At 33.1% G+C, this 57,671-nt stretch carries 51 protein-coding genes (1 of these 51 only partly in view); 16 read left to right on the forward strand and 35 right to left on the reverse strand.

The annotated features are described in order from the left end of the window. Positions 1-81 precede the first annotated feature (81 nt). The 3 genes from BM296_RS15550 to BM296_RS15560 form a co-directional block, all read right to left on the reverse strand. Complete coding sequence (locus tag BM296_RS15550) at positions 82-936, reverse strand: OmpA family protein (protein WP_027066730.1); 855 nt, start codon at positions 934-936, stop codon at positions 82-84. A 97-nt stretch (positions 937-1,033) separates the two neighbouring features. After that, positions 1,034-2,035: a glycosyltransferase family 2 protein gene (locus BM296_RS15555; RefSeq protein ID WP_091904312.1), complete on the reverse strand. Its 1,002-nt coding sequence runs from the start codon at positions 2,033-2,035 to the stop codon at positions 1,034-1,036. A gap of 12 nt (positions 2,036-2,047) precedes the next feature. Continuing rightward, the gene (locus BM296_RS15560) at positions 2,048-2,494 is read right to left on the reverse strand and encodes a type I restriction enzyme HsdR N-terminal domain-containing protein (RefSeq protein WP_091904314.1); all 447 of its coding nucleotides are present in this window, start codon (positions 2,492-2,494) and stop codon (positions 2,048-2,050) included. Between the two features lie 26 nt (positions 2,495-2,520). On the opposite strand from BM296_RS15560, the gene holA reads away from it, so the two are divergent. Next, on the forward strand, positions 2,521-3,522 hold the full coding sequence (gene holA / locus BM296_RS15565; RefSeq protein WP_091904316.1) for a DNA polymerase III subunit delta: 1,002 nt from the start codon (positions 2,521-2,523) through the stop codon (positions 3,520-3,522). A 3-nt stretch (positions 3,523-3,525) separates the two neighbouring features. Here holA and BM296_RS15570 read toward each other — a convergent pair whose 3' ends face one another. The 8 genes from BM296_RS15570 to BM296_RS15605 form a co-directional block, all read right to left on the reverse strand. Beyond that, complete coding sequence (locus BM296_RS15570; RefSeq protein WP_027066734.1) at positions 3,526-3,903, reverse strand: DoxX family protein; 378 nt, start codon at positions 3,901-3,903, stop codon at positions 3,526-3,528. Positions 3,904-4,141: 238 nt separating this feature from the next. Next, the gene (locus BM296_RS15575) at positions 4,142-6,553 is read right to left on the reverse strand and encodes an alpha-ketoacid dehydrogenase subunit alpha/beta (RefSeq protein ID WP_027066735.1); all 2,412 of its coding nucleotides are present in this window, start codon (positions 6,551-6,553) and stop codon (positions 4,142-4,144) included. Between the two features lie 156 nt (positions 6,554-6,709). Beyond that, positions 6,710-9,559 carry a M1 family aminopeptidase gene (locus BM296_RS15580; RefSeq protein ID WP_177214966.1) on the reverse strand — a complete coding sequence of 950 codons (2,850 nt, stop codon included), beginning with the start codon at positions 9,557-9,559 and terminating at the stop codon, positions 6,710-6,712. A gap of 8 nt (positions 9,560-9,567) precedes the next feature. Then, positions 9,568-10,254 (reverse strand): LOG family protein, encoded by a 687-nt coding sequence (locus BM296_RS15585; protein WP_027066737.1) that lies wholly within the window; start codon positions 10,252-10,254, stop codon positions 9,568-9,570. 43 nt (positions 10,255-10,297) lie between these two features. Further along, positions 10,298-13,129, reverse strand: coding sequence for an excinuclease ABC subunit UvrA (uvrA, locus tag BM296_RS15590; RefSeq protein ID WP_091904320.1), 2,832 nt, complete (start codon positions 13,127-13,129; stop codon positions 10,298-10,300). A gap of 115 nt (positions 13,130-13,244) precedes the next feature. Continuing rightward, positions 13,245-14,081, reverse strand: a complete 837-nt coding sequence (locus tag BM296_RS15595; RefSeq protein WP_091904322.1) for a universal stress protein — start codon at positions 14,079-14,081, stop codon at positions 13,245-13,247. A 68-nt stretch (positions 14,082-14,149) separates the two neighbouring features. Then, entirely contained in the window at positions 14,150-15,202 is a 1,053-nt protein-coding gene (locus tag BM296_RS15600; RefSeq protein ID WP_027066740.1) for a response regulator, read from the reverse strand. A 3-nt stretch (positions 15,203-15,205) separates the two neighbouring features. Next, positions 15,206-16,717, reverse strand: a complete 1,512-nt coding sequence (locus BM296_RS15605; RefSeq protein ID WP_091904324.1) for a sensor histidine kinase — start codon at positions 16,715-16,717, stop codon at positions 15,206-15,208. 90 nt (positions 16,718-16,807) lie between these two features. On the opposite strand from BM296_RS15605, the gene BM296_RS15610 reads away from it, so the two are divergent. After that, positions 16,808-17,215 (forward strand): hypothetical protein, encoded by a 408-nt coding sequence (locus BM296_RS15610; RefSeq protein WP_245787034.1) that lies wholly within the window; start codon positions 16,808-16,810, stop codon positions 17,213-17,215. Here the strand turns inward: BM296_RS15610 and BM296_RS15615 are convergent. From BM296_RS15615 to BM296_RS15670, 12 genes are all read right to left on the reverse strand, one after another. Continuing rightward, complete coding sequence (locus BM296_RS15615; protein ID WP_091904326.1) at positions 17,212-18,675, reverse strand: mannitol dehydrogenase family protein; 1,464 nt, start codon at positions 18,673-18,675, stop codon at positions 17,212-17,214. The genes BM296_RS15610 and BM296_RS15615 overlap by 4 nt on opposite strands. Positions 18,676-18,687: 12 nt before the next feature. Next, positions 18,688-20,406: a purine-cytosine permease family protein gene (locus tag BM296_RS15620; RefSeq protein ID WP_027066744.1), complete on the reverse strand. Its 1,719-nt coding sequence runs from the start codon at positions 20,404-20,406 to the stop codon at positions 18,688-18,690. Between the two features lie 192 nt (positions 20,407-20,598). After that, positions 20,599-21,426 (reverse strand): DUF6503 family protein, encoded by an 828-nt coding sequence (locus BM296_RS15625; protein ID WP_091904328.1) that lies wholly within the window; start codon positions 21,424-21,426, stop codon positions 20,599-20,601. Between the two features lie 23 nt (positions 21,427-21,449). After that, positions 21,450-22,184 carry a glucose 1-dehydrogenase gene (locus tag BM296_RS15630; protein ID WP_091904330.1) on the reverse strand — a complete coding sequence of 245 codons (735 nt, stop codon included), beginning with the start codon at positions 22,182-22,184 and terminating at the stop codon, positions 21,450-21,452. A gap of 34 nt (positions 22,185-22,218) precedes the next feature. Beyond that, a complete protein-coding gene (locus BM296_RS15635) occupies positions 22,219-22,998 on the reverse strand; it encodes a haloacid dehalogenase type II (RefSeq protein ID WP_091904332.1) in 780 nt (259 codons plus the stop codon). Positions 22,999-23,050: 52 nt separating this feature from the next. Continuing rightward, entirely contained in the window at positions 23,051-23,653 is a 603-nt protein-coding gene (locus tag BM296_RS15640; RefSeq protein ID WP_091904334.1) for a TetR/AcrR family transcriptional regulator, read from the reverse strand. A gap of 160 nt (positions 23,654-23,813) precedes the next feature. Further along, positions 23,814-24,728, reverse strand: coding sequence for a helix-turn-helix domain-containing protein (locus BM296_RS15645; RefSeq protein ID WP_091904336.1), 915 nt, complete (start codon positions 24,726-24,728; stop codon positions 23,814-23,816). A gap of 10 nt (positions 24,729-24,738) precedes the next feature. Continuing rightward, positions 24,739-25,845 carry an MBL fold metallo-hydrolase gene (locus BM296_RS15650; protein WP_091904893.1) on the reverse strand — a complete coding sequence of 369 codons (1,107 nt, stop codon included), beginning with the start codon at positions 25,843-25,845 and terminating at the stop codon, positions 24,739-24,741. 28 nt (positions 25,846-25,873) lie between these two features. Beyond that, positions 25,874-26,692, reverse strand: coding sequence for an oxidoreductase (locus tag BM296_RS15655; RefSeq protein WP_073246806.1), 819 nt, complete (start codon positions 26,690-26,692; stop codon positions 25,874-25,876). Between the two features lie 241 nt (positions 26,693-26,933). Beyond that, positions 26,934-27,989: an ACR3 family arsenite efflux transporter gene (arsB, locus tag BM296_RS15660; RefSeq protein ID WP_091904337.1), complete on the reverse strand. Its 1,056-nt coding sequence runs from the start codon at positions 27,987-27,989 to the stop codon at positions 26,934-26,936. 2 nt (positions 27,990-27,991) lie between these two features. Beyond that, a complete protein-coding gene (locus BM296_RS15665) occupies positions 27,992-28,624 on the reverse strand; it encodes an arsenate-mycothiol transferase ArsC (RefSeq protein WP_091904339.1) in 633 nt (210 codons plus the stop codon). Positions 28,625-28,720: 96 nt separating this feature from the next. Then, entirely contained in the window at positions 28,721-29,050 is a 330-nt protein-coding gene (locus BM296_RS15670; protein ID WP_091904341.1) for an ArsR/SmtB family transcription factor, read from the reverse strand. Between the two features lie 266 nt (positions 29,051-29,316). Between BM296_RS15670 and BM296_RS15675 the strand changes: the two genes are divergently transcribed. Next, positions 29,317-29,967, forward strand: coding sequence for a helix-hairpin-helix domain-containing protein (locus BM296_RS15675; protein WP_091904343.1), 651 nt, complete (start codon positions 29,317-29,319; stop codon positions 29,965-29,967). A gap of 118 nt (positions 29,968-30,085) precedes the next feature. On the opposite strand, the gene BM296_RS15680 is transcribed toward BM296_RS15675, so the two are convergent. From BM296_RS15680 to BM296_RS15695, 5 genes are all read right to left on the reverse strand, one after another. After that, positions 30,086-31,723: an ABC-F family ATP-binding cassette domain-containing protein gene (locus tag BM296_RS15680; RefSeq protein WP_027066759.1), complete on the reverse strand. Its 1,638-nt coding sequence runs from the start codon at positions 31,721-31,723 to the stop codon at positions 30,086-30,088. A 122-nt stretch (positions 31,724-31,845) separates the two neighbouring features. Further along, positions 31,846-32,004, reverse strand: a complete 159-nt coding sequence (locus BM296_RS19325; protein WP_036146865.1) for a lmo0937 family membrane protein — start codon at positions 32,002-32,004, stop codon at positions 31,846-31,848. Positions 32,005-32,006: 2 nt separating this feature from the next. Next, entirely contained in the window at positions 32,007-32,351 is a 345-nt protein-coding gene (locus BM296_RS15685; protein WP_091904345.1) for a hypothetical protein, read from the reverse strand. A gap of 134 nt (positions 32,352-32,485) precedes the next feature. Beyond that, a complete protein-coding gene (locus BM296_RS15690) occupies positions 32,486-33,649 on the reverse strand; it encodes a DUF3095 family protein (RefSeq protein ID WP_091904347.1) in 1,164 nt (387 codons plus the stop codon). A gap of 32 nt (positions 33,650-33,681) precedes the next feature. Continuing rightward, positions 33,682-34,746, reverse strand: a complete 1,065-nt coding sequence (locus tag BM296_RS15695; RefSeq protein ID WP_091904349.1) for a polysaccharide lyase family 7 protein — start codon at positions 34,744-34,746, stop codon at positions 33,682-33,684. A gap of 218 nt (positions 34,747-34,964) precedes the next feature. Here BM296_RS15695 and BM296_RS15700 point away from each other — a divergent pair, with 218 nt between their 5' ends. From BM296_RS15700 to BM296_RS15730, 7 genes are all read left to right on the forward strand, one after another. Beyond that, positions 34,965-36,815: a tetratricopeptide repeat-containing sensor histidine kinase gene (locus tag BM296_RS15700; RefSeq protein ID WP_091904351.1), complete on the forward strand. Its 1,851-nt coding sequence runs from the start codon at positions 34,965-34,967 to the stop codon at positions 36,813-36,815. After that, positions 36,815-37,552 carry a LytR/AlgR family response regulator transcription factor gene (locus tag BM296_RS15705; protein WP_091904353.1) on the forward strand — a complete coding sequence of 246 codons (738 nt, stop codon included), beginning with the start codon at positions 36,815-36,817 and terminating at the stop codon, positions 37,550-37,552. Before BM296_RS15700 ends, BM296_RS15705 begins: the two co-directional genes overlap by 1 nt. A 106-nt stretch (positions 37,553-37,658) precedes the next feature. Beyond that, positions 37,659-38,069: a hypothetical protein gene (locus BM296_RS15710; protein ID WP_027066765.1), complete on the forward strand. Its 411-nt coding sequence runs from the start codon at positions 37,659-37,661 to the stop codon at positions 38,067-38,069. A 210-nt stretch (positions 38,070-38,279) separates the two neighbouring features. Further along, complete coding sequence (locus tag BM296_RS15715; RefSeq protein WP_143099090.1) at positions 38,280-39,083, forward strand: hypothetical protein; 804 nt, start codon at positions 38,280-38,282, stop codon at positions 39,081-39,083. A 14-nt stretch (positions 39,084-39,097) separates the two neighbouring features. After that, positions 39,098-39,751: a hypothetical protein gene (locus BM296_RS15720; RefSeq protein ID WP_091904357.1), complete on the forward strand. Its 654-nt coding sequence runs from the start codon at positions 39,098-39,100 to the stop codon at positions 39,749-39,751. A gap of 37 nt (positions 39,752-39,788) precedes the next feature. Continuing rightward, positions 39,789-40,949, forward strand: coding sequence for a DUF6882 domain-containing protein (locus BM296_RS19460; RefSeq protein ID WP_177214967.1), 1,161 nt, complete (start codon positions 39,789-39,791; stop codon positions 40,947-40,949). 4 nt (positions 40,950-40,953) lie between these two features. Further along, the gene (locus tag BM296_RS15730) at positions 40,954-42,450 is read left to right on the forward strand and encodes a M48 family metallopeptidase (protein WP_091904360.1); all 1,497 of its coding nucleotides are present in this window, start codon (positions 40,954-40,956) and stop codon (positions 42,448-42,450) included. A gap of 78 nt (positions 42,451-42,528) precedes the next feature. On the opposite strand, the gene BM296_RS15735 is transcribed toward BM296_RS15730, so the two are convergent. Both BM296_RS15735 and BM296_RS15740 read right to left on the reverse strand, forming a co-directional pair. Next, positions 42,529-43,137: an MORN repeat-containing protein gene (locus BM296_RS15735; protein WP_091904362.1), complete on the reverse strand. Its 609-nt coding sequence runs from the start codon at positions 43,135-43,137 to the stop codon at positions 42,529-42,531. Positions 43,138-43,194: 57 nt separating this feature from the next. Continuing rightward, positions 43,195-43,728, reverse strand: coding sequence for an NUDIX hydrolase (locus BM296_RS15740; RefSeq protein WP_091904364.1), 534 nt, complete (start codon positions 43,726-43,728; stop codon positions 43,195-43,197). Positions 43,729-43,972: 244 nt separating this feature from the next. On the opposite strand from BM296_RS15740, the gene BM296_RS15745 reads away from it, so the two are divergent. The 3 genes from BM296_RS15745 to BM296_RS15755 all read left to right on the forward strand — a co-directional run bounded on the left by BM296_RS15745 (position 43,973) and on the right by BM296_RS15755 (position 48,911). Then, entirely contained in the window at positions 43,973-47,536 is a 3,564-nt protein-coding gene (locus BM296_RS15745; RefSeq protein WP_091904366.1) for a BamA/TamA family outer membrane protein, read from the forward strand. A gap of 322 nt (positions 47,537-47,858) precedes the next feature. Next, a complete protein-coding gene (locus BM296_RS15750; RefSeq protein WP_091904368.1) occupies positions 47,859-48,242 on the forward strand; it encodes a response regulator in 384 nt (127 codons plus the stop codon). A 249-nt stretch (positions 48,243-48,491) separates the two neighbouring features. Continuing rightward, entirely contained in the window at positions 48,492-48,911 is a 420-nt protein-coding gene (locus BM296_RS15755) for a response regulator (RefSeq protein ID WP_091904370.1), read from the forward strand. A gap of 150 nt (positions 48,912-49,061) precedes the next feature. Here the strand turns inward: BM296_RS15755 and BM296_RS15760 are convergent, their stop codons facing one another. The 4 genes from BM296_RS15760 to BM296_RS15775 all read right to left on the reverse strand — a co-directional run bounded on the left by BM296_RS15760 (position 49,062) and on the right by BM296_RS15775 (position 54,948). Next, entirely contained in the window at positions 49,062-50,447 is a 1,386-nt protein-coding gene (locus BM296_RS15760) for an exonuclease domain-containing protein (RefSeq protein ID WP_091904372.1), read from the reverse strand. A 9-nt stretch (positions 50,448-50,456) separates the two neighbouring features. Then, positions 50,457-52,517, reverse strand: a complete 2,061-nt coding sequence (locus BM296_RS15765; protein ID WP_091904374.1) for an ATP-dependent helicase — start codon at positions 52,515-52,517, stop codon at positions 50,457-50,459. A 182-nt stretch (positions 52,518-52,699) separates the two neighbouring features. After that, entirely contained in the window at positions 52,700-53,914 is a 1,215-nt protein-coding gene (locus BM296_RS15770) for a sensor histidine kinase (protein ID WP_091904376.1), read from the reverse strand. A 137-nt stretch (positions 53,915-54,051) separates the two neighbouring features. Next, a complete protein-coding gene (locus BM296_RS15775; RefSeq protein ID WP_091904378.1) occupies positions 54,052-54,948 on the reverse strand; it encodes a mechanosensitive ion channel family protein in 897 nt (298 codons plus the stop codon). A gap of 372 nt (positions 54,949-55,320) precedes the next feature. On the opposite strand from BM296_RS15775, the gene BM296_RS15780 reads away from it, so the two are divergent. Genes BM296_RS15780 through BM296_RS15790 form a run of 3 tightly spaced genes read left to right on the forward strand, consistent with a single transcriptional unit; the run spans position 55,321 to position 57,245 of the window. Further along, positions 55,321-55,593, forward strand: coding sequence for a hypothetical protein (locus BM296_RS15780; RefSeq protein WP_027066776.1), 273 nt, complete (start codon positions 55,321-55,323; stop codon positions 55,591-55,593). A 21-nt stretch (positions 55,594-55,614) separates the two neighbouring features. After that, positions 55,615-55,980: a S24 family peptidase gene (locus BM296_RS15785; RefSeq protein WP_091904380.1), complete on the forward strand. Its 366-nt coding sequence runs from the start codon at positions 55,615-55,617 to the stop codon at positions 55,978-55,980. Continuing rightward, complete coding sequence (locus tag BM296_RS15790) at positions 55,977-57,245, forward strand: Y-family DNA polymerase (protein ID WP_091904382.1); 1,269 nt, start codon at positions 55,977-55,979, stop codon at positions 57,243-57,245. The genes BM296_RS15785 and BM296_RS15790 overlap by 4 nt, the downstream gene beginning before the upstream one ends. A 146-nt stretch (positions 57,246-57,391) precedes the next feature. Here the strand turns inward: BM296_RS15790 and BM296_RS15795 are convergent, their stop codons facing one another. Beyond that, a protein-coding gene (locus tag BM296_RS15795; protein WP_245787035.1) for a sulfatase family protein crosses the window boundary here: on the reverse strand, positions 57,392-57,671 show its end. 1,373 nt of this gene lie beyond the right edge of the window; 280 of the gene's 1,653 nt are visible here — the last part of the coding sequence; its start codon lies beyond the right edge, outside the window; it ends in the stop codon at positions 57,392-57,394.

Here is a 57,671-nt window from a genome sequence, read left to right on the forward strand (position 1 = left end):
TATTCTTTATACTTCCCTGAAATTAAAGCATAAAAAAAGCGGCTCAATTGAGCCGCTTTAATTTTATATACTAATCAGATATTATTTGTTGATAGCAGGATCTTTCATTCCTTCTTCAATCATACTATAGAACTGATCAATTTTAGGAAGAACAACGATACGAGTTCTTCTGTTTTTAGATTTTTCAGTTGTAGAAACTGGTATGTACTCAGATCTACCAGCAGCAGTCATTCTCTTAGGATCAACATTGAAATCATTTTGTAAAATACGAACTACAGCAGTAGCACGTTTAACACTTAAATCCCAGTTATCCAATAAAGAACCGTTACCTCTATAAGGTACGTTGTCAGTATGACCTTCTACCATGAATTCAAAATCAGGCTTATTATTTACGACTTTAGCAACTTTACCAAGAACTTCTTTTGCTCTACTAGTAACATTGTAGCTACCGCTGCTAAATAATAATTTATCCGAAATAGAAACGAAAACAACACCTTTTTCAACGCTGATTTCAATATCCTCATCATCCATATTTCCTAAAACACCTTTTAAGCTCTGTACCAAAGAAAGGTTTACAGAATCTCTACGTGTAATAGCATCATTTAACTTACGAATAGTTAAATCTTTTTCTTGTAGGCTTTCTAATGATTTTTCTAAGTTCTCAGCACCTTTGGTAGTCAAAGTTGTCAAGTTCCCCATGTTGTTAATCAACTCTTGGTTGTTTGCCTTTAAGAATGAGTTTTGATCTTCTAAAGTTTGTAATCTAGATGAAGCAGTTGCTTTTTCTTCTAAACAATCATTTAACTTTACCGTTGCAGAGTTCAATAAATCTTGTGCATTTTTGTGTTTTGCTTCAAGATCTGCATACTTCTTTGATGAAACACAAGAAGAAAGTAATAGCGTTACTCCAAGACATCCTAATAATACTTTTTTCATAATTCTATTCAATTATAATTTAGTGGTTTACTTCAATTTTCGCATCTAAGCGACTCCAAAATTATGTAATTAGGAAGTTACTTATATACCATGTTAGTTAATCTTTTACTAAAATGTTAAAATTGCTTATTCTATGTACGAAGTAAGACCATACAATGGACTTCGTAACATAGTATTTTCTGAGAAATTGCGTTTTTTCTCTCTTTTTATACATTTTTCTAAATTGTCTATAAAAACTTAAATGTGCCCTAAAAATAGCAAAAAAGTGTTTAAATCTTAACTGAAAAAGAAATCGCATTGCCGCAATACCATCTAGTAATAATCTAAGAAAAATAATTATAAACGCTTTTCTTCGAGGAAGATTTTTTGTGATGGAAAATAAAGTATTTCTAAAATTTAGATATGTTTTTTTAGGATTCATGTTACTCAAAGTAGAACCACCCAAATGGTAAACACTTGATGTACCTACATAATAGATTTTATACCCATGGTTTTTAGCACGCCAGCATAAGTCTACCTCTTCTTGGTGTGCAAAATAGTCCTCATCAAAACCATTAAGTTCATGGAATACATCTTTCTTTATAAACATACAGGCACCTGTTGCCCAAAATATTTCTTTTATGTCATTATATTGACCATTGTCTTTTTCTAAGGTTTGAAAAACTCGACCTCTACAAAATGGATATCCTAATTGATCAATGAAGCCACCAGCAGCACCGGCATATTCAAAATGATCTTTTTTAAGTAAATCTAAAATTTTGGGTTGAATAATGGCTGCGTCAGGAATGTTCACAAAAGCTTTTTCAATTGGAGCTAACCAGTTCTCTGTTACTTCAACATCTGAATTCAGTAAACAGAATATATCTGCATCAACATGTTTCAATGCATCATTATAACCTTTGGTGAAACCACCATTTTCTGAATTCTGAATAATCTTGACTGTTGGATAATTGGTAGTGACAAATGTTACGGACTCGTCTGTGGAAGCATTATCTGCCACGTATATATCTGCATCAGGAGAATAATTGATAACAGAAGGTAGGTACCTTTCTAAAAGCACTTCACCATTCCAATTTAATATGACTACAGCTATCTTCAAAACGATCGCAAATTAACGGCTAAAATCAGGAATCTCTTGCATAAATTCATATTTTTCCGCAATTAAGTCTGTTTGACAATAAAAATGAGATAGTCCATTAGTGACCATTAAGTAAGTTGCATTCAATTTAAAATTATACTGTGCTATTTGATCAAATGTTGTTTGGGATATTTTAATTTCCGGTGCTTTGCACTCTACGAGTATGCTAAGTTGTCCATTAGGTTCAAAGACAACGATGTCATATCTTTTCTTTAAACCGTTAAGTGTAATCTGCTTTTCAACGTTAATATGGCTAATAGGATAGTTCTTTTCTTGAATAAGAAATTGTACCACATGTTGTCGTACCCATTCCTCTGGAGTAAGGACCACAAATTTTTTACGTATTTCGTCAAAAATTAAGGTTCTATTTTCGCTATTTTTGACCCTGAAAGTGTAGCTAGGGAAATTTAGTCGCTGCATTATACAAAGTTGATGAATTTTTCTGAATGGATGAAGCTGTACAAATAGTCAATACAATTAAAAAAGGGCAGATTAGCCCCATTTATTTCTTGTATGGAGAAGAAGCATATTTTATTGATAAAATATCTGATTTTATTGGTGCTAAAGTATTGACCGAGGAAGAGAAAGGTTTTAATCAAATGGTGCTTTATGGAAGAGATGTTTCTATAGATGACATTGTTGGTAACGCAAAACGTTACCCTATGATGGCAGAACGCCAAGTTGTAATAGTTAAGGAGGCACAACATTTATCTCGTACTATTGAAAATCTTTGTGCCTATGTAGAAAACCCTCAGCTGTCTACAGTTCTTGTTATTTGTTACAAGTACAAGAAGCTAGATAAGCGTAAGAAGCTTCATAAAATCATTAAAAAAAACGGAGTAATTTTTGAAAGCAAGAAGCTTTACGAAAATCAGGTTAGTGATTGGCTCAGAAAGCATTTGTTAAGTAGTGGTTATACGATATCTCATAAAGCAGCCTTATTATTGGTAGAATATTTGGGAACGGATTTGAGCAAAATCAGCAAGGAACTTGAAAAATTAAAATTAGCCTTACCACAAAAAACAGAAATTAATCCTCAACATATTGAGGAACATATAGGTATAAGTAAAGATTATAATAATTTTGAGTTGAAAAGAGCGATTGGGGATAGGGATATTGTAAAGGCCACTAAGATTATTAATTACTTTGCACAGAACCCTAAAGACAATCCTTTTATATTAACGATTACCTTATTGCATTCCTTTTTTACGCAGTTATTGCAGTATCATGGGCTAAGTGACCATTCCCCTAAAAACGTGGCAAGTGCCTTACGCATAAATCCTTACTTCGTTAGTGAAGTACAAACAGCTGCTAGAAATTACCCTATGAAAAAAGTCAGTGGGATTATATCTAGTCTTCGTGAAATGGATTTGAAAGGCAAAGGAGTTGGGGCAACACCAATGAAAGAAATAGATTTACTTAAAGAATTACTTTATAAAATAGTTTAAACACTATTTTCTGTCTATTCCAAACTTACCTGGTCCAAGAAGTGAAATTGTCACAAAAGAAACTAAATAAAATACCGCTTTCTCTTTAGTGCCAAAATCATCTGCACCATGAATTAAAAATGCAGCAATAGCCATTGTAATTGCTGTTGGTATTGCCGATAAGCGCGTTTTAAAACCTATAATAACTAAAATAGGACAAATGAATTCTCCAATAACAGCCAAAAATAGTGAAGGTGTTTCACCAATTCCAATTGGATCTGCAAATTGAAAATCTCCAGAAATAAGTTTTTGAAATTTAGGAAGTCCGTGGGTTAGCATCATTGCTGATACCGCAATTCTAAAAAAAGCTAAGCCAATATCTTTTAATATGGTGTTTTTCATTTGTGCCTGATATTTACTTTAAAAGTATCATTTTTTTTTTGTTTTTGTTAATTATGTTGTAGTTGGTTATGTGCTAATTATAAAAAATTCTCATTAAAAAAATAGAGGTAGCTTAGTTTTCAGTAAGTTAAGAGAACTTGTGATATTGTTAAATTATTCAATTAATTTTTTGACTGAAATTTAGGTATAAAAAAATCCCACTTAACATGGGATTTTTCTTACTGTTTGTTAAGTATTTCTATCTTAATTTCGGGTAGTCACCAGGATTAACCTCATGCATAATCATATAAACTTTTTCAAAAATATCTTCTCTATTTGGTTTTGAAAAATAATCACCATCAGAACCATAAGCAGGTCTATGCGCTTTTGCCGTTAAAGTTTGTGGTGCGCTATCTAAATATTTAAAAGCTCCTTGTTTTTCAATTATCTCGTTTAATATGTAAGCAGAGCATCCACCTGGTACGTCTTCATCTACAACCAACAATCGGTTTGTCTTTTTTACGCTCTCTAATACATCTTTTTCTATGTCAAAAGGGAGTAAGGTCTGTGCATCAATTATTTCTGCATCAATACCCACTTCTACTAATTCTTTAACTGCTTTTTCAACAATACGTAGCGTTGAACCATATGAAACAATGGTAATATCCTTTCCTTCTTTTATAGTTTCAACTTTACCTATAGGAGTACAGAACTCACCTAAGTTTTTTGGTTTTCTTTCTTTTAATCTATAGCCGTTTAAACTTTCAATAACCAAGGCAGGTTCATCACTTTTTAATAACGTATTATAAAAACCAGCAGCCTGTGTCATGTTTCTAGGTGCCAAAATATACATTCCCCTAAGCAAATGTATAAGTCCACCCATTTCTGATCCAGAGTGCCATATGCCCTCTAGTCTGTGACCTCTAGTTCTAATAATTAACGGGGCTTTTTGTTTTCCGGCGGTTCTATATAAAAGTGTAGCTAAATCATCCGTTAAGGTTGACATTGCATAGAAAATGTAATCTAGGTATTGAATTTCTGCAATAGGTCTTAGACCTCTTAAAGCCATACCTAAACCTTGACCAATAATAGTGGTCTCGCGGATACCGGTATCTGCAACACGAATTTTACCGTACTTCTCTTGCATACCTTCAAGCCCTTGATTTACATCACCAATTGCGCCAGTATCTTCTCCAAATATTAGTGTATTTGGGTATTTTTCAAATAGCTTGTCAAAATTATCTCTTAAAATAACTCTACCATCTACTTGTTCAATATCATCATTATATTCCGGTTTTACTGCAGTGACGTTGGTAGCCTTATTGTCTTTTTCACTATATAAATGAGAACTATACTTCTCTTGGGATTCCGCTAAGAAATTAGCAGTCCAGTTGATTAAATCCGACTTTTCTTGGGTGTTTTCTCCAAGTAAATATCTTAATGATTTTCTAGCTGAAATTGCTAAATCTTTTCTAACCGGCTCTTCAGTAGCAATTAAATCGTTCTTTAATTTATTTAAGAAATTTTTGTTCGCACTTTTGGCAGCGGCTTTATCAAGAAGACCAACCAATACAGCCTTATCTGAAAGTAGGTTTTTTAGGTATTCTTCCCAAGCCTGCTTTTTAGCCTCTCTAACTGTACGTTTTATCCGCTTTTCAATGGTTTCTAACTCTTCAGAAGTGGCTATGCCAGATTCTAAAATCCATTCTTTAAAGCGTTTGTTACAATCATGGTCACGTTCCCATTCTAATCGCTTATTATCTTTATAACGCTCATGAGAACCAGAAGTAGAGTGGCCTTGTGGCTGTGTCAGTTCATTAACGTGAATTAAAACTGGTACATGTTCTTGTCGAGCAATGTCCGCAGCATTTTCATAAACATGCATTAGTGCTGTATAATCCCAACCGTTAACCTTTAATATCTCATAACCTTTTTGTTCTTCGGTTCTTTGAAAACCAGAGAGAACATCGGAAATGTTTTCCTTCGTAGTGTGAAACTTTGCCGGGACAGAAATACCATACTCATCATCCCAAATACTTATAACCATAGGTACTTGTAAAACACCGGCAGCATTTATAGTTTCGAAGAACATGCCTTCACTTGTACTTGCGTTGCCAATGGTTCCCCAAGCTATTTCGTTTCCGTTAACCGAGAATTTAGCACTATCTAAACCTTTTTGATTTCTATATACTTTAGATGCCTGTGCTAAGCCTAAAAGGCGTGGCATTTGACCAGCAGTACATGATATATCTGCGCTACTATTTTTTTGTTTGGTTAAATCTTTCCAGCTACCATCTGCGTTAAGACTATGGGTTAAAAAATGACCACCCATTTGTCTACCTGCACTCATAGGTTCCTTTTCAATATCCGTTGTAGCGTAAAGTGCGTGAAAAAACTCTTTAGGTTGTAGAAGTCCTAGAGCCATCATAAACGTTTGATCCCTATAATAACCACTTCTAAAATCACCATTCTTAAATGACCTTGCCATGGCTAATTGCGGTAATTCTTTACCGTCACCGAAAATACCGAATTTAGCTTTTCCGGTAAGGACCTCTTTTCTTCCCAATAAGCTACATGTTCTGCTTAGAAAAGCAATTTCGTAGTCATTGATAATTTGCTCTTTGAAATCTTCAAAAGAAATATCATTACTGGTTTTAGAAGAAACATCCATGTATTATCGAGTTTATACAAAATTACCGAATCAAGTAGTTTTTAGCAACGGTGTTACGAGTTAATTTATTCCATATTTTTCAACAAATTTTACATTACGTTGAAAATATCAGAATTTTAACTAAAAATTTTACTAGAGGTATTCGAAATTGTTAGTTTAAAACCATTTTCTTGTGAATAATCCAGTCAGGGTTTTTGGACTTACTGTGATGATAAAACGAATTTTCTCACCATAATTTGGTTGTGACACTTCCCAACCATTATTTGAATATACAGGTAAATAAAGTTCAAAATAGTCTGTAACCAAGTTCAATCGAACTCCAGAGTCATAAACGAACTTACCATCAATACCTTTGTTCTTAACCAAACCGGCATCACCGTAAAGTTCAATCCATTTCCATAGGTTGAAGCTTCCGTTAACCGTTGTCATCCAGTCATTTGAGAATCTATATTTTTGGTCTAAAAATGATTTAAATCCTCCTTCTGCGATAATTATCTGCTGACTATATATACCAGAATCTTCTGATCGACCTAAATAGCCATAATCAAAAAGATAATCTGTTGGGCGGTCAAGTGCAAAACTGAAGAAATCTGTTTGGGTTTTATTACTCAAAAATTTACCGGCGAAGAATCTAAGGTTCAGTTGTCTATTATTTTCAAAAAGCTTTCGGTATTCATATTCAAAGGATAGCTTACTGAAATTACCTGCCAATTGAAAATCAACAAACCAGGAGTTGTAATCTAAAATACCATTGTTTCTATTGATGTATCGAGCGTTAAATACACTGTAATCAGGATTTTCAGGATCATTGGCTAAGTTCTGTAAAGAAGTGTCGAAGTCTCTTAAAATATTAATATATCTAAAAGAAAGAAATTCTCTCTTGTTGGATAGTAAATCTGCTGGTCTAAACCCAAAACTAAGAGAAGGTGTAATGGAGGTGTATCTAGAATTTTCATTAAAATGAGAAGTAGAAGCTCCTATTCCATAATTTGCAACATACAATCCACTCTTGCTAAGGTATTTTCTATAATTGAACTTTCCGTAACCAACAAAAGCCTTTTCTCTAAACGAATAGGAGGGAGCAAAGTCATATACAAAAGGTCTTTCTAATAAAGTTTTATTGTAAAGTCTCATCCCGGGAGCCCAACCATCGTACACATTAAAATTCAATACTGGTACATAAAAAACTTGATTGAAATACGGATTTTCAGCATCCTTAAAAAATGTAAATTTTAATTTTTTATTACTTGATAAAAATCCTTTTAAAGATTTCCAATTGTCTCTCTGGTTAAATTCTGGTATTTTTTGATCGTAGTTAAGAACTAGTCGGTCTTCTTGATTGTTAGGTATGGTAAAGGTTTCTTCAAATTCAATATCGCTAAACCAATATTCAGAAACAATAGAATCTTTTTTAAGCCCAAAAACAGAAATAGGAACGTTAGTACCTTCTTTATTTTTTATGGTTACTTGTAAAGAATCTGTGTCTTTTTTTACTTTTTTGATTTTGAAATCAATCTTTCGGTCAGTAGATACGTAATCTCTAAAAAACCAATCAATATCTTGATTTGTAGAGCGTTTTAAAATAGACTCAAAATCATGAACCTTAACATTGTTTAGCTTATAGTATTCAAAAAACCTTTTTATACTTTCATCTACATGTTCTTTGCCAATATAATCTGCTAAATAGGCAAGACCCAAACCAGCCTTATATTTATTCGCTATTTTTTGATTAAACTTTATAAGCGAATCGTTTGATGTTTGCAGCGCCTGGTCTAGATTTTTACGGGCCGTAAGGTTATATAAAAAAGCATATTGGTCATTAAAATCCATTTTAGCCAGCTCAAAGCTTCTAAAACCCCATATTTTAGAAAGTTTACCCATTAATTTTTGATCAGGGTAATTCTCCTCTATATATGCAATCATTAAATAATTTGCGATAGCACTATTTAGCCATTGTTCTTTACGCGGGTTTAAAAACATGGTCTCTCTTAAAATACTGTTTATGGCAGTTTTTAAGAATTTCATTTCAAACTGAAACTGTTCTTCATACGGGCGTATAAAAGAGGGGAGTTGATTTAAACCATAAAGTGGGTCTTTGTTATAATCTAATTCACTCACCAATATTTTCTCGTGAGGGTAATCTCCAAGATTGTTATGTATGAAATTGGCAACTTTATTTATGGATAGTCCTTGACCAATCGGACTGTATCTTGGTGCCTTAATGTCCGTTAAAAATGTCATGTAAGGCGTTCTGTGCGTATAAAAATCCTTTTGTGTTTTCAGAATTATTTCACCACCACGCTGCAAATTTCCCTTTAGTTTGGCGAACTGCCCGTTGGGAAAAGCAGACTCTGATTTAATATCAAAATTGGAGGCTAGATATAAACTATCTGGAAATTTGAAGTTTATGACCGTATTGGTCACATTCATATATAGATCCTCTAAATTTTTGTTTGAATATAGATGCCATTGCCCATCGTATACCGCAGGCGTTAAATACCAATCTTTTAAATAATAATCACCTCTATTTCCATAACCATAAGTGGTGTACTTATTGGGTGGTAATTTTACCTTATATGTAATAAAGATTTTTGTTGACGTATTTGGTGGTAAAATGTCACCTAAAGTAACCTTTAAAATATCTTTACCCTCTGTACGGCTCCATTCAAGACCATTATAGGAATCATCAACCACACTAATTATGGTTGTTTTGCCACGTTCATCAGCTTTGGCCAAATGAAGTGATTTCTTAAATTCTTGAGCAAATCTTTTCGCTAAACCTGTGTTTTTATCAGAATAGGCGTTTGCCCAATCATTGAAGTATATAACACCAAGGTTGTAGTTAGAGTTGTTGTAATAAGTGAACTCTTGTCGTATATCTAATTCTTTGGTATACTCGTTTAAACTAACCGTTAGATTAGTCTCATATTGAGCATAACAGTTAGTGACGTTAGCGACTAAAAGTAAGATGCAAGTACAGAAAAATGAATAAAAGTTACGTATCAAAGTAGGGATTAAAAATTAGGACTCATGCTGTGCCCTTTGTAAAAGGAATCAATAATCTCAACTACCTCATCTTCGGTATCTACAATTTTAATAAGATTTAAATCTTCGGGACTGATAGTTCCCATTTTAAGCATGGTACCTTTTACCCAATCCATTAAACCTGTCCAGAAATCGCTGCCAACCAGAATTATTGGAAATTTCCCAATTTTATGTGTTTGAATAAGTGTAATAGCCTCAAAAAGCTCATCTAAAGTTCCAAAACCTCCTGGCATTACTACAAAGCCTTGAGAGTATTTTACGAACATAACTTTTCTAACGAAAAAATAGTCGAAATCTAAACTCTTATCATTGTCAATATATGGATTGTCATGTTGCTCAAAAGGTAAATCTATATTTAAACCCACTGAAGTTCCACCAGCAAGGTTTGCACCTCTGTTACCAGCTTCCATTATACCTGGACCACCACCAGTAATAACACCATAACCAGCCTCAGCTATAGATTTAGCTATAGATACTGCTAGTTTGTAATACGGGTCTTCTTCTTTTGTTCTTGCAGACCCAAATATTGAAACACATGGCCCAATTTTGCTCATACGTTCAAAACCATTGACAAATTCGCCCATTATTTTGAAAATGGCCCAAGAGTCATTTGTCTTAATCTCGTTCCAACCTTTATGATGTTTTTCTGATCTCATATTTTAAATACAATCTTAATAGTTAAATGTAATAACTAATATTTTATTTTAATTCTCTCTTTAAAAACTTTGCCGTGTAGCTTTTCTTGTCTTTTGCAACTTGCTCAGGCGTTCCTTTTGCTACTAATTGTCCGCCAGAGCGTCCGCCTTCGTAACCAATGTCTATAATGTAATCTACCATTTTAATTACATCCATATTGTGTTCAATGACTAATACGGTATTTCCTTTGTCAGCTAATTTATTCAAAACTTCCATCAAAACCCTTATATCTTCAAAATGTAACCCTGTGGTAGGTTCGTCTAAAATATAAAAGGTATTACCGGTATCTCTCTTAGATAGTTCTGTTGCTAGTTTAATACGTTGAGCTTCACCGCCCGATAGGGTAGTAGATTGCTGCCCAAGTGAAATATAGCCTAAACCAACATCTTGTATGGTCTTTAACTTACGATGTATTTTTGGAATAAGTTCGAAAAATGACACAGCTTCGTTAATAGTCATCTCTAGAACATCTGAAATTGACTTGCCTTTATATCGTATTTCTAATGTTTCTCTGTTGAATCTTTTACCGTTACAGGTTTCGCATTCTACATAAACATCAGGCAAGAAATTCATTTCAATAACTCTTAATCCACCACCTTGGCAAGTTTCGCAGCGCCCGCCTTTAACATTGAAACTAAATCTGCCAGGTTTGTAACCTCTTATAGAAGCTTCCGTTGTTTTAGTAAATAATGACCTTATTTCGCTAAATACACCTGTATACGTAGCTGGGTTTGATCTTGGGGTCCTACCAATTGGCGATTGGTTGATGTCAATTACTTTATCTATATGCTCAAGACCCGTAATTTTTTTATACGGCATTGGCTTTTTAACTCCATTAAAATAATGGGCGTTCATTATAGGGTAAAGTGTCTCGTTTATTAGTGTAGATTTTCCACTACCTGAAACTCCTGTAACCCCAATCATTTTACCTAATGGAAATTTTACAGTGACATTTTTTAAGTTATTACCCGTACAGCCAGAAAGCACAATTTCCTTACCATTACCAGCTCTTCGCTTTTCTGGTACTTCTATTTTTTTGACACCGGTCATGTAATCGGCTGTCAATGTATGTACGTTCTTTAATTCTTCTGGAGTGCCTTCAGAAATAATTTGCCCTCCGTTTTTCCCAGCTTTTGGTCCAATATCAATTACATGATCGGCACGTTCTATCATGTCGCGATCATGCTCAACCACAATTACAGAATTGCCTATGTCCCTTAAAGCTTCTAGAGACTTAATTAATCTCTCGTTATCTCGCTGGTGCAATCCAATACTAGGTTCATCTAAAATATAAAGAACACCTACCAGTTGTGATCCTATTTGTGTGGCTAGTCTAATTCTTTGAGCTTCACCACCAGATAAGGATTTAGAGCTTCTATTTAAGGATAGGTAATCTAAACCAACATCTAAAAGAAATTGAATTCTGGTGTTTATTTCCTTTATTATTTCTTCGGCAATTTTAAGTTGATTACCACTTAGTTTTTTGTCTAAGCCATTAAAGAATTCCGCTAACTCAACAATATCCAAATTAGCTAGCTCAGCAATATTTTTTTCTTCAATTTTAAAATAGAGCGATTCTTTTCTTAAACGAAACCCAGTACAAGTTGGACATGTAATTTTGTCCATGTATTCTTTTGCCCATCGCTTTATGGATGTTGAAGCTGCTTCCTCAAACTGATTTTTAATAAAATTTGAAATACCTTCATAATCAATTTTGTAGGTGCGTTTAACTCCTAAAGTTTTGGAGTCTACTTCAAAACTTTCTTTACCGCCATTTAGAAGAATTTCAATTGCCTCAACAGGTATAGATTCAATAGGGTCGGTTATTTCAAAATTATAACGCTCAGCTATGGTCTCAATCTGTTTAAACGCCCAAGATTTTTTATAGTCTCCTAAAGGAGCTATTCCGCCGCCTTTTATAGATAGTTTTTTATTTGGAAAGATCTTCTTTTCATTGACCTCGTATACATGACCTAAACCACTACAGTTAGGGCACATGCCTTTTGGAGAGTTAAATGAAAATGTATTTGGCTCAGGGTTTGGATATGAAATGCCGGTACTTGGGCACATTAAATCTCTACTAAAATATCTAGGTACATCTGTACCTTCTTCAAGTACCATAAGTACATTATCACCACTATACATGGCAGTATTTATGGTCTCTGACAAGCGTTTATGAAAATCTTCGCTTTCTAGAACTTTTAAACGGTCAATGACAATTTCAATATCATGGGTCTTGTACCGATCCACTTTCATGCCTTTAACAATATCTTTTACCTCACCATCTACACGAACCTTTACAAAACCTTGTTTGGCTATCTGCTCAAAAAGTTCACGGTAATGTCCTTTTCTTGATTTAATTATGGGTGCTAGAATATTTATTTTTTTTCCGTCATAAGATTCAATGATCAAATTTTTAATCTGTTCATCGCTATAACTTACCATCTTTTCGCCAGTGTTGTAACTATGTGCATCAGCAGCACGGGCAAAAAGTAGTCTTAAAAAATCATAAATTTCTGTAATAGTACCTACAGTGGATCTCGGTGATTTTGATGTAGTTTTCTGTTCAATGGCAATTACTGGAGATAGACCATCTATTTTATCTACATCTGGACGCTCTAAACCGCCTAAGAATTGTCTAGCATAGGCAGAGAACGTTTCAATGTATCGCCTTTGTCCCTCTGCATAAATAGTATCAAAAGCCAATGATGATTTTCCACTACCAGATAAACCAGTTATTACAACAAGTTTGTCTCGGGGAATGGTAACATCTATATTTTTAAGGTTATGCACGCGTGCGCCCTTAACCTCTATATTTTCTTCAAAATTAATCATGTATTCATAGCAAAGTTGCAAAAGTACGATTTTGAGTGCTAATTACGAATGTTATGCTATTCTTTGAAAAGGCTCAAAATCTTAAATTATTGCTCCAAATGAGAAATAGTGAACTTTACTCATGTATAACCATTAGCGGTACGGAAGTATGATAACTTAATTGTTGAATAGAGTTGTTAAAGAATAGTTGTTGAAATAAGTTTAGGTTTTTAGCAACCAATATCAGCATATCAATTTTGTTGCTTGAAATGTAGTTTATGATGGAATCCCTAATATTTGCTCCAAGAATACTTTGAAAGCTATGAGAACCAAAAAAAAGCTCGTTTAAATAGTCATCTAAATATTCTTTATTGTTGACTTGGGCATTTGTAAATTTAGGCTGAGATTGACTAACGTGAACTACTTCCAAGTTCGCCTTAGAAATTTCAAGTATTTCGGTCAGTGAATTTAATATAGGGTAGGAGTAGAAAAGATTAAAGTCAGTTGGAAACGCAATTTTATTAGGTGTTTTTAGTGCTGTTTCTTCTGGTATTATTAAAACGTTACAAGGTACTTTAGTGATTACATTACCTGCATTATTCCCAAATACCGAAGCTTTAAAACGGGAGACATTTTTTGTACCCAATGCTATTAAGTCTATCTTTTTTTCTTGGACAATTTTTTTAACTATATCAATAAAATTACCATACTCCTCTAAGGCTATAAACTGATGTAATATATTAGCTGGTAAACTTCCTATTTGTTCAAAGAAATGATTCAATTTATCTTTTGTTGTTGATGGATTGGGCTTAGTCAATGCCATAAAAGAATTACCTTTTACATAAGACTTGCTTAGCTCATCAATATGTAAGATAAAAAAAATGCATGATTCACCTTTATATAACTGAACAGCATATTCAACCGCATTCCAAGAATTATTGGAAAAATCTGTGGGAATTAAAATGTGTTTCATTCATGGATACTTACAATGCAAATTTATATCCATGATGGCAGTCAATAAATGATAAATATCAGATATAACTAATTTACATATTGCAGCGCTTTTAATTCTTTAATTTGAATATTTCGTCCTTCAATTGTAATTAAACCTTCTTTTTTAAAGCCTGATAGTGTTCGTATTAAACTTTCAGTGGCAATTCCGGCAACACTAGCCAAATCATTACGTGAAATTTTAATTGGTTCATCTTTATTGGTATTCATTATATCTGCGAACTGTAGTAAGGTTTGTGCAGTTTTTCTACGTACAGAGCTGTATGCCATCTGTAATAATTGGGCTTTTATGTTAGAGATATTCTGAGATAAGAGTTCCATTAGCTCTAGCGAAATATTGTTATTCTCCCCTAAGATTTCTTTTAAATTATCTTTTGAAATTCCCGCTAATTCTACTGCTTCTAACGCCGTTGCCGACTCTTGATATGGTACGTTATTTAAAAAGGAAGTAAAACCTAAAAAATCATCTGCCTTATTTAAAGAGGTAATTAATTCTTTGCCATCAGAATCCATGCTGTAACATTTTACCAATCCTTTTAGAATAAGATAAATTTTATTGGAGCGTACTCCTTCTTGAAATATTATTTCACCTTGTTTAAAACTGGCTAATTCTCCATTATCATCAAAGAAATTCTTTAGTTCATGAATGGATTGTATTTCGTTTTCTGTAACACCGTGTTCTTTAGATGTATCATCTTGCATACGCTTTATAAGCTCAGCTTTTGCCAGTCTGCTTTCTATAGCACTAGTAAGGTCTTCTTCTTCAAAAGGTTTGGTTAAATAATCATCTGCACCTAAGTCCATGCCTTTTCTAATTTCTTTATGCTCTGTTTTTGCAGAAAGAAAAATGAAAGGTATTTGTTTTGTTTTTTCGTTATTGGAAAGATTCTCTAAGACTCCATAACCATCTACTTCTGGCATCATTATATCACATATTATGATGTCGGGTAAATTTTCTATGGCGGCTTCAATACCAATTCTACCGTTTGATGCTGTAGTTACATTATATCCACAAAGTTCTAAAAGTTCTTCAGTATTCTCGCGTAAGGCTTTATCATCCTCAATCAATAAAATTCTTTTCATCTTCTAGTTGGTATTTAATTTTGGTAAATAAAGAATAAAAGTAGACCCTTTCTTTTCGGTACTTGAAAACTCAAGGCTACCTCCTAAATTCTCTATGTGTTGTTTTGCAATGTTTAAACCTATACCTGTACCTTGTGTTAATAGCGCATTCTCTGCTCTAAAATAACGATTGAATATATGTTTTTGCTCTTCTTCAGGTATACCTATTCCTTCATCTATTACTTTAATAGCGTAGTCTTTATCCCTTATTTCAACTATTATATCTATGGTTGAATCTTCTGGGGAATATTTAATTGCATTGTGTATTAAATTCGATAATGCCAATTCTAAAGTTTTCTCATCGAACCTAATATTTACTTCATCAATATTTTCTGGGTAGTGAATTTTTTGACCAGATTTAAGAAGCATATTGCAGTTGTATACTACTTCGTTAACGGTTTTACTTAATGGAAATTCTTCAATCTTATAATTTACTTTACCAGATTCTAAGCGTTCAACAGAAAGAAAATCATTAAGGATAGTATCTAGATATTTTACCTTGTTTTTTATGGTAGTTACATGTTTGTCTCTTTTTGGCTGTTGGTCTGTTTCTGTATATTTACCCAGTAACGTAATAGATGTTAAAATGCTGCTTAAAGGGGTTTTAAATTCGTGTGATACTAAGGATAAAAAACGTGTTTTAAGCTCGTTAAGTTCTTTTTCTACTGCTAATGCTTCTGTAAGTTGATGTGTTCTTTCTTCAACAATATTTTCTAAATTTTCTGTATAATCTCTTCTTTCTGTTATATCTAAAATAAAGGCAACACATACTCTGTTTTCCCCTAGATTAGATAGTTGCAGATGTACTTCAACAGGATAAGTAGAGCCATCTTTTCTGGCATGGGTGGTTTCAAATTTTACTTTGCCAGTATCACTATTTATTAATGGTGCTATTAATTCTTTGAAATATAAATCGTCTATATCTGGTTTGATATCAACAGGAGTCATAGAAGTCATTTCGTCCATAGAATAACCTATGTTTCGTTGTGCTTCTTTATTGACATTTAAAAACTTGAAAGTTTCGGCATCAAAAATATAAATTTCATTAAGTGATTCATCAAAAATACGTGCCCAATGACTAAGTTCTTCCTCGCGGCTTTTTCGTTCTGTTATATCTATAACAAGTGCCATTACATAGGTGGATCCGTAAAATTCAAATGGATTTAAACCAGCTTCTACAGGAAATTCCTTTCCATTTTTACAGATACCATATAGATTTCTTCCATGACCCATTTGACGCTTGCCACTTTTGGCAATAAACTTATCTACGTGTGCATCATGCCCAGAATGATATCTTTTTGGAATTAGAATATCTAAAGGTTTACCAATTAATTCATCTTTCATATACCCAAACATTTGTTCGGATGAAGAGTTGGTGGCAACTATTTTTTGTTCTGAATTAACTACAATAATACCCTCTGAAACACCTTCTGAAAGTAAATTGAAAATATTACTGTTTTTTTGGAAATCCTGCATATTTCAAATATATAAATAACCACTGATTTTTGTCATGTTTTCCTAATCTACGGTTTTATATTTTTAATGAGTTAACTTAAAACTTTTAATATGGAGAATACTGCAAAAACCATGAATGGGCTTTATGAAAGTTTAGGTAAGCTATTTTACGCCGTAGCCATAAGCGATGGTACTGTTCATAATAATGAATGGGAGAAGGTCAAAGAATATGTAAAAGAAGATTGGTTATGGGTAGATGATTTTACAGATAGATACGGTACTGATGCCGCAAACCAAATTGAAATAGTTTTTGATGTTCTTATGGATTCTTCAATAAGTAGTAAGGAGTGTTTTCAGGAGTTTGTGGATTTTTATAAAGAGCACCCACATGCATTCTCAGAAAAAATAAAAACCTTGACCAAAAAAACGGCCAAGGCTATTGCAAGTTCATTCTCAGGTAATAACAAATCTGAATTAATACTTTTAGGGAAATTAAATATACTATTAGCTCAAAATTAATTCATGAGCTTCTTTATATCTGAATCTGTATAAATTTTCTGAACCAAGTCACTGTATGTTGTTGTAAAACGTTCGTTATTGATTAGATTACCAAATAAGGATTCTTGTCTAATAAAGGCAAGTGGGTCAGTTTTTGTGTTGCTTGCTGCAGCATGTAACTGATCTTGCATAGCATCTATAATTTCTATTTTTTGACCATTTTTGTCTATTCCCTTATCACTATAATAACACCAAGCTGCAATTACCAAGGTAGCATAATCAATACTGCCACCGCTAGCTAAATTATCTTGAATGGTAGCAATTAAGAATTTCGGTAATTTCGCTGAACTTTCTGAGCAAATACGACTTACGTTATCTTTAATGTTTGGATTTGCAAAACGCTCTTGTAAACTATCCTTATAAGCGGTTAGATCAATACCTTCTAATTTATCTAAAATAGGAGTTGCCTCTTGGTCCATGAATGCTCTTAAATAGGTAACGAATATATCGTCTTCCATACAAGCATTAATAGTTGGGTGACCATGTAAAGCACCTAAAATACCTAACACTGAATGACCTGCGTTTAATAGACGCAATTTCATTTTTTCGTATGGTTTTACATCTGGCACAAATTGTACGCCTACTTTTTCAAACTCTGGTCTACCATTAGAGAAATCATCTTCGATAACCCATTGTATAAAAGGCTCACAAGTTACAGGCCATTCATCTTTAAGGTCATATGTAGTTTCTAAATAATCAATATCAGATGGTGTGGTAACAGGTGTTATACGGTCTACCATACTATTTGGAAAACGTACTTCTTTTTCTATATAAGTTGCTAAGTCTTTGTCTTGTTCTTTTGCAAATGCAAGTAACATATCTCTTGTAACATCACCATTATGCTGAATATTATCACATGACATTACGGTAAAAGCTGGTAAGCCTGCTTCACGTCTTATCTTTATAGCAGCCGTTAGAAATCCGTATATAGTTTTAGGACTATTAGGATTTTGTAATTCGTGTTGAACATCTGGATTCTCAAAGTCGAATTCTCCCGTTGCTGGATTAAAGTTATAACCTCCTTCAGTTATAGTTAATGAAACAATTTTAGTATCTGGATGTGCCATTTGATTTACAACTGGATCAGCATTTTCGTGCCCTAGTTTAAAATCTATTATTGATCCTATTATTTGCGAATCTATTTTCCCATCAGGATGCTTTACAATAAGGGTGTAAAGTCCGTCTTGTTTTATAAGAACATCATGAATTTTTTGATCTCCTTTTCTAAGTCCAATACCGCAAATTCCCCATTCAGAAGCATCCTCTTGCTCTTGTAGTAGATGTGTGTAATATGCTAGGTGCGCCCTGTGAAAACCACCAACACCAACGTGTACAATTCCCACTTTAAGTGAATCTCTCTTATAGGTTGGGGTAGGTAATTGTTTATTTATTGCTGCTAAATTATTGTTATTCAACATCATCTCTTTTTTATTTTAGCTTAATTTTTTTGATTTTCCACGTAATAAAACCCAGTAGGCTGTCACGAAATAAATTATGGTACAAATAAATGCATATCGGTAGAAAATCTCTCTATTTTCAACATATAAATTTTCATCGGCACTATCAAATAATACGATGCCTGCCAATACTAATGTAATTACCAGAGCTGTAATTGAAACGACCTTTAATATCTTAGACAAGAGTGAGGTGTCTTTCTTTTGTTTCGTTTCTAATTTGCCTTTTTGTTCTTGAAATGCTACAATTTTTTCATTGCGTATTTTTTCTTGTTCCTCTGCTTCTGGATATTTGTTTTTTGCACCATAACGACCAGCTAATAGTGTGTAAATGACTATCGTAAATAACCATGTAGGTATAAAAAGGTAAAAGAATGACATTACGTTGAAAGCATTTAAGCCAAACCCAAATACCAAACCTAGACCCCAAGAAACTATGGCAGGAGTGCTAAAAGTTAAGTTGCTATAAGAAGACCAGTAACGTGTGTAACCAATTCTTGGAAATATTTGATGCTCGGCAAATACAATTGCACCAACCGGCACTACCAATAAGCCAGCGTAAGTTAATAGTGGAAGTATTTGAGAAAATACAAAAGGAAAACATGCAATTGCAATGGTAATTAAACCAACGATAATTGTCGTCTTTTTTCTAGAATGTTTGTGGAAAATAGCCTGTGCTGCTAATCCAGCACGGTATAAGTTGGTTATGGCAGTAGTCCATCCCGCTACAATAACAATCACAAATCCAGACCATCCTAGTGCGTAGTATGCTACATCACCCGGGTCTAATTCTACAATAGATTTACCAATAATTACAGCTGCACCTGCACCCATAATACCGGCAGCTATCCAAGCAACATAATGCCCAAACATCATACCTGTACTAGTAGCTAATCCGTAAGATTTCTTTTTGGCAAATCGTAAAAGAGCCATATCTATTAATCCGAAATGGGTTATGGTATTTGCAGCCCATGCAAAACCAATAACTTCAACCAAGCCAATGCCAGGTTTACCAGAACTGTCAAGACCCGTCCAAATAGACTGATCTCCGAGAGTTATAAGGTCATCCCATCCATTTGGTATAGTTACTCCTAAAACATCTAATGACAAAGCAGGAAGCAGTACCATGGCGCCACTTGTAAACATAACAAATAACCACGGTGCACATATTCCAGAAAATTCAGATACGGCATTAAAGCCATACAAGGCAATAGAAACTACTACAAGACCAACACAGAAAACGATTACCACAAACCACATATTGGTAGGGTACCAGTTGAGCTGGGCAGGTATATCAAAAGCAAAACGAACTGCTGTTGCAGATACCGTTATCATTGCCGCGGAGATTACTGAAAATATGATAACGTTAGCCCAGTTGTAGAGCTTGGTCATTGAATCTCCCGCAATTTTATTTAAGTATGTATATAAACTTAATCTTGTTTCTACTGCTATGGGAGAAGTAATAAATGTCCAGCTTAGAACCGCTAAAATATTCCCTATCAATAGACCCAGAATTATATCCATTGTTTTTGCTCCAAGGGCAACAAATGTAGCTCCAATAACAAATTCCGTTGCGGCTACATGTTCTGCTGCATACAGTCCGGCAAAATGAGTCCAATCATGTAACTTATGTTTTGCAACTGGTAATTGTTCTTCATTTAGATTTTCAAATGTTTTGTAATCGTTGGTTGCGGACATAAGTTGAGTTGGTAGTTAAGTTGTTTCTTAAATTAAATATTAGTTCTATTTACAGATTTACTTCTACTAGCTATATAAATAAACAGGCATGCAATGTATTTAATTTTAACAACAACCTTTAGATAAATTTGTTATTATTCAATTTCTTTAAACTAATGCAAACAGATGATTTGAATTACGGTCATTACACAATTAGAATTTATCTCGACTTTTAAAATCATTTTTGTCTAATCCATTATTGAAGGAAATGTCTTTCCAATTTACTTTAACCCAAAGCTTATCACTAACTTTTGCATCCCATGTAGATTTCTTGTATTTACGTTTTGTAGGGAGTAAAATTCCATCTACTTCTTCATATTCAACCCTCATTAAATTAGGGGTGTCAAAGGATCCGTAATCGGCTACTGTAAATAAAAATTGGTCTACAAGTAATGTGGTTTTATTTATATATAGCTGATAAATATCTGTTGGTTTTGCGTCATTGAAATTGAATGAAACTTTTACAATATCATAAGCTTGACTATCTATGGTCTCTTCTCCAATATATTCATAGAAAACACCTTTGTCCAGTAATTTCTGAAACATGGTAAACCAGTAGAAATTAGTTGGTCTATTAAACGCCACCTTTTTTAAATCGATACTATCGTTAACAAGCAGATCATTATGTTTTAGCCAAAATTCTTGACCGTCATACCCTTGTTCTATGGTTCCTTCAAGATTACTTAGCGTTCTTTCATGTTGACTGTATTTTCCAGAGGAAAGTTCACCATTAAAAAGATATTTTTCTGTTGAAATATCCGTCTTGCCATCAGGTGTTTGATATATGTAGGTGTAAACAACATCCTTCTTATTTCTAAGGGCTTTATAGTTCCCAACTTTTTGAACCATGTTATACACTAGTTCATGACCTTTATTATTAAAGGACGAAGTAGAAATTTCTTCTTTTTCTACTGACTTTTTACCTTTACAAGAGGCTATTAAAAGGCTAAAAACTATTAGGGTGGTAATTTTAAATTTCATTGTGGTTAATTTAGAAGGTGAGATTATATTAAGGCTCCATTAGCACCAATAGTTTGTCCAGAAATCCATTTAGAATCATCACTGGCCAAGAATAGTACAATTCGAGCAATGTCAATAGGTTTTGCTAATCTGTCAAAGGCATTCATTGAACTTAATTTATCAATGAACTCTTGAGATTTTCCATTTAAGAATAATTCAGTTTCTGTTGCTCCTGGTGCTAAAGCATTGACAGAGATTCCCCTGCCTATTTCTTTTGAAAATACTCTTGTCATTTGTTCAACAGCAGCTTTTGAGGCGGAATATAATGCGTAAGTAGGGAACATTAGTTTCACCGTACTAGAAGATATATTAATAATGTTACCATTATCTGATAGTTTACTGTCAGCCTCTTGCAACGTGTTAAAGACGCCCTTCACATTCACATCAAACAGTTTGTTAAAATCTTCTTGAGTGTTATCTTTTAATTTTTTCGAAATCATGACACCTGCATTGTTCACCAATACATCTATTTTTCCAAAAGTCTTGATGGCTTGGTTAAATAGTTCGGTTACTTGATCTCTATCACTGACATCTGCTTTAATGGCAATTGCGTTACCGCCATTTTTCTCAATTTCTGCAACCGTTGCTTCCGCATCCTTATCACTTTTAGAATGATTTACTACCACTTTTGCGCCATTTTCGGCTAATAAAAATGCAATCTCTTGCCCTATACATCTAGATGCCCCAGTGATTAATATCACTTTGTCTTTTAATTTCATGAGTTTATTTTTAGTTGCTTGCTGTATTAGAAAATTAAAGGCTTATCAATTTATCTGCAATTAGTTTAAGATTGGGCTCATTGATTTCTGGAGTAGGCGATAACGGGTATAATTGAGCACCAGGCCTGCTTATAAATGCGCCTCTCCAATTAGCCCAAAGTGCTCCAGAAATATCCCACCCGTGTGCAGCTACTAACAAACATTTTTGTGGTTGTATCTTCATTTTTCTCGCTGCCCAATTATATGCATCAACATGTGGTTTAAACTTGCCCATATCCTCTATACTTAACCGTTGGTCAAAGTATTTGGTAAGTCCGGAATTTATAAATTGTGTTTCAACACCTTTATTTGATGAGTTGGTAAAAGAAACCAATTTGTAACCCGCGTCTTTTAAAGATTGTAAAGCAGATGGAACTTCTGGGTGTGCAGGCAATGAACGAATAGGGTCTACAATAGATTTTTTGGCTTCATCATGACTTAGCGTTATGCCGTTGTTTGCGGCAACCATTTGCAAAGCTGCAGCACCAATAATGGCAAAATCATTGTATTGATTTGCAACTGTAGACACAAGTGAATATTGCAACATAGTCGTAAACCATAGCGGTAACAAATCATTTCTGCCGTTTAGCGCTTTAGCAACGCTATCTTTCATAGCTGTTAAATCTAAAAGGGTTTCGTTAACATCAAAGAAAAGTACTTTCGGTCTTTCAAATAATTCTTCTTTTTTGTTAGCAAACCCTAGGGCAGGTATGGCTGCACCGGCAGCACCAAGGATGGTCGATTTTTTAATGAAGTTTCTTCTGTCTTTGTTCATAGTATTTATAATTTTAAAAACATTCTAAGTGGTATGTTTTTGGATAAAAAAATTATTGTTTTATTTGTTTTAAGTAAATAGATAGCCCGTTTAAATATTCGTCCATCACCTTATCATCATCATAAAGTTTGCGAATTCCACGTATTCCTTCAAAAGCACTAATTAAATAAATAGCAGCTGCAGCACTTGAAATTTCTTTTTTAATAGAGTTCTCTGTCTTTCCTCGTTCAATTAACTCTATGAGAGCTCTTTTCCATTCCTCAATAATGTTTTTCAGCGCTCTTTGATATACCTTTTCATTATCCCCAATTTCATTGATAAGATTATTTGTGGGGCAACCGTGTTTCTTTTCATACATGGTGAAAGACTTAAGGCTGTTTAAAAAAGTATCTTCTAAAATAGCATATGCATTACCGTTTTGGTATAGTGGGTATACCATTCTTTTTTGAACTCTACTTTGTAATTTTTGGGTAATTATTTCTATGCCTAATTCTTTTTTATTTGCATAGTGATGATAGAAAGCTCCTTTTGTCATGGTAGTAGCCTTCATTATTTTTTCAATACTAGTAGTCTTAAATCCATCTTCATAGAAAAGTTTAAACGCCTCATTGAGTATGAGTTGTTTTGATAATTCAGATTTTAATGCCTGCTTCATACCGTAAAGATGCTCAATAAAATACGGTATAGAATGTTTTTAGGGGTATTTAACCTATTATTAACTACAAAAAAAATCAGTTTGCTTCAACTTAAAACCATATAGGTATTTAGTGAAATACGATAAGAATTAATGATGGGTGATGTGGCTAGAGTGATTTCTAATTGAGATTTAACCGATACTCATTAGGACTCATAGAGGTTTTCTTTTTGAAGATTTTACTGAAATATTGCGGATATTCAAAGCCAAGTGAATATGCTATTTCACTAGCACTTTTCGTTGAATTCAACAGTTTGTTCTTGGCTTTTTCTATGATGTATTGATGAATATGATCTTGCGTTCCTTGTCCTGTTTCTTTTCTAAGTAAATCGCTCAAGTATTTAGCTGATATGTTCAATGCTTCTCCGCAATATTTTACCGTTGGTATACCAAGTTCAATTTGTTTGTTTTGGCTGTAGTACTCTTTTAATAGTTTTTTAAAATTGCCGGCTATATCTTTATTTAAATTGGTTCTTGTATAAAATTGTCTGTCATAAAACCTTACACAATAATTAAGTAACAATTCTAAATTAGAAATAATGATGGTTTGACTATGTGTGTCTATATTACCGCTATATTCTTTCTCTATTTTTTGTACTATTTCGGTTACCGTTTTTCTTTCATCATTAGATAAATGTAGCGCTTCGTTAGATGCGTATTCAAAAAAGGAAAACTGTTCTATTTTTTTACCTAATTCAGATTTTCTAATTAAATCAGGATGAAACATTACCGTCCAACCTTGGTCTGTGGTGTTAATGTTTTGTTTTTCAAACTCCATTATTTGATCAGGAGCCATAAAAATCATTGAGCCTTCTTGGTAATCATATGAATTTCTACCGTAGTTTTTAATGGTAAAAGCACAATTATCTTTTAAACTGATATGATATAGACCTAAGGAATATTTAAAATTTTCTAGACCAATTTGGTTCCAATTATCGCCAATTTTCAATACGGAAATTAATGGGTGTTTTGGTTTCTCTAAACTAAAGTAAGAATGAACTTCTGCAACACTATTAATTTTAATAATTTCCTTCATAACCAATAACTTAAATGTTTTGCCACCAGTTGGGGTAGGTCGTAACTGAATCTTTCACTATTATCTCTTGCCCAATTTGTGGAGCTATTACCTGTAAGTTCAATTCAGTTGCTTTAGCTTCAACTCTTTTAATAGGATCTGTCCATTCATGCAATGCTAATTTAAAACCTGCCCAGTGAATTGGCATTATCTTTTTTGCTTTTACATCGATACCAGCTTGTGCGGTTTCTTCTGGCATCATATGTATATCTGACCACATTTGGTTGTATTGACCGCATTCCATCAATGCAAGGTCAAAAGGACCGTATTTTTTTCCTATTTTTTTAAAGTGATCAGCATAGCCGCTGTCACCGCTAAAAAAGATATTCTCATTTTCTGAAGTAATTACCCAAGAACTCCACAAGGTACTTTGCGCATTATTCAAACCTCTACCTGAGAAATGTTGTGCTGGCGTACAAACAAATTTTAAATTACCGAATTGAGTCTCTTGCCACCAATCCATCTCTGTGATTTTACTAACAGAAACTCCCCAAGCAGTCAAATGATTACCAACACCTAGCGGAGTGTAGAAATGATTTGTTTTATCCTTGATCTTTAAAACAGATTCGTAATCTAAATGGTCATAGTGGTCATGAGAGAAAATAACCGCATCAATCTGTGGTAATTGTTCAATTGCTATGGGGAATTCTTTATTAAATCGTTTTTCACCTAAAAGTGGGTGAGGGGCAGCCACTGCACCAAACATTGGATCAATTAGAATATTTTTTCCATCAATCTGTAATAAAAAAGAGGAATGTCCAAACCAAATCATTCTTGCTTCTCCGCTATAATTGGCAATACTAATAGAATCTATTTTTTGCGGAATTAAATCTGCTTTAGGGCGGCCATTGGGCACTTTGGTAGTGAAAAAGGTATACGCTAAACTAAGCTTATCAGAAAAAGCTAAATCTTCTGGTACCGGTTTTACATTACGAAATTTACCTTCTTTAAATTGCTGTGACTGCTCATAGCCTACTTTCTGACTTTTGGTACTATTGCCACCAAAACTTGGATATAAATTGGTAAATGCCAGAATGGCGATAACCAGTATGCCAATTATTGCTAAGGTTGTTATCATTATTTTTTTTAAGATGCTTTTGATCATGCTATTTATATTGACTCATAATCACTTTGTCAAATATACGGTCACCAAACCACTTACGTAACGTTATGGCTAACTTTGCCGAATACCCTTTAACGTACCTAATTTTCGGATTTTTTACCGTAGCCGCCTTGGCTATCGTTTTGCCTAACACGTTTACATCTGTAAAACGATCATTAGTAAAATCTTTTTTCATGGTGTCTGCAACTGAATTTGCAAATGTTGCATAGGCCCCCTTACCTGAAGTTTCTCTCAAACTTTCTGCGGCAATTAAGCCCCAAGGGGTTTTTATTCCGCCAGGTTCTACAATGACCACATCAATGCCAAAAGGCTTCACTTCTAAACGTAAGCAATCGCTCCATCCTTCTAAAGCATGCTTAGTGGCAAAATACCATGCGCCTAAAGGCAAATAAACCTTACCGCCCATGGACGATATATTTACAATTCTACCATACTTATGTTCTCTCATTTTTGGCAGTATCAATTGTGTAATTCGTGCCAAACCAAATATATTCACCTCAAACTGTCTTTTGGCCTCTGCTATAGATACATCTTCTACCGTACCGTAAGAGCCATAACCGGCATTGTTAATTAAAATATCTATTCTACCTTCTTTATCGATTATGGTATTTACACATGAAACAATAGAATCATCTTTGGTTAAATCTAAAGGCACAATGTGTATTCCTTGCGATTTTAAATCTTGCATTTCTTCCATTCTTCTTGCAGCTCCATAAACAATATACCCTTGATTTTTTAATATGTTGGCTGTAGATTTCCCCATACCAGAAGAAGCTCCTGTAATTAATACGACTTTATTCATGAGTATTTTTTAAATTCTATAATTCGGATTTACTTTGACAAAATTAAAGGGATACGTGCTGATAGTTGTATGCTAATTGCCGAATGTTGAATACTTTTTACGTATTGTACTTATTCAGATAACATCATGAAACAAATAAACCTCTATTTACAAAATTTGTAGATAGAGGCTTTGATTTATTAGAACTTCCCGTTATGTATTAATGTTCTGTTTTTACGTGTTTAAATGCATATAAACTTTTTTATACTGCTGGTTCTTTAGTTGTGGTAAAATACTTCTTCTTCAACCAAAATGAAACCCGTACCAAAAATATAAGCGCAGGCACCTCAACTAAAGGACCTATGACCCCAGCAAATGCCTGACCAGAATTGAGTCCGAATACTGCAATGGCAACTGCTATTGCCAATTCAAAATTATTTCCGGCTGCAGTAAATGCTACTGATGCTGTTTTATCATATTCTGCACCTGTGGCTTTAGTAAAGAAGAATCCGATAATAAACATTAAAGTGAAATAGATTAATAATGGAACTGCTATGATCAGCACATCCAGAGGTATTTCTACTATGAGCTCTCCTTTTAATGAGAACATGATGACAATGGTAAATAACAGGGCTATCAAAGTCATTGGTGAAATCGTGGGTATGAATTTGTTCGTATACCAATCTTCGCCTTTCAATTTCACTAAAATCAATCTACTTAATATCCCCATTAAAAAGGGTAACCCTAAATAAATGGCTACACTTTCTGCAATGGTGCCAATTGATATATCAACTATCGCACCCTCAAAACCGAAGTAGGGAGGAAGCACGGTGATAAATATCCAAGCGTAGAAACTGTATGCAAATACTTGAAATATACTGTTCAGTGCTACTAAACCTGCTCCATATTCGCTACTGCCTTCTGCAAGGTCGTTCCATACCAATACCATAGCAATACAACGCGCCAGACCAATAAGAATTAGACCTACCATGTATTCTGGATAGTCTGATAAAAAAGTAATAGCGAGTATGAACATTAGTACCGGACCAATAATCCAGTTTAAGATAAGACTGATAGATAAGATTTTTGTGTTTCTAAAAACCTTTGGTAATAAGGCATAGTTCACTTTGGCCAATGGCGGATACATCATTAATATTAAACCGATGGCTATAGGAATATTTGTAGTACCACTATTGAATGTATTGATGATTTCTGGAAAGGATGGTACAAAATAACCGATACCCACACCAAGCGCCATGGCAGCAAAAATCCACCAGGTTAGGTTTTTATCTAGAAAACTTAATTTTTTAGATGCCATTTCTACTTGTTGATTTGTGAGAATATGTAAAACAATTCCGTTGCAATTTGAATACTTCTTTCAGCATATTTTTCTGCTTGCTGCGGCGTATTATCATACGCTTTTGGATCTTCAAAAGTGATAGGTACTCTTTTTTCGGCACCTGCAATAAAAGGACAACCACCATCTGCTTGTGAACAAGTCATAATTGCCGCAAACTGCGAAGCCGGATTAAAAGAATCTTCATATAATTTAGAAAAACCAATAACAGGATGTTCATTCTCAGAATACTTAATGGCATACACAGGATTACTGGTGTCCGATAATTTTTGAATTTGAAATCCTTGATTCTTTAATGTCTCTGCAACCATTGGGAACAATGCCGTAGCTTCTGTACCACCAGAATAGCAATACACATTTTTAATACTAAAATAGGTAGCCATAGTCTGTGCCCATACTTGAGATAGATGACTTCTTCTAGAATTATGTGTGCAAATAAAATTTAATCTAATTTCTTGATTGTTAGCCGTTTTATCTTGAATGAAATCAATTAATGGTTGCAATGTTTTTTTTCTCTCGGCCGATATGTTATCAGGTTTCAATTCTTGGATTAATTCGTTTATTTTAGGTAGTAAAGTAATTTGTTTTGTAGTCATTTAATTATTGTTTTAGAGGTCTAAATCTGTTGTGTTTTGAATTAATTTGATTCAGGATGAAGATGTTGTTTATATTTATGTTTGTGGTAGATTGCTTTAGCAACATTCTTTATTGGATATATCTTGATCCAAAAATTGTATCATAATCTTTTTCATATGTAACCAATTGGTTTTATCTATACAGTAGCAAACACTGGTACCTTCAACATTTCCCTTTATTAAACCTAATTGCTTGAGTTCTTTTAAATGTTGAGAAATGGTTGGTTGTGCAAGACCTATTTCATTAACCAAGTCTCCACAAATACAGCTATCCAATTTAAATAGATGCTGCAGTATGGCAACCCTAGCAGGATGACCAAAGACTTTTGCGAATAAGGAAATTTCATTTTGTTCATCGGTAAACATTTCTGTTTTTGCTAACCCCATAATATCATTAATTGTTTCATTGTAATATTACGATTAAATAGTTTATGGTAAGTAAAGAAATTGTTATTTATCGCGGCTAATTTTAACCCTGCTTAAATGATATATTGATATAGATTTAATATTTTATTTCTATTTAAATGAGCAAAAAAGGTTGCAAGTGATCAAAATCTAAGCTTATTGCAAAAATCCAATAATTACTTATGCCAAACTTTTGAAAATGAGTTATTTCTATGTAACTTTTATCTAGAATTAAAACACTATATAAAATGGCATTAGCAAAAGAAACAAAGGGAAAGCATACTGTGGTAACCTTTAAAATAGGAGAGAATGAAGCACCGAGCACATCTGACGTTTTATTGTTAGGAGACTTCAATAAATGGCAAACCAATAATAGCTCTTACCAGATGGAGAAGAAGGGTGGTACATTTGAAAAGAGTATAAAGCTTGAGAACGGTAAACGTTATGAGTTTAGATATTTAAGTGTAGACAAAGGGTGGTTTAATGATCATGCGGCAGATGCTTATGTACCTTCACCTTATTCGGGTATTGATAATAGCGTTGTAGATTTAACATCGCTACCAGAAAAAACGAAAACGGTAAAGAAAGCAACTGCTAAAAAACCCGTAGCAAAGAAAGTAGTGGCTAAAAAGCCTGCAGCAAAGGCTAAGAAAGATGATTTAAAAAAAATTGAAGGAATTGGTCCTAAAATTGCATCTATTTTAACTGAGAACGGTTATGGAACTTTTGCGGAGTTAAGTAAAGCTTCTGTGAAATCTTTAGAAGGAATTTTAAAGGAAGCAGGTCCTCGTTATTCAATGCATAAACCTGGTTCATGGCCAAAACAAGCTAAGTTAGCCAATAACGGTGATTGGGATAAATTGAAAACATTACAAGATAAATTAGATGGCGGAAAATAATTTCCAGATTCATTTGAAATAAAAAATCCCCAAGTGAAAATTTGGGGATTTTTTATTTGATATAGCTACAGGTAATAGATGAGAAATGCGACAATGAATTCACCTAGTATTATTCTATCTACTTCATCAAATTTATTTCGGAAATACTCTTAATTCTATTTCGCTCTAAAAAGGCATCTATAGTTTCAAAATGCTCAATAACACGTTGTTCTTTAAATTCAAAAACCTTCTGTGATAATCCTTGAAGAAAATCACGGTCGTGAGAAACCAAAATCAACGTACCATCATAAGTAGATAATGCTTCTTTTAGAACATCTTTAGATTTTAGGTCTAAGTGATTGGTAGGCTCATCCAGAATTAAAAGATTAACAGGTTCTAACAACAATCTCACCATTGCAAGTCTGGTCTTTTCTCCTCCAGAAAGCATGCCTACCTTTTTATCGATATCATCGCCACTAAACATAAAACGCCCTAGAATATTCTTTATTTGATTACGAATATCACCAAATGCAACTTCATCTACAGTTTGAAAAATAGTGAGGTCTGGGTCTAAAAGAGATGCCTGATTCTGTGCAAAATAGCCCACCTTAACATTGTGCCCTAATTGGCAAGTACCTTCTACGGGTATCTCTCCTAAAATAGCCTTGATCATGGTAGATTTACCTTCACCATTACGACCTACAAAAGAGACTTTTTCACCACGAGCGATGGACATATTCGCATCTTTGAAAACAATATGTTCATCATATGATTTAGATACATCTTTAACCGTAACCGGATAATCTCCTGAACGTGGGGCAGGTGGAAAACGTAGTTTTAATGAAGATGTATCAATTTCATCGATTTCGATAATTTCAAGCTTTTCTAACATTCGTTCTCTAGACGTAACTTGATTTGTTTTGGAATAAGTGCCTTTAAATCGCTCTATAAACGCCATGTTATCGGCAATAAATTTCTGCTGTTCTTGGTACGCCTTTATTTGATGAGACCTACGGTCTTCACGTAATTGTAGGTAGTGAGAGTAATTAGCTTTATAATCATATATACGCCCCATTGTAACCTCTATGGTTCTGTTGGTAATATTGTCAATAAAGGCTCTATCGTGAGAAATCACCATTACAGCATTAGCTTTGTTCAGTAAGAAATCTTCTAGCCAAATAACAGATTCTATATCAATGTGATTGGTAGGTTCATCTAACAAAATTAAATCTGGTTTTTGTAATAGAATTTTTGCCAACTCTATACGCATACGCCAACCACCACTAAACTCGTTGGTTTGTCTTGTAAAATCCTCTTGCTTAAACCCTAATCCCTTTAAAGCTTTTTCAACTTCGGCATCATAGTTTACTTCATCTAAGGCATAATATTTTTCACCTAAATCAGATACTTTTTCAATGATTGACATGTAGGCATCACTCTCATAATCTGTTCTAGTTTCTAACTCTTTATTAAGCTTTTCCATTTCATCACGCATAGAAAATACGTGTTTAAAGGCTTTTGCAGCTTCTTCAAATACAGTACAATTATCTTCTGTAAGTAAATGTTGCGGTAGATATGCAATTACAGCATCTTTGGGTACCCTAACATTACCTCGTGTACCTTTTTGCTCACCTGCAACGATTTTCATCATGGTAGATTTACCTGCTCCGTTTTTACCCATAAGGGCAATTTTATCGGTTGGGTTTATTACAAAAGATACATCACTGAAAAGGGTAGTGCCACTAAATTCTACGGCTAAATTATCTACTGAAATCATACTATAAATTTAAAAATGCAAAACTAGTAATAAGAAATGATGCTTGTTACTAACTGCAATAAAAACTTATAGTGGCTTTAGTAGAATAATCTCTAAAAACTTCAAATGAAAATGGACTTTAATTATGTGCTTTTTTTATTGCTTAACCAATTATAAATCAATAATACAACAGCCAATAATAATAGTAGGTGAATTAAGGCTCCTAGAATTTTAAAAACTAAAAAACCCAATACCCAGCTTACAATAAGTACTATAATCAATATGTAGATAATCTTTTTCATACTTACTTTTTTGGAGTCCAGTTTATAATTTCATCTTTAATCTCTTGGTCTGTTTTCTGCCTTCTAACGGCAATATCCGTAATTAGAGATTTTATATCGTTCTGCTCATAATCAATGTTTATATCTTTCATTTCTGGGAAATTGGACAAGTACTCATCTCGTATGGCCAACCATTGCTTTTCTAGATGTAAATCATTTTTTGAAGCCGAAACACCGCCATTATTTACAGGGTTTCCTATTTCTTTGCTGGAATCTTTTTTCTGAGCAGATTCTTGATTCTTCTGGTCTTCATTAGAAAACTCATTTGAGGACATTGATTTCACATTACTCTTATCTTCTGTAATCATCTGTTTTGTATTAGATATTAATTCTTGTAGAACAAGGTAGCAAGACCAACAATTATAGCGTTGCTCTATTTTTACTTTAATTGACCTAATAAAATTTATGATTTAGAACTATGGAATAGTTTGAATAGGCTAATTTATTTGATAGCTGCCTTTTTCTTTATTTTAAACATTTTTGCGGCAGAGGTATAACCGCCTTCTGTGCCATCTACAAAATGAGAATGAGTTGTTCTTCTGTCCAATACATAACAAGACATTACAGAAGCATGGGTTACATGAATGCCATATATAAGTTTGTTGTCTGCTTCAAGAGTATCTAGAAAAGCTATGAAATTATCTATTTTACTCTGCTCAGCGGTGAAAACGGTATTGATCATACCATCTAGCATAAAGGTATGTGATAGTTGACCTATTTGCTTAAGATATTGTTTTCCGCTACTAGTTAGGTTAAGGTATATTTTACCGAAATTAGTTTTTAGCCAGCTTTTTAAGAAGTACATCCAATTGTTAGATACAAGGCTTATTTTCATCTCTTCCAAAACCTTTTTTGGGTTTGCATCTAACCTTAGCTTTGTGTTTTTTATAGGTTGTCTATTTTCAAAAGATCCAAAGTCTTTTTCCATTTGGGACAGAACTTGCTTGTAGATATCGCTTTGAGTAGCTTCTACGGTAGCATCCAATAATAAACAGACCACTTTTGCTTGGCTTTTATCCGGAGTTATTTCATCCCATCTACATTCCATTCCTTCTAAATTTAAAAGGGATTCATCAAAAGATGTAGTGTTCTTTTCTTTGAACGAAGATTTTATTATGTGTTCTGCCACCTTTAAACCGTTGCCCAAAACTATAGGGATAGAGAGTTTTTCGGTTAATTGGTGCTTTGCAATTTTAAGTTGAACATTCTTTTCAACTAATTCTTTTACGTGTATTTGACCTACTCTTAATACAAGATTTGTCTTTCTTTTTATATGTAATCTATAATTATCCAGTACTTGAACTATTTTATCTAAAAGTGAAAATTGAACTATAAAAGTAGCTCCGTCACCACCAAAAAAATATGGTATTTCTATATTTCCTTGAAATTTTCTGATCGTATTTAATACAGAAATTATAGCACCTGTAGCAGTTAAATTTACTTGATGGTGATTGCCCTCCTTTACAGCATTCGTTGAATTTTGAATATCAACCACTATTACGTACCAACTCTCTGGCACATTTTTAAAATCTTCCTCGTTATCTAATAAATCAATAAGTGATTCTTTAGACAGCTTTAGTTTTTTATAGAATTTTAAATCTTCCATCAAGTAACAATGATGTTGGGTAAAATGGTGTATTAATTTAAAGGTTCTGTTCCTTCACCAACGGTTGCTTCTTTAAACCAAACTTCTGTATAGCACCCGTTAGCGTATTGTTTTTTAATATCACCGTTATACGTTTCTGAACCGGTATGCCATACTATATTCTCTTCAGGATTTTTACCATTGGTTTGGTTGTAAGCTCCTTGTTTAAAATTCTGTAACTCGCCAGCATATGCATTTTCACGCTCTACACCATCACGACCTATAGATGAGTATAGCGACAATATTTGCTGGGGAATATCGGCTGATTTTGCAAAATCTGTTTTAATTAAACTCTTGGTGAATTTTTTTGTTTCATGACCTTCGCTTTTAAAAGTTAAGTACATGACACCCTTGTATACGTTAATTTCATAACTAAATTCTTCTCCAAGGGCTACGCCATCTTCTGGTTCTGCTGGATAGGTAGTTGGGGTATCTCCAATTACCGACATATCATTTCCCCAAACAGCAGTTGAATAATCCCATCTTTTAGCGTTATCGCCTTCTGTATTTATTTCATAATTCCAAAAAACAGAACCCTTTGTGTGACCAGGAAATTTTTTGTAAAAGATTTTTAAAGGTTCATTTTCATGACCTTCAGTACCATGAATTTGACCAACTACAACCGCATAAGATGCAGCTACTCTTGCATCACCTGAGGTAGAAACATGCTTTACTTTTAAGGTGCCTGTTAGCTTTCCGCCAGTATCTGGTTTCCATTCTTTTTTTTGCCCTAGTTCTGTTCTTGTGTTACTAGATGTTCTTGAAGTCACCCCAGAATTGGGCGCTTTATATACTACCCAGTCTGTATTGCCTTCATTTTCTACATAGAAGAAATTGTCATGTTCTATGTTAACCAAGTCATTAAAACTTTTACCGTCTCCGCAAAGAATTTTCCATTCATCCATAAACGGGATTACATCACTTGGGTACGTTACAACGTCTTCTTCATCGGTTGTAGTTATAGTTGTTTTTGACTTGTTTTTACAACTGCTAATTGTAAATGCAAAACATAGTATAACAACTGCAGGTCTTAGGATTATTGAAAACTGTATACTCATGATAATCTTTTTATTCTCTAATATTTAGTTTTAAAGATACACAGACCAATTGTTTATTCTTTTAGGTATCTATTTATAATACAAATATGTAAGCAAATACCGAGAAATTTAAAACCGTTAAATTTCACTTTTTCTAGAAAAGAGCAGGCTAAACGCGTTTATTTTATATAGATGATTCCTTACTTTAGCCTATTCAAACAACTTCCATCTTAGCTTATATGATTTTAAAATACAAAAGCCTAAAGCAATTAGGTTTTTATGCTTTTATCTTTCTAACTTTTTTTGCATGTACAAAACAAGATACAATTCGCCCAAGTATAGAGAAAAGTTTGTTAGCAACAGATAGTTTAACGCTGACACAACCAGAACAATCTATATTAAAGTTAGATAGTTTATTACAAAACAGTAAACATTTAACCACCTTAGAAACAGCCATTTTATTATTCAATAAAGGAGAAGCTTTATATCTGAACGATAAGTATCAAGAAGCATTCAATACCCATTTAAAATGTAACGAATTATTTGCTGAACTAAACGATACCTATAACGAAAGCAGAAGTTTAATTTCTTTAAGCGGTGCAGCGCTGCATATGGGAGATATTGAAACTGCACAGAAATATGCACTAAAAGCATTAAGTCTGGCACAATTAATTGGAGATAATCGTATAGAAGGTAAAGCCTATAACCAACTCTTTAAGCTTCATTTTACATTAAAAGACTATGACAATGCTTTAGAATATATTTCAGCAACCGATAGTTTGTTTTCTAAAGGTGTAGATACCACTTCTATTATAGCTATAAAGGGAAATAAAGCCAGTGTGTATTTAAAACTAAAGGAATATAATAAGGCTTTATCTAGCTATTCTGAGGCTATGGCACTAAGTCAATCGCAAAGGGATCCTAGAACATTGGTCAGTATTTTAAATAATATTGGCTACACTTATATTGAAGCTGGAGATTATGAAAGTGCTGAAAAGTTTCTAAGAGGTTCAGCTACTTTAAATAAAAATATAAAAGCTATAAATGCTGCACCGTACAAAGGATTGGGTAATTTATTTCTATTGAAAGCTGAAAATGATTCGGCAGAAATAAACTATAAGAAAGCATTAGAAATCTATATTGCCAATAGCAATTTTAAAGAAGAAATAGAGGTAAGAGATAAACTGGTAGCACTAGCTATTATGTCTGGAGATTACACTACGGCTTTAGATAACCAAATAGTTAGAGATAGCTTGCAATTATATGTAAGTAGCCTAGAAAAAGATAGGCTCTTGAACTTCGCCAATGTTAACTATGAGGTTAAACAAAAGGAAACCGAAATTAATCATCAAAAAGAAATCAATAATAGAAATCAGTTACTTTTAATTAGTACTATAATGGTTTTCGTTTTCTTATTTATTGCAACAGCATTTTATATCTATAACACCAAACTTAAAGCAGTTAATAAAGCATCGAAATTAGAACAAAGTTTATTGCGTGTACAAATGAATCCTCATTTCATATTCAATACACTAGCTGCTATTCAGAATATAACCTTAGAAGGAAACCCTATAAAATCATCAAACTATATCGCCAAATTTTCTAAGCTAATTAGACAAAATTTCGATTATGTTAGAAAAGAAGCTATTACACTAAGCAAAGAGGTTTCTATGATTTCTAATTATATAGAAACGCAGCAATTACGGTTCAATAATATCTTTTCATATAAAATTGAAATAGAAGATTCTTTAGATGTACATGCTATAAACGTACCCCCAATGTTATTACAGCCTTTTGTTGAGAATGCCATTGAGTATGGTTTAAAAGAGAAGAAAGTAGGAGGAGAGCTGCTCGTGAAAATAGAGGGTAATACGGATGGGTTATCGTTCGTGATTTTAGACAATGGTTTAGGTAGGTCTGCAAAAGCTAAAAAAGAAAAATTAACGGAAGAGTTGCATGCAACAACTATATTTTTAGAGCGTTTAAAAATGAGAAAAAAAGGGGAAGAGAAGTCTTTTGTTATAGAAGATTTATTTGATGATAATAATACCCCTATAGGAACAAAAGTATTTTTTAAATTGAAACTTTAATGATTAAAGCAATAATAGTAGAAGATGAGTTTAATGCTCTTAATACTTTAGATAAACTTATAACCTACACGCAAAAGGATATTGAGGTCATAGCCAAGATAGATAATGTTACAGATGCAATTTCATTTTTAAAAGAGAATACTCCTGATCTTGTATTTTTAGATATTGAACTAATTGGCGGTAATGCATTTCAAATTCTAGAAGCTTTAGATATTATTGCCTTTAAAATAATCTTTACGACAGCTTATGATGAATTTGCTATAAAAGCTATAAAGTTTGACACGGTAGATTATTTATTAAAACCTATAGATTCAGAAGAGCTATCTAATTGTATTGATAGGTTTAGAGTCCGTTTTAAAAAAGAGCAAGTTTATAAAAACGCAATTGATAAGGTTTCTGAAATTAATGAAAAAGAGATTCAGAAAACATTATTGATCAAAACTGCAGATGCTCAATATTTTCTTCAAATAACAGATATTGTTCGTTGCCAATCAGACGGGGCTTATACTACCTTCCATACCGTAGATAAAAAAATCATGAGTGCTCGTAATTTAAAGTATTATGAAAATATTTTAAGTGAGCATACTTTTGTACGTGTACATCAATCTCATTTGGTGAACATTAAGTATATTAAAACAGTAAATTCTAATAATACGGTTAGCCTAACCAATGATGAAACAATACCTGTTGCAACCCGCAAGAAAACCTATCTAAAACAAATATTAGAAACACTTTAAGCGCAAATACAAAACGAAATCCGCAAATTTAAAACGGTTTTAAAATGACGCTAACCATGCTATAGTTTTGAGGTAAATAAACAAATAACCCTTAAAATTAAAGATCATGGGATTAAAAGAAAATCGATTCACAAAAACTTTTCAAGAAGAACAATTTCCACAATTAAAAGGTCAAATAAACGAAGCCGCCGGTTTTGATGTGCCTTTAAATATTGAATGGGAAAAATTATTTGAAGATCGCTTTATGCACCTTTATAATGATTCGTACCCAAAAATATATTTCTTTCCAATTATAGAAGCTTTCAAATCAATCGCCTCAGATGATATGGGTAAAGAAGCCCTTAAGGATAGCCTTAAAGAAATTCATATTACCAATACAGTAGACCACCATAACCCTAGTAATGCATATTCATTTACAGATGGTGTTCTAACGTTTGATCACAGCCCAATTAACAATGCCGATGATGTTGATAGACGAACAAGTGTTCTTGTAGAATTATTAGAGAATAATCTATAAGCAATTGTTTAAACTAAAGTGTAATAGGTTATAAATATTGATATGTTCAAATTCATCTTTTACTTTGTCCTGATAATTATTTTACTGTTTGTCGCTGGTTTTGGTTTTTCCAATTTCAAAGCGAAAAGAGATTTTGTAGCGCATTTAAATAAGTATCATCATAACAAATATGATATACTGACTTTTAAGAGAAATTTTAACGCAGCTAACATGAACCCAAATTTATATTGGGTAGAGTTAGTGCTCAAAGAAAATAGGGATATTGTTATTAACTTTGAATGGAATGCAAAAAGTAAAGATTTACATTTTTCATTTCACAGTAGTAGAGATAGGGGAATCGAAGCATTAACACGTTATCAAAAGCAAGCAATTGTATTACAAAGAGAATTGCATGAGCTGTTGCGTGCCGATGTTTATAATTTAGATGTCAATGTTTATAACCACACCATAGATATAAGTTTAAAGACAGAACCTACGCTAAAGGATTTTCAATATTTTTCTGATAAAATATCTAGTTTATTGGTTGGTTATCCAGAAACCTGGATGCAAGAAGCTCATGTTAATTTCAAACTTATAACAGAAAAAAAAGGGTTCTATGAGCTTATTGTAAAGCCTAGCACAATAGATGATAGTAGCGATTCATTTAGATATAGACACAATGCTATTATTACTAATAATTATGGTTCAGAAAAAGCTGAGCGTATAGATGCTATTGTTCAAAAAGAATTTTCCAAAACAGATTCTCTTGCTTACTTACATAATATTTGGGTACATCAATCTCAACTAAACTCTTTTTATATTGCTTTTGAAAAACATGAACACCTTAAAGAATCTGAGGGCAATGTCAATTTAACGAAAGGGGTGGGAATGGGTTTGGTAAAAATGAATTACCCCAAATTAGAGCTAGAAACTTATACCTATTACGATTATAAAACCACACCTAGAGATGGTATTTATATGTACCTAATTAGTCAATTGCCAGAAGATTATCAATATCTCATAGCAGATTCTTAAAACCACCTAAAATCATGGAAAAATCATTTTATAAAGCGTTTGTAGCTCAAACGCCAGAGGAAGTATTGCATCTTGTTTTCAAAAAAGAAGAAGACATTTTAATAGCGGTTTCATTAAATAATGGCAATTATTTAGAAGGTATAATTCTAGATATAACTAAAGATAATGATCACCAAAAATCTGTATGCATGTTATCTCTAGAAGAACAAGTTTACTTTTTCAATATGCACACAATTTCACTTGTTACTATTAAGCAGCCTAAAAAAATGGTTGTTGAACTATCCATGGGGGCTATTAGCAGACCAATTTTATCTGTTAATGAAAATCTAACTGTATTACAGCTTAAACGATGGTTGAATGCCGAGAGAATTGCGTTAGGAGAGCAAATTCTAGATTTTAACATTGAAGCTATTTCTACAGAAGAATTAAATGACAGACTAAACATTAAAGATGTCTTTTCGGCTTTAAAGAGTGTAGTTGGTACAGTTACTAAAGACGATTTAGGCAAAGAAGCTTGGAGCGCTGTTAATACAGTTGTTTTAAAACAAGCCGACACATTACAGCTCAATATCTCAGAAAATACATTGACTATTTCAATAGCTATTGATAAGGCTTTGCCTTCAAAACTATCTGAAATTTTAGAAGAAAAACTTCTTCGAATATTATAAATAAATAAATAAAACATAATTTTTAAATAAAACCAGTATGGGACTTAAAGAAAAAAGAATAATTAAGGCATTTGAAAACGATTTATATCCAGCATTAGAGACAGAAATTTTTGGAGCGGCAGGTTACGCTGTGGCAATGGATATTATGTGGGATACTTTAATGGAAGATCGCTTTTCTCATTTATACAATGATACCTTTCCGAAAATATATTTTCTACCGTTAATAGAAGCTTTTAAAGCTATTTGTGTAGATGACATGGGGGTTGATCTTTTAAAGGCAGGATTAAAAAAAGTAATGATTGTTAATGAAAATGATGAGCATAATATAGAACGTGCCATAACTTTTGAGGATGGTGTGCTTAAGATAAATCACAGTCCGGTAATTAATGCCGATAAGGTTGAAGATAGAACAGCAAGAATAGTGTCTTTACTAGAAGATAAGTTAGAAGATTTTGCCGAAAACAAAAGTGAGACGACAACTACGGAATCTGCTAGTGCTAATGAGAATACTGCAGACACACCAAATACGCTAGATATAAATGAATTGTACAACCAGTCTTTTGTGACCTCTGTAGAAAAGCAGGAGATTTTTAGTGAGATGGTAGAGGGTTTAGGCTGGAGCTGTGATATGCTAGAAGGTAAATTAACCTTTGGAGAAGATAAGGTTTTTGATATTCAAATTCTTGGTACCTACTCAGAAAACGAAAAAAGTTGGTTGTGGGCTTGGGCAAATACACAGAGTGGTATTCCAGAAAAATTTTTACAAACATCCTTAGCGGTAAAAGCATTGGGCGAAGCTTATAAGGTTGAAGATTTTACGACACCTAAAATGGAGGTTGAATCTGATCCTGGAGTGTTCTTCTCTACCATAGCATCTGTTATAACAGGAGAAAGCTGCTACGTTCCTTTAACTTTTAAAGGTATAATAGTTTATGTAACCATAACTTCTGAAGAAGCAGATAGTAAGGCTAGAACATCACCAGCTTTAATCTGTTCTCACTTTTCTCAGGTAGCTGCTAATTACACATTTCCACATAAATACAGCTTGTTCTTTTATCTAAAAGCCAAAGGGTATGAAGTAGAATTACCTGGTAACAACGTAGTGGCCAAAAATGGAGAAGATCAAATTTTAGGAATATTTGATCTAAAGGGCAGACTAATGAAAATTTCTAACTCAAAATTAAACGTACAAGCTTAAAATTATGTCAACATATACATCACAAACATTATCAGATTTAGAAAAAGAACATCAAGCCGCTATAAATTCAGCTCAAGAAAAAATGCTAGCGGAATTAAACGATGCGCAAGCATCTGGTAATTTAGAAAAGATACAAGAAGCCAGTGTTGTTTTTCAAAATATAACAACGGAATTGGCAAAACAATACACCAATAAAATTGAGGAAATAAATGCCTTGAATCATAAAGCTACCGTAGCCGATGAACCTCAGATATATACTACCAAACGTGCAGATGTAGATTTAAATCTATTGGTGTATGACGGGGATAGAGACTATGTAATCGCTTTTCAGCAAGATGAACTAATACAAAGTACTCTAGAAAAGGTAAACAAGAACAGCGGTAAGTTTAAATCTAGAAAACACTTGTTAAAATCTAGTTTAAGGTTAACAAAAACACTGGCGCCAATGCTTCATGAAATAGGAGAGCATTGTAAGAACACTTTAAAGCTTAAAGCTGATATTGAGTTTTTTGTATACCAGAGCGATATGTTCAATGCATCCTGTTATCCGCCAGATGAAAATAAATTATATATAATTCTATCATCTGGAATCTTAGAGCGTTTTTCTAAAGAAGAATTAACATTTGTAGTTGGTCATGAGATAGGGCATGTACTATTTGAGCATTTTGATTATCCTGTTAGACAAATTCTAGACGCCGGAGAAAATGAACTAGCGCCAATACATGCAATGAAGTTATATGCGTGGAACAGAAATGCAGAAATAAGTGCAGATAGGGCAGGACTATTATGTTGTCAAAATTTTGAAGCGGTAGGTCGTACGTTCTTTAAGTTATCTTCTGGTGTTACCACAGATTCTTTAGATTTTCAGTTGAATTCTTACATAGAACAATTTGTAGATTTAGAGGAAGTTTTGAATGATGCCAACCATGATCCTTCAGATTGGTATAGTAGTCACCCTTTTAGTCCATTACGAATTAAAGCTTTAGAGCTATTTAATAAAAGCGAAACCTATGCGGCTTTTAATGACACCATCACCGGTGAAATTACAGAAGAAGCAATGGAGGTGGAGATCAAACGTATTATGTCTTTAATGGAGCCAGAAAACTTAGAGGAAGAAGGCGAGCATTCAGAAAAAATACAGCGCCTAATGTTTTTAGGTGGTTATTTAATATCTAATGCGGATGGTGTTGTAGATGATTCTGAAATACAGGCATTAAGTAGTATTGTTGCTCCTAAAATTTTTGCTAATTGTATGATGACCATTAAGGGGCTTACAGAAGATGAAATGATTAGTGAAGTACAGGAGTTAACTCATGATCTTCATATTGTTCTTTCTGTAATGCAAAAATTGAATATACTTAGAGATTTATCTATTATATCTTATGCAGATGGGCATATAGACGATAGCGAAGTAAATGTATTGTACAATTTGGCTAGGCTCTTATATATCAACACAGATTTTATCGATCGTGTTATTAGTGATGCGCAAGGCATAGAGTAATGTTTGTTTATTTTAAGTTCAAGGGTAGCAGTTTTATATTGCTACCTTTTTTTTGATTTTATAATTGGGTTAGGTTTATTAAAACCCTAATGCCTCTAAAACTTCAATTTTCGGTAATTCTTTACTTAATATGCTATTTATGAAGATTCCAGATTTATAGGTGCCGTTTCTAAAGTAAATGATGCCATAGCCATGCCACACACCATCTTTATATTCGCCAATAAATTTTATAACGTTTTTATAATTTTCATTAGAAAATGGCTTGTAGTTAGACCACTTGGTAATACCAAAACCATTCTTTTCATTATTTTCATAAGTACCTAAAAAACTGTAGTCAAGACTTTGAGATAAAGTCATTCCATTAGGGCTCGTATTCTCCCACTTGCTAAAGATATAAGCATTGTCTTTAGGTTTGTACTGTATTCCGAAACCGCTATACTCATTATTTCGACCTTGCCCTGTATACCAACCACCATCTTCTAATTCCCAATTTACTGTCGGGGGTTCATCATTATTCGATTTGCTATTAGAAGAACCAAATAACCAATACCATGAGTTGGTATAGCGATTAACAAACTGTTGGTCTTGATGATAAGCTTCTGCCTTTAGTTTTTGATTTTCCGTTTGTCCAATTACAGTATGTGTGCATATACACAGTACTATGAATACAAATAATCGACTTTTCATTTTTCTTTATGGTTAAACGATTTTGGGGAGATAAACTATGGTTATTGTAATGGAAAGTTACACCTCTAGTTTTCTAGCGATACTTTCTGCTAAGAGTTCTAAAAGAAAAGTCTCCCTTTCAATAGACATCCCTTTTTTGTCACTATTTAACATTGTCTTCTTATTATGGTCAATGGCTTCATAAATGTTGACCCACTTGGCTTTCATTCCATTCTTAATCTCGTATTGCTCCATGTTAGATGTACCCAACGCTGTATTTATTTCGCATGTGTAACAATAAGAAATCATATGTTGCACATCAAAATCGGGTTTGTACCACGGCCTATATTCTTCATAGATACCAAAGGGCTTAATGTTTCTAATATCTTGGGCTCCGGTTTCTTCTATAAGCTCCCTTTTCATACCTTCAATTATATCCTCTCCTAAATCTAATCCGCCACCCGGCAAGCTGTAGTCTTGATATCTCTCTGTATAAAGCAACAAAATGTTAGATTCTTGCATAGCAATACTTCTGGTTGCCAGCCTTGTGAAAATAGATTTGTTATCTAAATTCTCTACCTCAGGATGGTAATGGATTTTTAAATTCTGCATTTGAAAAGTGTAACCTTTAATCCTATTTTTTTATTTTTTTAATGGTAGAAATCAAGCTTCAAAAATACATAAACCTTTGGCAAAATTATGAGTAACAGTAGTTGCTTTTTATAGTTATTTAAAAAACCTATTGAGTTAAATGAATGCGCAGTAGATATCTAACTTTGTGACTATATTTTTTCAGTTAAAATAGAATACAATCTATCCCTGTAAATTCATCAACACGTAATATAAAATCTAATACATGCGTAAAATATTCTTTACCTATACTTTTATTCTTTGTTGTAGTATTATTTTTTCTCAAGATAATGATGCTAACGGTTTAAAGATAGAAAAGGAAGTTTCTCATTCATTCTATATTACATCTAATGTTGGTAATGTTTCTTTTTCTGATGCAAAGAACATATTGGAAGAGATAAATTTAGCATCTAAAAATGATAAGGAGGCAACGCTATTGTTGTTAGGGAATGTCGTAAATAAAGATGGTTTTTCTTCTAACAAAGAAAAGCAAGAAAAAGTAAAGTCTTACCTAGAACCTTTAATGAGTATTTGGGATGAGTTTAATGGTAATGTCATTTTAACGCCAGGGGAGAATGAATGGGTAAAAGATGCACCACAGAGTATAGACGATTTAGAATCTTTTTTACAGGATAATAGCAAAGCTAAATTTTGGCCAAATGACGGTTGCCCTATTGAACGGGAAACTATTAATGATGATGTGGTATTAGAGATGGTAGATTCTCAATGGTATCTAGAAGACTGGGATGATCACCCATATATTAACGAAAAATGTGAGCATAAAACTAGAGATCAGTTTTTGGCAGAGTTTAAAGATGATTTAAAGGATAGTCAAGGTAAAACCGTTATTGTTGCGGTATACCAACCTGTAATGAGTAATTCCAAAATTTCCATGATTAATAAAATGGGCGGATTTACACCAGAATCTTATCAGAATAAAGAGAATAGAATATTACGTGGTAGGATAGAGACAATTGCCAGTCAATTCGAAGATGTCATATTTGTATCTGGCAAAGACCGTAATCTACAATATTTAGAAGATGATGGTATTCCACAAATTATTAGTGGAGCTGTTGGTAAAACTGAAAAGGCAAGGGCGCCTAAAGAAGAACATTTTGAATCTACCATTAACGGTTATGCAAAACTGACTGTGTATAAAGATGGTAGTTCTGTAGTTGATTTAATTGAATTAAAAAATGGAGATTCTAAAGTTGCCTTTACCAAAAAGATTAAAAGGGAACGACTAACTATTGATGAGGTTTCTTTTCCTAAGGAATTTGATGGGTCAACAGCTAGGGCATCTATATATACCAAAGAAGAAACAGATAAAAGCGGATTTTATAAATGGGTATGGGGCGATCACTTTAGAGACCTTTACAGTAAAGAAATTGAAGCACCGGTTTTGAAAATAGATGAACTGCCCAACAATGTTAGACCAATTTCAGAGGGTGGCGGAACACAATCAAGGTCTCTTCGCCTAATAGATGATAATGACCATGAATATACGTTAAGAGCGCTGCGCAAGAGCGCAGTACGTTTTTTACAAACAAACGCTATAGAGCATCATTATGTTGAAGATTATCTTAAAAACACCGTCGCAGAGCGTTATGTGCTCGATTTTTATACTACAGCACATCCTTATGCTCAATTTGCGATGAACGAGTTATCAGAATCCATAAATGTCTTACATGCAAATCCTAATATATATTATGTGCCAAAGCAAAAAGGATTAGGTATTTACAATGAAGATTATGGCGATGCGCTTTTTATGTTAGAGGAACATGTTGGGGACGAAAACAAAAGCTTTGAAACCTTTGGTAACCCAGATGATATAATTAGTACTACCGACCTTCGCTTAGAACTTATGGAATCTAAAGATTCATATGTAGACGAATCAAGTTTTATTCGTGCGCGTTTATTTGATATGTTAGTGGGTAATTGGGATAGACACCAAGATCAGTGGCGTTGGGCTCAGTTTGAAACTGAAGATGGTAAAAAAAGATATGAAGCTATACCTAGAGATTGGGACCAAGCTTTTCCTAAATATGACGGACCAATAATTGGTATGTTGAAATTTGCTTTTCCATTGCTTCGTAAAATGGAAACTTTTAATGATGATATCAAGAATGAGAAGTGGTTTAATTTATCGGGCTATCCTTTAGATAAAGCTTTTATAAAAAATGCTGATTGGGATGACTGGAAAGCACAAGTAGACTATATTCAAGAAAATTTATCTGATGAAGATATAGAGGTTGCCTTTAAATCTTTACCTGAAGCTGCGCAAGATAACAGTATAGAGGAAATTAAAAGGAATTTGCAATCTAGACGAGATAAACTACAAACTATTGTAAGAACATATTATGATTATCTAAACAATTTTGAAGTTGTTATTGGTACGGATGATGATGATGAATTCTTAATTACTAGAAAACCTAATGGAGATACATATATCTCAATCTCAAAAGATTCTATAGTCTTTAATAATACCTACAATTCTAAAGAAACCAAAGAAATATGGGTTTATGGTTTAGATGGCAATGATACGTTTACAGTAAACGGGGAAGGAGATAAGCTTATTGATATTAAAATTATAGGAGGTAAGAAAGATGATATCTATGATTTTAAATCTACAAAAAAAGTAAAGTTGTATGATTATAAGAGTAAGGACAATACTATTATTAATCCTAAATCTAAAAAATGGTTAACAGATTCATATGACATCAATACGTATGATTATACGAAGAGAAAGTACAATGAAAATATACTTTTTCCGAGTTTAGGTTACGATGGCGACACAGGATTTAGAATCGGATTAAAAAATCGTTTTACAACTTACGGTTTGGCAAATGATCCTTTTAAGGCGCAACATACCATAGGAGGGGAGTATTTCTTTGCCACCAACGGATTTGCAATTGATTATAATGCAGAATTTGCTCATGTTTTTTATAACTGGAATTTAGGTTTCGATTTAAGATATGCTAGCCCAAATTTTACAACTAATTATTTTGGAGAGGGTAATAATACTTTTTATGACAATGAAATAGATAGAGATTTTAATAGAGTGCGCATTGCACAGTGGAAAGTTTCTCCTTATTTGGTCCATACCAATGCTGGCAGTAGTTACCATTTTAGGTCAGCCCTAGAATCTTTTGATGTTTGTAATGATGATGAACGCTTTGTTGGTCAATCTTTTTCTTCAGATAATGATGTATATGAAGAGCAATTATATGCTACTGCTGAGGTTGGGTATAAGTACAAAAATGAAAATGATCCTGCTTTTCCAAATAGGGCTATGCAAGCAAATATTGTAACAGGGTATACAGCTACTGTTAATGGATATGACAATAGCTTTGGATATGTAAAACCATCACTGTCATTAACTTATCCTTTACACCCAAGTGGTATAGCTGTTATAGCCACTAAGATTGCTGGTGAAGCTATTATTGGGGATAATTACGAATTTTACCATGGTGCGGTTATAGGGGGCAATCAAAGTTTACGAGCATATAGAAACGAACGGTTTAATGGCAAGTCTTCTTTTTATCAAAGTACAGATTTAAGAGTAGGCGTTACCAGATTTAGAACAAATTTCGTACCTATACAGTTGGGTGTTAGCGCAGGTTTTGATTATGGTCGTGTTTGGACAGATGAAGATAATTCTACCAAGTGGCACAATGATTTTGGTGGTTCTGTTTGGATTTCTGGTTTTAGCGCATTGACAGGAAACCTAGGTTTTTATCATGGAGGAGATGGTAATCGTTTTCTGTTTAGTGTAGGATTTAATTTTTAGTATTCAAATTCCAGAGTTTTAGATTGAGTTTCTCAATTAGATTAAAATCTACTTTGAAAGGAGTAAAGAATATATTTTAAATTTTATAACTTAACGAAAGTTGATTAAAAATATCAGTTGTATGGTTTAGTTGTTAATGGTTAGTGTTAGATTAATACAACTGAGAATGGGGTTCCTTTTTAAAGGAACCCTTTTTTTAAATATAATTGCATACTATTGAAATTGATTATCGATGAAATTTATAGTAAAAGTTAATTAGATAACTGTATTAGCGTATATTTAATATTAGTAGTTTAAGTGATTATAGTTAAAGAACAAATTGATGGGTAAAGTATTTTTGGTGATTGATGATGATATGGTATCGCAATTTACCGCTAGGTACGCTGTGCAACAATCTAATTTTGATGCCCAGATCTATGTCTGTGACAGTGCAACAGAAGCCCTTAATTTATTAACTGAATTAAAGGACGAGAACAAACCTATACCCGACTACATTTTACTAGATTTAATAATGCCTGAAATGACTGGTTGGGAGTTTATAGATGAGTTACAAAGCTATAACGGCAGTTTAGACCAAATGAAAATTTTTATAATGTCTGCATTTACTAATGCGAAAGACAGAGAAAGAGCTAAGAATCATAGAGCAATAGATGGGTATTATGAAAAACCTATATCTAGAAATATGATACAAGCGATTACAAAATAACATACTTATCCTTTTTTTAATTGATAACTATTATGCTATGTAGCTGAGGTTGGTGAATTTCTCATACGTGCTTGTGAAATAGTTAATTATTCCAAGTATTTATATTCACTTAATAGTTAGGTATATAAAAAACTATTTATTTTTATATTAGAATATGTTACCATTTGAGTTAATATTCAATTTTATTGACGAATACTATTAAATGTTTTCCTCATAATTTTAGAGGATGTATTTGTTTTAATAGAACTGATGAAAGATTTAAATATTTATATAGCGGATGATGATTTAGATGATTTAAGCTTTTTTAAAGAAGCTTTAGAAGATATTCCTATAAATACTCAAGTGACTCATTTTGATAACGGAGTAGATTTAATGGATAGGCTATTTTCTGATCAAACATTGCCAGAAGTCATCTTTTTAGATTTATACATGCCCATTATGGACGGATTTGAATGTTTAATGGATATTAGAAATTTCAAGAAATTTAAGAATATTTATATCATCGCTTATTCATCAATATATAGGGAGAGGGAAGTAAACCAGCTCAAACAAGATGGAGCTAACCAATTTTTGAAAAAGTCATCTTCTTATAAAGAGCTGAAAAAACTGTTATTAGATTCATTGTCTAAAGTAAATACAAAGCGCAATGACTTTATTGTACTTACATGATTCTATGGTCAATTTTAAAAGTTAGTTATTTAGATGAATTAAATTTCCAGATATAATAATCTAAGTACTAATTATTCCAGATTTTTGAACACGAAGTTTACTATAACTACTATTGTTGATAAACTAGCTTTAATTTATTTAGTTAGAATGTCAAGAGTTTATGGGCTTTATTTTCCATGGATTTCGTTTTGTATAACTTGAAATTATCATCGCAGTATGGTAAGAATGTTTTTTCGGATCAAGCATATCTTTCAAATCTTCTACACTTGATACAGATTGAGAATTGTCAAGAAAACCGTAACCTTGGTAGACACCATGAAGTATTAAAACAAAACTACGTTCTTCTTTAGAACGACCTTTTTCAAAAACTACATAATTGTCATTTTCGTTATTAAGAAAATCTAAAGCTTTTTCAACCTTAACGTTATATAATCCAATTTCCTCATTTCCACTGCAAACACCATCACATTCCATGTATTCATCATGGGTACACCTTCCTAATTTGCTCTTTAAACCTGTTTGTAACGGACATAATCTAAACTTTTTAGTAAGTTCAATTAAGCGTTTTATTGCGTCTCCTCTCTTTAAGAATATTTCGGTAGGGGAGTGTTGAAATGGTCTTCTTTCAATTTTTAATTGAAGTACGCCTTTTTTATTTTTTTGAGGTGTAATATGATAAGTGATATAACTCTTCTTTTGTATATAATTGAAAGGAGGGTCTAGCTTATCTATTAAATCCGCTTCACGCAATAATGCTATCAATTCACTTCCCGTGGGTTCATAATCTACATGGTAAGTAGCGTTGCAAAGTGCTATTTCTTTATCGCTAGAATTATAGAAATGACTCAACACTCTTTTTTTAATATCCTTCGCCTTGCCCACATAGATTACTTCACCAACTTGATTTTGAAATTTATAAATACCGGGAGTATTGGGTAGTGCATTTAGTTTTTGATACTCAATATTTTTTGGTGCTATATGCTCTTTCTCAACCTTTGGCTCTAAAAATTTAGAGATGACTTTTTCGTTCTCGTCTAGTGAAATCAATCTTTGAAATAATATGGATACTGAAACATTAGTATCACTCATATCATTTGAAGCTAAAAAGGGAATGTTTAAAACACTAGTTAAATATGGTAATTCATAATTGGTCATATTAGGAATTAACTTCTTAGCTAGGCGTAATGTGCATAGCTGAGGAATTTTAAATGAATAGCCCAAGTATTTAAACTCAGACTGTAGGGCATAATGTAAAAATGATGCATTATGACCCACTAATATATGGTCTTCTAGTTCTTTAAGAATAGTAATGGCGATTTCTGAGAATGTAGGTTCTTGTAATAGAAGGCTATCGGATAAACCTGTTTTTTGCTGAATGTAATTAGGTATACGTTCTTCAGGATTTATATTGGTGCTAAATACAGGTTCATAATAATTTCCTTTAAGCTTACTAATAGTTAATTGTACTATTCTTAAAGGATTTGGCTTATAACCGAATGTGGTCATTGAGATAATGGCAAATTTTCTTTCTGGCATGTCTAACCTTTAGCTAAAGTCCATTCCTGATGACAGGTCTATTTTGTTGGGTTCTGGTGCGTCTTTTACAGTTTTAAAATCATGCCCTATAGTTTCTTGTCTTACTAATCCGTCGGGTATGGCTGTCAAAAAATAAGTTTCTGCATCATCTGATTGTTGACCATTATTTGATGGTATAGATTTTTTATGAATAGCCGCAATAGAAGCTGTATTCCTTGTGATAATCAATCTGTTTTTTGCCCTCGTTAATGCTACATATAAAACTCTACGGTCTTCTTCTATAGCATCTACATCATCTAATGACCAAGCAGAAGGAAATGATTTTGGAGACACGTTCAAAACGATACAAACATCAGCTTCCAAGCCTTTGGCGGAGTGGATGGTAGAGATAATTACATGATCTTTTTCTTCGTCAGTCTCTAATTGAGACTCGCTTAGAACAGGTGCACCGTTCATTTTTTCTGCATTGTCCAATAATCCTTCTCCTATAAATTCACCTAAACTTGAATAGCTATTCGCTAAAAGTTTTAAAACTGGGAAATCACCTTTGCGCTTTTCAATCCAATCTTTTCGGTATCTAAACGCAAGTCCTAATGACATGGCATCATAAGCGATGTCGACCATTTTGCCAACCTTTCCTTTTTCTTTTTGCACAGCATTGTAGAGTTCGGCAATTTTAATTCCGTCTTTTCCAGGTATAGCGCCTTGTAAAAGGGTAGGGATATCCGTTTTACCTTCATCAGCAATTATAACCGCCATAATTCTTGATGCTCTAACTTCGCCTATACCTTCCCAAAAAGTCAGGAATCTTACCCAAGCTATTTCATCATATGGGTTATTAACAATTCTAAGTAAAGACACTAAATCTTTAATATGTGCAGCTTGCAAAAATTTTCTTCCACCGTAGGTTACATAGGGTATTTTTCTTCTTATGAAAACTGCCTGTAATGTCTTTGTATAATATTGAGAACGAGATAAAATAAGGTGGTCTGAAAAGCGACGGTCTTCATCTGTATAATTTTTTAAAATCTCATCGGCAACCCAATTCGCCTCTTGCCACTCATCACTTACATTCAGTAGTAAAGGAACTTCACCATCGCCTCTTACGGACTGTAATTCTTTTTTATAATCTATTGGCGATTTTTCTAATAACCAATTAGAAATGTCTAATATCTCTTGTGTAGAGCGGTAATTTTTTTCAAGTTTAAATACTTCAGAATTTGGTACACGTTCTTTAAACTGATGAACATTTTTAAAATCTGCTCCTCTAAAAGAATAGATTGATTGTGCATCGTCACCAACACAAAATAAGTTACATATATCTATAAAGGGCGATAGCAATTCCCACTGTAAAGGGTTGGTATCTTGCATTTCATCAACCAAAAGATAATCTAGATCTTGAGATAATAGTTTTCTAGCTTCGGGGTTTGTTTTCAACTGTGTGGATACCACTAATAACAGATCATCATAATCTAAATAGCGTTGTTCCATTTTTTTCTTTTGATATGCCCTAAGTAAAATTTCTACATTAGGTTTCATAGCCGTTATCTCATATTCGGTATCCTTATCTTCTTTGCCTTTATATATTAAAATACGAATAGATTCAGTCAAGTTCTTTTTTGTATTTCTCGCATAAGAATATACATCTAATAGCTGCTGTGGTTTTATTCTAAGTTTACTATAGACATCACTATGACTTCCTGAAACCATCTTCATTAAGCCTAACTGGTCATCTGGGTCTATAACCGTATAGCTGGCAGCACCAAATAAATTAGGGTATTTAATAATCAATTGATTGCACCAAGAGTGAAAGGTGGCGCCGCTCAATGAACGCCCATTAGATTGTGGTAAACTTGCTTTTACGCGTTCTACTATTTCATTGGCAGCTTTCTTGGTAAACGTAAGTATTTGAATTTTTGATGGGTTTGCACCGTTCTCTATCAAATATGCAGCTCTAGCTATAATTGTACGTGTTTTACCAGTACCGGCACCTGCAAGTACCAGAAGATGCTTACCGGCAAATTCAACCGCTTTCAACTGTTGTTTATTAAGTTCTTCTTTTAAGTGCATTTAATATTGTTAAAAAAACTATGAATTAGACCAAATAAAGGCAAAACATAGGGTTAATATTAATTTTGGTAGCATTCATTGGTTGAGGCTATTAAACTTGAATAATTACATAAAAAAATAAGGAAGTTGATTTTACGATATCATCGCAATTGCTCATAAAGTGTTATATATGAAACGTTTACTTATTGCTTCATGGGCAAATAGACCTTAAAAGTAGCTCCCTTACCCACAATACCATTTGCAATTATAAATCCCTTGTGATTTTCTGTAATTCTCCTTGCTATGGCTAATCCAATCCCTGTTGATTCAGAATATCTTTCAGAATCAAGGCGTTTGAACATACCAAAGATTTTTTCATTATACCTTGGGTCAAAGCCGGTTCCATTATCAGAAATAGTCAATTCGCAATATGAAGTATTTAAATCTAGTTTATCGAATTTTAGATTTTTGCTTTTCTCGATTCTACTGCTAATGGATATTTTAAGACTACAGTCGTCGGATTTGAAAGTTATAGCATTAATAATTAGGTTGTATAGAAGTTGTTCAATTTGATCAGGCATAACCGAGACTGTAGGTAAATCCTCTACGATAATTGTACCATTACATTTAGAGAACTCTTTTAAAAGTCTTTGATGAATATTCTCAACTAGAGTGTTTAAGTTTACTTTCTTGAATTTTTGTGATGATTTCTTGAATTCAGAAAACACCAATAAATCATTTAGTATGTTGCGCATACGTTGCGATTCATTTTTAATACTCTTTAAATATTTTGTTACATCAGTTGTGAGACTAGAATTGTTCTTTTCTAATATTACACTAGTGAACATTTGAATTTTTCTTAAAGGTTCTTGAAGATCATGACTGGATACAAAATCAAAAGATTCTAACTGAAAATCTTTTTTTTCAATTTCTAAATCCTTTAAGCGTAAATTTTCAATCGTATCTAAATGAAAGGATATTAGCTCTGCATAGATGGTAAACATTCCTATAATCTTGGAATTGTTCAATTTATTAGGTTGTGGATCTAGTGCACATAAAGTCCCAAAAAATTCACCGCTTTTGGTTATTATAGGTACAGAAATGTAACTTTGAAACCCGTATTGCATAGGTATGGGATGATTAACATATTCAGGGCTCTGTTCCACATGATCAATAACAACTAATTTGTCATTTTGTCTAACTTCCCTACAAAAAGTAGTTTCAATTTGTAACTCGTCGCCCGGTTTCAATCCGAAGTTTAATTTATCGAGCACACCACAAGTAATCCATCTTTCTGCAGTTACCCTTGCAACTGCTACAAAACCTAAACCTGTAGTTTGGCTAATTACATCAAGAATTGTAGGTAATATGGTTATTGATTGAACATCTTTGATATTTTGGTCAAAACTTACGAGCATAGTTAATTGGAATATAGGTGGGTGTTATTAAATATAGTTATTATATATTACTAAATTGAATTTCGATTACAAAGCTAAATTTCTAAAGGCACTTAAAATTTCATTATATAAAGAGTTGAGCTCATTGATAAAGAGAATTAAGATTTATTCTTTTGGGAGTTAATTCTAAGAGGAAATTCAGATTCTTTGCCATATAATTTTATCTCTTGAATATCTGCAGGCATGTAGTAACCTGCTGCTTCTAATTCTTCTTTTACATTACGAACAACATTACCTTTAGTTATAAGTGCCATTCTCCTAAAGTCTTTGGTATCTACCCAAAAAAATACTTTCAAATTAACCGTGCTAGTAGCAAGCTCATCTTCAATCACAAAATTTTCATGTTCTTCATCTTCAATTACATTTGGTTCTTTCTTCAAAGCCTTTAAAACAGTCTGTTTTGCGCCTTCTATATTGTCTTCATAAGCAATGCCAATTGTAAAATCCCATCTAAAAAAACCATCTTCTGTGTAATTTGTAACGGGTTTTGTCAACACATCACTATTAGGTATATAAACATCTTTACCATCGAAAGACTTAAGTTTTGTATATCTGAATTCTAAAGCTTTTACCTTTCCAAAATTGTCATCTATTTGAACGGTATCATCAACGTCAAAAGGTCTGCTAAATGCCATAATGATTCCTGCAATAAAGTTTTGACCAATATCTTTAAATGCAAATCCTAATACTACTGCGCTAGCACCAGCAGCAGTTAATATTCCAGTAGCTATGGCACCAAGACCGGCAGCTTCCAAAGCCAACATTACAGCAATAATAACGAGTATGTATTTAATGGCTTGTCCTAAAAATTTACTCATTAATGGGTCACCGGTCCTTGCCGATAGTTTTCTTTTAACGAAACCGCCAATCCAAGTCCCAAGAAGTAGTCCTAAAATTACAAGTAGTATTCCCATTCCAATACCTGGTAATTGTTCAATGAAATCATTGTAAAATAGTGTTACAGATTCTGTAATGGTTGTTGTATTCTTTTGCATGGATTAAGAAGTTATGTTCATTTACCCAATTTAGTGGGCTTCGGTAATTTATAATCTATCTGCTAATATAAATTGTCTAAACTGTTTTAAAATTGACTGTAAAGAGTAATGATGATGTTTTAAATCAATCCCAGCTATCTCAGCTTTAACCTATTTCAGTTAATATTTTATCCATTATCATTAATTGCAATAATTAAAATTGTAGATATTACGTCAGTTTCTGATTACTCTTCGTATTTATTGAAGGGTTTACTGATTAAGTTTGGTTAGCCATCTCACCTAGAGATGGCTTTTTTTATTAAAATTATTAGTTGTTAATAATATTATCAAAAATAGTATATATTATTTGGATTATATCCCGAAATTTGGAAAATGTCCAAAACCGTATTTAGAAATTATGATATTAAGGTTATAAAGGCCCTCTTAAAAGAGATTGGTAAAGAGCGCTATAATTGTGCTTTAAAAGATGTAGGCTTATTTGAAAGCAAACCTCTTTCAATGGATGGTTTTTTTGTGGAATATGAAACAGACACACATGATGTAAACCTGTATTACAAATATCCATCGCGCATTATTTGCTATATAATGCCAGTCCTTGGATTTTGGAACGTGCCAATTGATAACTGGGTAAGGGAAAGAAAATAAATTTAGAAAGAAAACTAATTGATGATAGAATTAGATAAGCATTTAATAAAAAAACCTGAAAATAACCATAGGGTACAAAGACCTACACAAACCGGTTTTTCTAGCCCTGCAACACATTATAGTGAACCAAGAATAGATTTGAACGAAGTACTTGTTTCAAATTCATCTTCCACATTCTTTATTAGGGTTATTGATAATTCCTTTAAAGAGAATAATGTTTTAAGCAACGATGTACTGATTGTAGATAAATCTTTGTCGCCAAAAATCGGACAACTTGTTGTAGCTACAGTAGATGATAGTTTTAAGATAATTAAAATAGATAGCGCTTCTAATACTGAACTGAATATTTGGGGAGTAATAACTTATATTATAAAACCTGTATTATGATAGCACTAGTAGATTGCAATAGTTTTTACGCTTCTTGCGAACAAGTATTTAGACCAGATTTAATAAATAAACCGGTAGTAGTTCTAAGTAATAATGATGGTTGTATAATAGCAGCAAATAAGCAAGCCAAGGCATTGGCAGATATACCCATGTTCCAACCCGTATTTAAAATCAAAAAATTGTTGGATGATAATAATGTAAGCTATTTCTCGTCTAATTATACTTTGTATAGTGATATGTCTAGGAGGGTTATGGATACCTTAATGATGTTTTCTCCAAGAGTTGAAGAATATAGCATAGATGAAAGCTTTGTAGATTTAAGTAGTATGCACAACGCAAACTATGATACCATTGCACATACTATAAAAAATACGGTAGAAAAGAATACAGGAATTCCGGTAGGTGTAGGTATAGCAAAGACCAAATCACTTTCTAAGTTAGCGAACAAGTACGCTAAAAAAATAGCAGCCAACAATAATGTTTATGTGGTAGATACAGAACAAAAGAGACAGTATCTTTTAAAAAATCTTAAAGTGAAAGATATATGGGGAATAGGGAAGAAGCATGCTATTCGTCTTCAAGACAAAAATGTAAATACGGCTCTAGATTTTGCTAATATGCCCGTTGCTTGGGTAAGAAAAGAAATGACGGTAATAGGAGAGCGACTTTGGAGAGAATTGAATAATGTGCCCTGTTTAGAATTGGAAACCGTTACCAATGCTAAAAAAGGTATTGGAACTGCTAAATCATTTGGATTTAAACTTACCGAATTTTCACTTATTGAGGAAGCCTGCAGTTTTTATGTAGCTGAAGTTGCGGACTTATTAAGGCAACAACAAAGTCTTGCTTCTCAAATTGAAATTTCATTGGAAACTAACCAACACAGTGCTATTGATAAGCAATACAGAAACAAAATTATCTTAAATTTAGATACGCCTACCGATAGTACCATTAAGCTGACCAAGGTAGCCTTAAAAGGGTTACAGCAGATATTTAAACCGGGATACCGTTATAAAAAAGTAGGGGTGAACCTAGTTCATTTGGTTCATAAAAATGAAGTGCAAACTAACCTGTTCTATAATCCTCATAAAAGTGAGAGCGATGCTATTACAAAACTGATGGATAATTTAAACGGGAAGTACGGTAAGAATAAAATTAAGTTAGCAACCGTAGGTAATCGAAGCAAAGAATGGGCATTGATAAAAGAACATAGAAGCCCTAGGTTTACTACACAATGGGGAGAGCTTTTAACTATTGGAGGTTAGAATTACAGGGTCTGTTTTAAATGATATTTTAAAGGAATAAATTCTAATATGACCTCTCTACTATAGCCCTATAAACTAAACAATTAATTAATGACACTATAAGCAAGATTAAAGAATATCGGTTTATAAATGTTATCATAGAATATTTAGTGAAATGCAGGGACACCTCTTAATCTCTTAAATTGATTGTATGCTTTATTCACCTCTTCCTTGGATGTTTTCATAAATTCAGTTTTGGTGACGCCATATCCTTTTTGGACACTATCTAATTTATGCTGCATAACCGATAGTGTATTTTTATAATAGGGGTTGATAATTACATTGTTTTTTTCATTCGGGTCTTTCTCCAAATCATATAGTTCCCAAGTATCTATATCATCATAAAAATGAATTAGTTTGTAGCGTTTTGTTCTAATACCATAATGT

This window comes from Maribacter stanieri (assembly GCF_900112245.1).
Lineage (GTDB): Bacteria > Bacteroidota > Bacteroidia > Flavobacteriales > Flavobacteriaceae > Maribacter > Maribacter stanieri.

What these genes read in the sequence shown, in the direction of transcription:
- BM296_RS15715 (WP_143099090.1), top strand. Translation starts at nt 38,280, where the DNA reads ATGAACCCAAATTTATATTGGGTAGAGTTAGTGCTCAAAGAAAATAGG.
- BM296_RS15600 (WP_027066740.1), bottom strand. Translation starts at nt 15,202, where the DNA reads ATGAAAAGAATTTTATTGATTGAGGATGATAAAGCCTTACGCGAGAAT.
- BM296_RS15730 (WP_091904360.1), top strand. Translation starts at nt 40,954, where the DNA reads ATGTCAACATATACATCACAAACATTATCAGATTTAGAAAAAGAACAT.
- BM296_RS15665 (WP_091904339.1), bottom strand. Translation starts at nt 28,624, where the DNA reads ATGACTACAAAACAAATTACTTTACTACCTAAAATAAACGAATTAATC.
- BM296_RS15790 (WP_091904382.1), top strand. Translation starts at nt 55,977, where the DNA reads ATGATAGCACTAGTAGATTGCAATAGTTTTTACGCTTCTTGCGAACAA.
- holA (WP_091904316.1), top strand. Translation starts at nt 2,521, where the DNA reads ATGGATGAAGCTGTACAAATAGTCAATACAATTAAAAAAGGGCAGATT.
- BM296_RS19460 (WP_177214967.1), top strand. Translation starts at nt 39,789, where the DNA reads ATGGGACTTAAAGAAAAAAGAATAATTAAGGCATTTGAAAACGATTTA.
- BM296_RS15605 (WP_091904324.1), bottom strand. Translation starts at nt 16,717, where the DNA reads ATGCAGGATTTCCAAAAAAACAGTAATATTTTCAATTTACTTTCAGAA.
- BM296_RS15625 (WP_091904328.1), bottom strand. Translation starts at nt 21,426, where the DNA reads ATGAAATTTAAAATTACCACCCTAATAGTTTTTAGCCTTTTAATAGCC.
- BM296_RS15700 (WP_091904351.1), top strand. Translation starts at nt 34,965, where the DNA reads ATGATTTTAAAATACAAAAGCCTAAAGCAATTAGGTTTTTATGCTTTT.
- BM296_RS15755 (WP_091904370.1), top strand. Translation starts at nt 48,492, where the DNA reads ATGAAAGATTTAAATATTTATATAGCGGATGATGATTTAGATGATTTA.
- BM296_RS15775 (WP_091904378.1), bottom strand. Translation starts at nt 54,948, where the DNA reads ATGCAAAAGAATACAACAACCATTACAGAATCTGTAACACTATTTTAC.
- BM296_RS15720 (WP_091904357.1), top strand. Translation starts at nt 39,098, where the DNA reads ATGGAAAAATCATTTTATAAAGCGTTTGTAGCTCAAACGCCAGAGGAA.
- BM296_RS15575 (WP_027066735.1), bottom strand. Translation starts at nt 6,553, where the DNA reads ATGGATGTTTCTTCTAAAACCAGTAATGATATTTCTTTTGAAGATTTC.
- BM296_RS15685 (WP_091904345.1), bottom strand. Translation starts at nt 32,351, where the DNA reads ATGATTACAGAAGATAAGAGTAATGTGAAATCAATGTCCTCAAATGAG.
- BM296_RS19325 (WP_036146865.1), bottom strand. Translation starts at nt 32,004, where the DNA reads ATGAAAAAGATTATCTACATATTGATTATAGTACTTATTGTAAGCTGG.
- BM296_RS15585 (WP_027066737.1), bottom strand. Translation starts at nt 10,254, where the DNA reads ATGAGATCAGAAAAACATCATAAAGGTTGGAACGAGATTAAGACAAAT.
- BM296_RS15740 (WP_091904364.1), bottom strand. Translation starts at nt 43,728, where the DNA reads ATGCAGAATTTAAAAATCCATTACCATCCTGAGGTAGAGAATTTAGAT.
- BM296_RS15710 (WP_027066765.1), top strand. Translation starts at nt 37,659, where the DNA reads ATGGGATTAAAAGAAAATCGATTCACAAAAACTTTTCAAGAAGAACAA.
- BM296_RS15695 (WP_091904349.1), bottom strand. Translation starts at nt 34,746, where the DNA reads ATGAGTATACAGTTTTCAATAATCCTAAGACCTGCAGTTGTTATACTA.
- BM296_RS15655 (WP_073246806.1), bottom strand. Translation starts at nt 26,692, where the DNA reads ATGAATAAAGTCGTATTAATTACAGGAGCTTCTTCTGGTATGGGGAAA.
- BM296_RS15745 (WP_091904366.1), top strand. Translation starts at nt 43,973, where the DNA reads ATGCGTAAAATATTCTTTACCTATACTTTTATTCTTTGTTGTAGTATT.
- BM296_RS15690 (WP_091904347.1), bottom strand. Translation starts at nt 33,649, where the DNA reads ATGGAAGATTTAAAATTCTATAAAAAACTAAAGCTGTCTAAAGAATCA.
- BM296_RS15630 (WP_091904330.1), bottom strand. Translation starts at nt 22,184, where the DNA reads ATGAAATTAAAAGACAAAGTGATATTAATCACTGGGGCATCTAGATGT.
- BM296_RS15615 (WP_091904326.1), bottom strand. Translation starts at nt 18,675, where the DNA reads ATGATGTTGAATAACAATAATTTAGCAGCAATAAATAAACAATTACCT.
- BM296_RS15620 (WP_027066744.1), bottom strand. Translation starts at nt 20,406, where the DNA reads ATGTCCGCAACCAACGATTACAAAACATTTGAAAATCTAAATGAAGAA.
- BM296_RS15570 (WP_027066734.1), bottom strand. Translation starts at nt 3,903, where the DNA reads ATGAAAAACACCATATTAAAAGATATTGGCTTAGCTTTTTTTAGAATT.
- BM296_RS15560 (WP_091904314.1), bottom strand. Translation starts at nt 2,494, where the DNA reads ATGCAGCGACTAAATTTCCCTAGCTACACTTTCAGGGTCAAAAATAGC.
- BM296_RS15640 (WP_091904334.1), bottom strand. Translation starts at nt 23,653, where the DNA reads ATGAAGCAGGCATTAAAATCTGAATTATCAAAACAACTCATACTCAAT.
- BM296_RS15650 (WP_091904893.1), bottom strand. Translation starts at nt 25,845, where the DNA reads ATGATAACAACCTTAGCAATAATTGGCATACTGGTTATCGCCATTCTG.
- BM296_RS15780 (WP_027066776.1), top strand. Translation starts at nt 55,321, where the DNA reads ATGTCCAAAACCGTATTTAGAAATTATGATATTAAGGTTATAAAGGCC.
- BM296_RS15680 (WP_027066759.1), bottom strand. Translation starts at nt 31,723, where the DNA reads ATGATTTCAGTAGATAATTTAGCCGTAGAATTTAGTGGCACTACCCTT.
- BM296_RS15675 (WP_091904343.1), top strand. Translation starts at nt 29,317, where the DNA reads ATGGCATTAGCAAAAGAAACAAAGGGAAAGCATACTGTGGTAACCTTT.
- BM296_RS15550 (WP_027066730.1), bottom strand. Translation starts at nt 936, where the DNA reads ATGAAAAAAGTATTATTAGGATGTCTTGGAGTAACGCTATTACTTTCT.
- BM296_RS15635 (WP_091904332.1), bottom strand. Translation starts at nt 22,998, where the DNA reads ATGAACAAAGACAGAAGAAACTTCATTAAAAAATCGACCATCCTTGGT.
- BM296_RS15765 (WP_091904374.1), bottom strand. Translation starts at nt 52,517, where the DNA reads ATGCACTTAAAAGAAGAACTTAATAAACAACAGTTGAAAGCGGTTGAA.
- uvrA (WP_091904320.1), bottom strand. Translation starts at nt 13,129, where the DNA reads ATGATTAATTTTGAAGAAAATATAGAGGTTAAGGGCGCACGCGTGCAT.
- BM296_RS15760 (WP_091904372.1), bottom strand. Translation starts at nt 50,447, where the DNA reads ATGCCAGAAAGAAAATTTGCCATTATCTCAATGACCACATTCGGTTAT.
- BM296_RS15750 (WP_091904368.1), top strand. Translation starts at nt 47,859, where the DNA reads ATGGGTAAAGTATTTTTGGTGATTGATGATGATATGGTATCGCAATTT.
- BM296_RS15645 (WP_091904336.1), bottom strand. Translation starts at nt 24,728, where the DNA reads ATGAAGGAAATTATTAAAATTAATAGTGTTGCAGAAGTTCATTCTTAC.
- BM296_RS15785 (WP_091904380.1), top strand. Translation starts at nt 55,615, where the DNA reads ATGATAGAATTAGATAAGCATTTAATAAAAAAACCTGAAAATAACCAT.
- BM296_RS15705 (WP_091904353.1), top strand. Translation starts at nt 36,815, where the DNA reads ATGATTAAAGCAATAATAGTAGAAGATGAGTTTAATGCTCTTAATACT.
- BM296_RS15610 (WP_245787034.1), top strand. Translation starts at nt 16,808, where the DNA reads ATGGAGAATACTGCAAAAACCATGAATGGGCTTTATGAAAGTTTAGGT.
- BM296_RS15770 (WP_091904376.1), bottom strand. Translation starts at nt 53,914, where the DNA reads ATGCTCGTAAGTTTTGACCAAAATATCAAAGATGTTCAATCAATAACC.
- BM296_RS15595 (WP_091904322.1), bottom strand. Translation starts at nt 14,081, where the DNA reads ATGAAACACATTTTAATTCCCACAGATTTTTCCAATAATTCTTGGAAT.
- BM296_RS15670 (WP_091904341.1), bottom strand. Translation starts at nt 29,050, where the DNA reads ATGGGGTTAGCAAAAACAGAAATGTTTACCGATGAACAAAATGAAATT.
- BM296_RS15735 (WP_091904362.1), bottom strand. Translation starts at nt 43,137, where the DNA reads ATGAAAAGTCGATTATTTGTATTCATAGTACTGTGTATATGCACACAT.
- arsB (WP_091904337.1), bottom strand. Translation starts at nt 27,989, where the DNA reads ATGGCATCTAAAAAATTAAGTTTTCTAGATAAAAACCTAACCTGGTGG.